Origin of the sequence: Corallococcus sp. CA053C, assembly GCF_003611675.1 — a bacterium.
Taxonomy (GTDB): domain Bacteria; phylum Myxococcota; class Myxococcia; order Myxococcales; family Myxococcaceae; genus Corallococcus.
The window spans coordinates 1-57,671 of the sequence record NZ_RAWA01000001.1; the positions used below are offsets into that span (position 1 = coordinate 1).

The window sequence follows — 57,671 nt, forward strand, 5'->3', positions numbered from 1 at the left end:
CGCCCGCCCCAACCCGAACCGCCCCCTGCGCGAGGACCTGGTCCTCCAGGCGTGTCTGGAGGCCTACGGCGGCGTGCGCCGCGAGGGCCGCCTGTCCGACCGCGCGCTGGAGTTCGTCCTGCGCCGCAAGACACTCCTCTACTCCACCGAACGCCGCGCCGTGGCGGAACGCGTCTACGCGCTCCTGCGCCGCCAGCGCACCGTGGACTACCTCCTGGAGCACTCGCACCGCAACTTCGAGACGCTCGACGGCACCCGCCAGGACGTCATGCGGCTCGCCACGTCGCGCATCCTCCACGGCGAGGACCCCAACTACGTCGCGCGCACCTGCGGCCTCAGCGGCCCGGACATCACCGTGCTCGACCGCCTCCCGGACGCCGCCGCGGAGCTGGACGCCCTGCCCGACTCCAAGCGCTTCCCCATCGCCGCATCGCTGCCGGACTTCCTCGCGGAGAAGTTCCGCGCCGTCTTCGGCAAGGACGCCAGCCGCGCCGCCGAGGCGATGAACGAGCGCGCCCCCCTCTTCGCCCGCGTCAACGCGCTCAAGGGTGACCGCGCCCAGCTCCAGGAGCGGCTCGCCGCGGAGGACGTGGAGTCCACGAAGCCCACCGCCCTGTCTCCCTTCGGCATCGTGATGGAGACGCGGCTCAACATCTTCTCGCTCCAGAACTTCAAGGACGGCTGGCTCGAAATCCAGGACGAGGGCAGCCAGCTGCTCGGCATGCTCGTGGACGCGCCGCCCACCCGCGTCGTGGACGCGTGCGCGGGCGCGGGCGGCAAGACGCTCCAGCTGGCCGCGCAGATGAAGAACCGCGGCGACCTGCACGCGCTCGACGTGGACGAGGGCCGCATGGAGGACCTGCGCAAGCGCGCGCGCCGCGCCGGCGTGCACAACGTGCGCACGCAGATCATCCCCCCGGAAGGGCCGGAGGCGGAGGCCGCGCTCGCGCCCCTCAAGGGCCTGGCGGACCGCGTGCTCGTGGACGCGCCGTGCAGCGGCACCGGCACCTTCCGCCGCAAGCCGGACGCCCGCTACCGCCTCACGCCGGAGTCCCTGGCGGAGCACGTGGCGCGGCAGAAGGCCCTGCTCGCGCGCTTCGCCACGCTGGTGAAGCCCGGCGGCCGGCTCATCTACGGAACGTGCAGCGTGCTGCGCGAGGAGAACGAGGAGGTGGTGGAGGACTTCCTGTCCCAGCACCCCGAGTTCACCGTGCGCCCCGTGGCCGAAGTCCTCGGCGCCGAGCTGGGCGCGAAGGTGAGCTCCGGCCCGTTCCTGCGGCTGGCCCCGCACACCCACGGCACCGACGGCTTCTTCGGCGCCGTGCTCGTCCGCGCGAAGTAGCCCCGCACTCCCCCCGAAAGGCACCCCGGCCATGTCGCCAGCCGTCCACTACCGCGTCGCCATGCCCCGCCCGCATGCGCACCTGTTCGAGGTGGAGGCCACCTTCCCCGCCGGGCCCGACACGCTCGACGCGGTGATGCCGGTGTGGACGCCGGGCAGCTACCTGGTGCGCGAGTACGCCCGCCAGGTGCAGGACCTCACCGCCACCGACGGCGAAGGCCGGCCCCTGCCGGTGCGCCGCGTGGACAAGCGCACCTGGCGCGTGGACGCGAGGGGGCAGGCCGTCACGCTGCGCTACCGCGTCTACGCGAACGAGCTCACCGTGCGCACCAGCCACCTGGACGGCAGCCACGGCTACTTCAACGGCGCCACCGTGTTCCTCTACACGGAAGCCACACGCGCCCTGCCCCACCACGTCACCGTGGACGCGCCCCCGGACTGGCGCACGTTCTGTGCGCTGGACGCCGAAGGCAGCACGTTCCACGCGCAGGACTACGACACGCTGGTGGACAGCCCCTTCGAGGTCGGCCCGCACACGCCGCTCACCTTCACGGTCGCGGGTGTGCCGCACGAGGTGGTGGTCTGGGGCGACAGCGTGCCGGACGCGGAGCGGCTGTGCGCGGACATGCAGCGCGTCTGCGAGGCCCAGGCGCGCATGTATGACGGCCTGCCGCTGAAGCGCTACCTGTTCCTCGTCTACCTCACCGACAAGGGCCGGGGCGGCCTGGAGCACCAGGCCTCCACCGCGCTGCTCTTCCCGCGCCTGTCCCTGTCCACGTACCGGGGCTGGGAGGACTTCCTCACGCTGGTGGCGCACGAGTACTTCCACCTGTGGAACATCAAGCGCGTGAAGCCGCGCGCGCTGGTGCCGTTCGACTACTCGCAGGAGAACTACACCACGCTGCTGTGGGCCTTCGAGGGCGGCACCGCCTACTACGACAACCTCTTCGTGCGCCGCGCGGGCCTGATGTCCGCGTCGCGTTACCTGGCCCGCCTGGGGGAGACGTTCAGCCTGCTGCACTCCACCCCGGGCCGCCGCGTGCAGACGCTCACCGAGGCGTCGCTCGTCAGCTGGGTGAAGCACTACCGCCCCGACGAACACTCGCCCAACAGCGCCGTCTCCTACTACCTGAAGGGCGAGGTCGTCTGCGCGCTGCTGGACCTGGAGGTCCGCCGCGCCACCCGCGACGCGAGGTGCCTGGATGACGCCATGCGGTTGCTGTGGCAACGCCATGGCGACGGCTCCGGCGTGCCCGAGGATGGCGTGGAGAAGGCCGCGAGCGAAGTGGCCGGTGTGGACCTGACGCCCTTCTTCGACCGCGCGGTGCGCTCCACCGGGGACCTGGACTACAGCGTCTTCGAGCACGTGGGGCTGGAGGTGTCCTTCCGCGTGCGCGAGGCCCCCAACGACAAGGGCGGCACGCCGCCGCGCCTCAAGAGCGAGCCCAAGCCGAAGGGCTGGCTGGGCGTCACCCTGCGGGGCGCCGCGACGCTCGCCACCGTCCCGGAGGGCACCCCCGCGCTGGAGGCCGGCCTCTATCCGGAGGACGACGTGGTGGCGCTGGACGGCTGGCGCGTGGACGGCGCGGGGCTCATCGCGCGGTGCGAGGACAAGCGCCCGGGCGACACGGTGAAGGTGACGCTGTTCCGCCGCGACCGGCTGGTGGAGGTGCCGGTGGTGCTGGGACAGAAGCCCGCGGATGCCGTGTGGCTCCAGCGCGTGGAGCGCCCCACCGACGCGCAGAAGGCCGCGTTCCAGGCGTGGCTCGGCGCCCCGTGGGACGAGACCCCGGGCCCGGCGTAGTAGGCTTCGCGGCCCCATGGTCGCACCCGCTTCCGACCGCTGCCCGTCCCATCCCACCGTCGCCGCCGGCTGGCGGTGTGAACAGTGCGAGTCCCTGCTCTGCCCCGCGTGCGTGGAGACGCGGCGCATGGGCCCGGTGGAGTACTTCGCCTGCGGGCACTGCCAGGGAACGGCGAACGTGCTGCTGCGCCGCCGCTCGCACCAGGACTTCATGGAGCGGCTGCCGGGGGCCCTGCGCTTCCCCCTCACCGTCCCGGGCCTGCAGACGCTCGTCGCCGTCAGCCTGATGCTGGCCGTGCTGCGCTCGCTCGCGGTGGGCATCCGCCTGTTCCAGGTGTTGCCGCTGACGCTCGCGCTGGGCGTCTTCTGGTCCGCCCTCTTCGCGCTCGTGCGGGGCGCGGCCCGGGGCGATGCGGATCCGGAGCTGCCCGGCTTCACCGACATCGTCCGGGACACGCTCCGGCCCGGGCTGCGGGGCCTGGCCGTCACGGTGGGCGTCTTCCTGCCCGCGTCCGTCCGCGCCCTGTCCCTGCTCGCACCGTCCGAGCGCGCCGTGCTCAAGCTCATCGGCGCCCCGCTGGAGGCCCTGCTGTCACCGGCCGCGCTGGAGGATCCGCTCACCTGGGGGCTCGCGCTCGGAGGCTTCCTGTGGCTGCCGTGGGCGTGGCTGCTGGCCGCCGCGGAGCAGCCGCTCCTCTCCGCGCTGCATCCCCGCAACGCGCTCCGGTGCATCCGGGCGCTGGGGCGTGACGCGGGCATCGTGATGGGCGTGTTCACGCTGCTGGCCCTGCTCCACGGGGGGATGCACCAGCGCGCGGAGGTGGTGCTCGACTTCGGAATCTTCTTCGTGTCGCGGTGGATCGCGGAGGCGCTCACCTGCCTCGTACCCTTCGCCGCCGCGAACCTGCTGGGGCTCGTGCTGTACGTGCACGGGGATGCGCTGGGCTACCTGCCCGCGCGCGACGTCCTGGTGCCCGTGCTGGGTGACGCGCGTCCGGAGCGGGGCCCGCAGGCGCTGCGCGAAGCCGCGCCCACCGGGCCTGTTGCCGCCACCGACGAAGCACCGAGCACCGGGGACGACTCCCCGGCCGAACAGCTGGCCGCGTTCACGGCGGCGGTGGAGGCGCGCGACGTGGCCCGGGCGATCGCGCTGTACGGCATCCTTCGCGTTCTGCCCCGCATGAAGCTTTCACCCGCGCACCATCTGTTCATTGGGCAAGCCGCGGCAGTGGAAGGAGATTTCCCACTGTCGGTCCTCGCGCTGGAAGCCGCGGCGGACGTGGCGCCCGAGGATCCGCTCGCGCCCCGCGCCCTGGTGCTCCTGGCGCGCGTGCAGGGGGAGAAGATGGGAAACGCGGTGCGCGCGGAGGAAATCTACCGGTACATCCTGCACCGGTATCCGGACACGGAGGCCGCACGTTTTGCCCACGCGCGGGTGAAGCCCGCTGCGTGACACAAGCATTGCCGCCCCCGTCCTCCGGTACCACATTGCGCGCATGGGATGGGTCGGGGGCGTGGGGATGGGAAAGCAGCTGCGGACGTATGGATGGTTGGGGCTCCTCGCGAGCGTGCTGGTGACGGGCTGTGACGAAGCGCCAAGCGCCAATCGCCACGAGGACTCGTGCGCGGAGCCGGTGTCGTTGCGCGTGGAGGTGCTGTCCTCGGATGGGGCGCACATCCAGGGCGCCACCGTGACGGCCACGAACCTGGAGAGCAACGTCAGCATCACCGGCGTCACGGATGACCGGGGCGTCACCACGGCCATCAACGAAACGCTCGCGCCCAGCGCCATCCGAGTGATGGCCACCGCGGGCTCGCACGTCTCTCTCGCGCAGCACGTGGAGTGGACGTGTGATGCGTGCCACTGCACGCCCGTTCCCGGGACCCTCACCCTCGAGCTGAAGGACTGACCTCGAAGACAGGCCCGAACGGGCTCCCTTCGGCTCCGACGACGGGAAATCCGCCGTCCCAGCCCGTCGCATGGTTGTATTGACCCGCCTGCGTGCGGTACGGATTGCGCCATGCGTCAAACCTGCATGCGCGCCTCCGCTCCGGTCAGGCATTCCTTGCGCCAGGTCGCCCGCTCGGTGGGCCTGACGACGGGCTTTCGGATGTGTTGTCGCGGCACTGGTGTTCCCCCGCTCCAGTAAGCCGTGCATCCGCGCTACCCGCCAGGTAGGCATTACCGAAGGTCCCCCATGCCAGCAGACAGTGTGGAAACGCTGCTCCGATGCTCGGTCTCCGAGCTGACGGAGCGCTTCGTCGCCCAGGCCCATCCCGTCCCCCAGGGGATGCTGGAGGCGCTGGACGCAGACCCCCGCCAGGGCGCGCAGGGGCTCGCGAAGAAGCTGCGCTCCCGCCAGGAGAAGAACCGGGCGGAGGGCCAGCGGCTGCGGCACCTGCTCAAGTTCGAGACGGAGCTGTGGGAGCAGGGGCTGCTCAAGGTCGCGGGAGTAGACGAGGCGGGCATGGCGCCGCTCGCGGGCCCCGTCGTCGCGGCGGCGGCCATCCTGCCGCGGGGCTACCGGCTCCGGGGGCTGGACGACTCGAAGAAGATTCTGGACCCGGACAAGCGCGAGGCCCTGGCGGAGGCCCTCAAGCGCGACGTGGTGGCGTGGGCGGTGGGCCAGGCGGAGGTGGAGGAGATTGATCAGCTCAACATCTACCACGCGGGCCTGCTGGCGATGCGCCGCGCGGTGGAGGGGCTGGGGCTGACGCCGGACTACGTGCTGGTGGACGCGCGCACCATCCCGCAGTGCGCGGCGCCGCAGCGGGGCATCATCAAGGGTGACTCGCTGTCATTGAGCATCGCGGCGGCGTCCGTGCTGGCGAAGACGACGCGGGACCGGCTGATGACGGAGCTGGACGCGCGCTATCCGGGCTACGGCCTGGCAGCCCACAAGGGCTACCCCACCGCGCAGCACGTGGCGGCGATCCAGGCCCTGGGGGTGCTGCCCATCCACCGACGGAGCTTCGGACCGGTGCGCGAGGCGCTCGGTCTGGGGCAGCCCTCTGCGCCGGTTCCGATGCAGGCGGAGTTGTTCGCCGCTACTCCCACTCCCATGGCGAAGCGATGAGCGCGGACCGGGACATCGACGGGTGGTTGGCGGAGCGGGGCGTCACGCTGAGGGACGCGCGCGTACGGGCGCGGGGCGTGCTGGAAGAGGCAGGGCTCACGCGGCCGGGCAAGGCGCGCATGAGCGAGCCCAAGCTGATGCGCGCCGCCGAGGTGCTGACCGAGCGCTTCTTCCAGGTGTGCGCCGACCCTGCCTGCTTCCAGGTGGCGACAGCGAGCGGTCGTGAGCCTTTACGGGTGGAACCCCGGAGCCACTGCGCCCGGTGCGGAGGGTCCGCCAACCGGAGAGCGGAGGTGGCGTTCCTGGAGATGTGCCGCAACCTGAACGTCCACCGAGTGGTGGTGGTGGGCGGGTCGCCCGCGGTGCGTGAGGAATTGGAAGCAAAGCTGGGCAATCACATCCAGCTGCGCATGGTGGACGGCACCGAGCGGCGCACGTCGGACCGCGCGAAGAGCGACTTGGAATGGGCGGACCTGGTGCTGGTGTGGGGCGCCACGGAATTGCATCACAAGGTGTCTGGCCATTACACGCACGGCCCGCCGGCGCATCACCACAAGGTGGTGCACGTGGTGCGGCGGGGCGTGGCCGCGCTGCTGGATGAGGCGATGATCCATTTGCAGCGCGCCGCCGTGCGCTGAGCGGTGTCTTCACGGCGGCGGGTTCGATTCCCGCCGCGTCCATCCAAGAAACCCAGCCATCTTGAATGAGCCGTCCGCACGACAGCGGGTGCTAAGTGCGGGTCAGGCTTCTCAAGCCCTTCGCCATGTCCACCCGCCCCGACACGCTTCTGCTGCTGCCAAGCAGGAGCAGCGTGGCCGCGGCGGCCAGGGCGAGCAAGGAGACACGCATGTGGGGCTGCTCGGGAAAATCCGAGCGCAGTCTGGCGGCAATCTGCTGGGGGCTCCAGCGCCGGGCCAGGCCCTGATCCACCTCGTCCCGATGACACGCCGCCGAATCTCCAGCCTGTCCTCCCCCGTCAGCCTTGCTGCTTTCCCTCGGCCTCGCACCCAGTGCCTCCCGTCGAGCAGGGTGCCATGGTGAGCACCCGAGTGGCGCGTTCACCGCTTGAGACCGCCGCCGGTTCGGTGGCCACTCCCAACCTGCCGCGCACCCGCAGGCGTCCACACCCCCGGGACGCCAACCCCGCTCCCTACGAGCGCGGAGGAGCAGGGCACTGCAGGCTCCTGGTGTTCCGGCAAGAAGTTGCAGGCCCGTAGCTGCCGGGCCAGGCCTCTCGGCAAGAACTTGCCGGGTCCCTGTGCTCCGAGTCCCACAAGTGCTTGCCCCGGAAGTAGCGGCGCCGCTGCAGCGGTGGAGGAAGAGCATTGAACCAATAGGCGCAGCTCGGGGCTGGCGCGCGGCTTGCTCTTGTCTCAGCGCAAGGACAGCCGGCGCGTGCCCGGTGGCGCTCAAGCCCGTCCTCAACCCAGACGCGAGGATTCACACCATGAAGACCCAGACGGCGGCGGTCCCATCCATCCAGGCGGTCAGCCTCTTGAAGTCGCTCGGAGCCGACAAGGGCACCGTCGCGGAGGGCTACATGCAGGCCCTCATCGCCCAGCTGCGCAGCAGCATGCCCCAACTGCCCGACAACCTCAGCGCCGTCCAGAACGCGTGGTACTTCAACTACAACTACCTGGACATCAACGGCAACTTCAACGCCGCGACCTACAACTTCATCAATCCGTGCTTCGAGGCACCGAGCCCGGGCACGGTCCAGGCCAACACCAACAACCCCTTCAACAGCGCCTGGCTTCAACTGCTGGCGGGCATCCGGTACGTGCTCTCCTCGGCGGACCAGTCAGCGTACAACAAGGCCCAGCTGGTCGCGGCGCAGCAGCAGTTGGCGGTGGTGAGCGTGTACCAGAGCCAGTTCAATACCATCACCCAGGACCAGATGGCGGCGGCGCAGACGGCGCTCGGCTGGCCTGCCGCCAGCCAGCCCGTGAACAAGATCAACTACGTGATCGACTACATGATGGGGCTGGTCTGGACGGGGGGCACCGGCCAGGCCGCGCTGGCGCTCACCTCTACGCAGATGGCCAATGCCGACGATCTGCCCAGCCTGCTCATCAAGATGCCGGCGGGCGGTGACTCCGTCATCAGCGCCGCGACGGACTACTTCAGCGTGATGGGCTCCAACCTCCAGTACACGTCCGAGCTGACGTACAACAATTCGATCCTGACTTCGCTCACCCGGAACACCAAGGCTCCGAGTGCGAGCAACGGTGGCATGGCCCTGAACAACGCGGGGACGGTAGAGCCGGGCCTCGTGCCGGGCTACGCGGTGGTGCCGTCCGTCCAGGCGCTCCAGAATGCGCTGAGCGATCCGCAGGCGTCGGCGCCCACGCTCACCCTGTCAGCCAGCCTCGTGAGCCAGGGGCAGTACCAGGTGAGCATCGGAGCGCAGGGGGGCTTCTCGGTGGGGTCGCTCATCCAGGTGAGTGCGTCGGGCTCCATGAACTACGATCTCGCAAGCCTCAGCGGCGCTGGCTCCAGCTACACCGTGTCCATCAAGTACCCTGGCGCGACCCTGGTCAAGTTCACGCCGAACGCGTGGAACGGCTCGGCGCTGACCGGCTGGTTCTACCAGCAGGTGCTTCAGCAGGCCTACCGCAACTGGAACCTGAACAAGCGGACGCCGGGCAGCGCGCCCACGGGCTTCAGCTTCATCACCGAGCCCGCGTTCGACCTGGATCCCATCGAGAACGGCGGCAACTTCGGACAGCTCCAGTCGCTGGTGGTCAGCCAGTTCCCCACGATGCAGATCACCTTCAACAGTGGGAACTTCTCCCAGTTCCAGCAGAGCTTCTCCCAGAAGGTGGCGGCGGATGTCTCGCTGTTCGGCATCATCCCGATCGCCAGCGCCAGCGAGAGCTCGGCGCAGTCCTGGATCCTGCAGCAGCAGTCGGCCACCTCCTTCACGCTCACCCTGTCCGCGCCGACGATGACCTACCCGGTGTCGGTGCTCGACGCGACGTCCTTCGTCGTGGCCGCCTCGGTGGATTCGCCAGCCTCGGGGAGGTAGGCGCCCCCGGAGATGCTCCTCGCGGTGCCGGTGTTGCCGTCACCGGCGCCGTGTCCCGCTGGCGGGTTCGTCCGCTTCAGCTTTCCTTCAGGTTCGAATTCTCCTCCGAGGTGAGCGACGCGAAGCTCGCGGCGGACCTGAAGAAGCTGAAGCTGCCGACGATGCTGCCCAGGGCCAGGAACGACTTCACTGCGACGAAGCTCCTGGAGAATCCCTGGGGCAAGTTCAGCTTGCGGAGGTCCTCCTCGGTGCGCCCGCGGCCGGGCCGCGACGCCAGCATCATCACGTCGAGCACCTTGCCCCCATGCGGCGCGCCGCCGAGCGGAATCACGGTGTCCACCACCAGCACCCGGCCGCCCCCGGCCATCGCGTGGCGGCAGTGGCGCAGGATGTCCACGCACACCGCATCACTCCAGTCGTGGAAGATGCGCTTGAGGACATACGTGTCCGCGCTCGAAGGCATTGTCTGGAAGGCTTGTCGATGGCTCAATCTTTCGATTGAGTTTGGGCAAGAAAATTCAGGTACACGCGCAGCTTTGCCTTCTCCAGATTGAGCGTCACCCGCTTTGGTGGCTCTCCCGCACTTCGTGTGGTTCCCCTCGGGGGAGTAGGCAGACGCGGCAAGCTGCCAGCGGGGCGAATACACCCTGGGAATGGAAACGCTGTACCCACTTCCTGGATGTCGGGTGGACCGAGTGACCCCCGGTAGCTCGGCGGGTGTTGTCCTCGGGGTGCGCATGGAGGGCACGGGAGCACGATGTCCCTCCTGCCAGACGCCCAGTACTGCGGTGCATGGCAGCTATGTCCGACGCCCGGCGGACCTGCCCGCCGCAGGACGCGTTGTGCAACTCGAACTTCGCGTGCGGCGCTTCTGCTGCCGAAACCCGGAATGCGCTCGTCGTACGTTCGCTGAGCGGCCGGTGCGCCTGCTGGCCGCTCGGGCTCAGCGGACACGGCGGCTGGCCACCGCGCAGTGCTCCGTTGCAATCACAGCGGGAGCAGAGGCTGGAGCCAAGCTGCTCAATCCACTGGCCATGCCTACCAGTCCCGACACCCTCCTGCGGCTAATTCGCCGCGCTCCGCTGCCTCCTCCCAGCCCCGCTCGCGTCCTGGGCATCGACGACTGGGCGTTGCGGAAGGGACGCACTTACGGCTCCATCCTCGTCGACTTGGAAGCGCACTGCGTCCGAGACGTATTGCCAGACCGCTCGACTCCCGCGGTGAGCACCTGGCTGCGCCATCATCCCGGCGTGGAAGTCATCGCTAGAGACCGCTCGACAGAGTACGCAAGAGCGGCGGTACTGGGCGCTCCAGAGGCGCAGCAGGTGGCGGACCGTTGGCACTTGCTGCAGAATGGACGGCAGATGGTGGAACGCTGGCTGACCGGAGCGCACCCTCGACTTCGAGCACTGCCAGCTGTGTCGAGCGAGGACGCTCCGCCAGCACGCCGTCACACCAGCTTCTCGCGAACTCACGCCGAAGCTCGCGCTCAAGAGGAGAGTCGCTCCCAGCGTGTCGCTGCATACGAAGCCGTCCGGCATCGTCACCTGGAGGGGGAACCCTTGCTGAGAATCAGTCGCACGCTGGGGCTGGCCCGAGGGACCGTGCGCAAATATGCCGCCGCGGAAGCTTTCCCCGAGCGCGCGGCGCGCGTGCCCGGACGGAGCATCCTCAACCCCTATCTGGAGTACCTGACGCGGCGACAATCCGCGGGGTGTGAGAACGCCTGTGAACTCTGGAGGGAGATTCGCGCCCAAGGCTTTCGTGGCACCTCGCGGCAGGTCCACCGTTGGCTCCAGATGCGACGGACCGTTCGGCCTCGCTCAGGGGCGCGCAGCTATCCCGGCGGCAACTGGTGGGCGAAGGGCACGCGCCCCGATGCGCTCCCCTCGCCGAAGCAACTGGCATGGCTGTGCGTGAAGAAGCCCTCCGAGTTGAACTCCACGGAGACCGCGACGTTGGCGCGCATCGGGCAGGACGAGGAAGCGTCGCGTGTCGTTGCATTGACCCGGCGGTTCTGTGAACTCGTTCGCTCGCGGGGCGTTTCACAGAGAGCAAGGCCGACGAGGTCCTGTCGACCCTTCGAAGCGTGGCTGGACAAGGCTCGCGGGTGCGGGGTACGCGCGGTAGAGACCTTTGCGGAGGGCCTCAAACAGGACGGCGATGCCGTCCGGTCCGCCCTGACCTCTCCCTGGAGCAACGCCCAGGCCGAAGGCCAAATCACGAAGCTCAAGCTCCTCAAGCGTCAGATGTATGGCCGCGCCAACTTCGACCTGCTGCGTCGTCGAGTGTTGCTCACCGTCTGAGCCTACGGTCCACACGAAGTGCGGGAGAGCCGCTTCGGTGGACAGGTTGACTACGCTGCCTACCTCTGCGCCTCAGCCGTTCGCTCGCGCTCGGTGGGACTGATGTAGCCGAGTGAGGAGTGACGGCGCTGCGATTGTAGAACACCTCGATATATTCGAACAGCGCGAGCTTCGCCTCGTCGTGCGTCCGGAAACTGCGCGTGTGGACGAGTTCCATCTTCAAGCTGCTGAAGACGCTCTCCACTACAGCGTTGGCCACCACGTTGGGAGCGACCGGATGGGCGTGCTTGCTATCGGTGGTCCGCACGAAGGGGCGTCTCCTGCGTGCCGCCAGACCCTCTTGCCGCATGAGGCGGGCGACGCACTTTTCAGAGACGCTCCGGCCTCGTGCGCGCAGTTCCACACGGACGCGAGGGCTGCCGTAGGTGCCGCGGCTCTCCTGGTGGATTGCCCCGACCTCCACGGAAAGCTCACGGTCGCTCTTTTGACGCTGCGACTCGGGCCGCTTCGCCCAGGCGTAGTAGCCGGAGCGGGAGACACCCACTGACTCCCACTTCAGCTCCTGCACTGCATATTGGACGCGTGGGGGCCATGAGGAGTTCAATCCCGAGCCTGCTCAGCCGCGGACGGCAGCCAGGCCTTCCGTCCCTGGACCCTGAGCGCGCCGCTCCGCGTTCGCGCGGATGTACTCCCACGCATCCGTGCGCTCGAAATGCCAGCGCACCCGCTTGGGTTCCAGTCCCTGGGCGGTCCGCTCCCGCAGGACCCGGAGCATTGAGAGCGCATCCTGGCGCTTCGGGTTCACCCGACCCGTGGGCAGGAAGGCACGCAGGGCCTCCACCTCCGCGGAGGCCATCCCCTCGGCCTTCGCGAGTGAGAGGACGGTGGGGTAGCGCCGGTCCGGATAGAACAGGGACTTCGCCAGACGCTCCAGGATGGCGCGGCTGCCTGGCGAGATGACCTCGGCCCGCTCGGCGGCGTGCAGCGTGGCCCTGATGTTGACCATCGCTTCGCTCGTGGCGCGGAAGCCGTCCTCGGCGGCTCCATGGGTGACGGCCACCTCGTCATCCGCCTCCACCCTGCCGCTCCGGTAGTCGTCGTAGACGGTGCCCACGCCCTCCATTCCGAAGGGCGCCAGCTCCGCGGCGCGCAGGGCGCCCATGCTGGAGGCGCCGAAGACGTGGATGCCCTGGGACAGCGCCCAGAGGACCTCCTTGTGCGACACGGAAGGCACCCGCTCGAAGTAGCCATCGATGATGCCAATGGCCACGGGCTTCTCGCGCGCCGCGAGGTAGACGTCTCCCTGCGCCGCGGGAGGCAGGAAGACGGCATCCAACAGGGTGCGGCCCTCGTCGGCGGAGAGGGTCGGGCCGGTGAAGACGAAGAGCTTCATGGAGGGGCCTCCCGCAGACACGCGCGCGCGCGGGCCCCCGGCACGTAGCCGGGAATGTCATGGAGGGGCTCCAGCCCCGGAATCACCACCCGGACGACGGGGATGCCCAGCTCGTGCCGGGTCAGGTCCACGGCGATGACCTGGGTGAGCCCCCTGGCGCGCAGCTGCTCCACCTCCCAGCTCACGTCCTCGTCGAAGGTGTCGCTCGCGTGGTCGGGCGCCTGGAGGAAGCTGCGCCGCGCGGGGACGGCCCCTTGCGTCGCCAGACACCGGCGCGCGGCCTCCAGGTCCTCCTCCAGGCTGCCCATCCCGAAGCGCACGTCGTCACGGGCCCCGGTGATGAGGGTCAGCCGGCTCTGCGCCGCCTCGGTGAGCGCGCGCAGCAGCGCGATGCCCCGCGACGGGTGGCAGCCAAAGCCTCCCATGGGGCCAATGGGACGGTAGGGGTCCGGCTCGCGGTCCACGAGCGTGCATGCGAAGGCCGCGATGCCGACGTCCGAGGTCACCTCCCAGACGAAGACCGTGGCGCCCGCGCGCTCGTACCGGTCGAGCACTTCGCGGCAGCCCGGGTCCTCCACGGTGGAGAGGTCGACGCGCCGGCTGTCCTGGTGGGCCTTCCCCGCGAGGCGCCAGAGCGTGACGGCGTCGCGCTCCACCAGCTCGCACACGGCGTGGCTGACCGCCTCCAGGCGGTGGTTGCCCGAGGCCAGTCCGCTCGAGGTCATCAGGAACGCGCCGCTGCCCGCGAGGATGGGCAGCGAGAAGTCGGTGTGCACCAGCTCGAAGGGCACCCAGGTGGGCGTGCCGCCCGCGGCGAGGTCCGCGCCCGCCACCCAGAAGAGCCGGAGGTTGTCATGGAGCTCCGTCGCGGCGTGCCGGGCCATCAGGTCGATGGCGGCCAGGTGGTGTCCGAAGCGCAGCTCGTTCACCGTCCCCAGCTTGAGCGGTAGGGTGATGTGCTCCGCATGGAAATGCTCCACCGACTCCATCAGGCCCGACGCCCGAGCGGCGGCGAGCGTCAGCCCCTTGCCCTGCGATACGGACAGCGAGCGGGCACGGGGCCGGCACACCATCACCACGGGAATGCCGAGCGTGTCGAGCCCGGTGACGTCCGCGACGCGGGTGATCCCCATCAGGGGCAGCAACGGCCGCACCCGCTCCACGGTCGCTTCCGGAGATGTCTGTCGATGCGTCCCGTGACGGTGGTGTTTCGCCGAGGGCGTTTCGGGATCCTCGCTGCGGCATGTTTGGATCGTCACAAGGTGCTCATTTGTCATCATCCCGCTGCAGCGACTGGAGGTCCAGCAGGTAGCAGGTGACGTACGCAGCTTCATTGGGGAGACGATCGATCAGGAGGGGAGGATTTTGGTCCACCTCATTCTTGTGCTTGCTGATGGGCGTCGGCTTGTCTGGACCCGGATATTCGTGAAGGATCGTCACGACGGGGTCCGCGCACTTATTGTGGCTGAGCAGATACATGTTGCCATCAACACCGAAGAAGAAGACCAGCACGCGATTGGAGCTGGGCGCTGGCATGCCGACGACATGCGCGTTCAGGCTGGCGCCACTAGCCTTGTCTTTGATGGTGTAGATGTAAACCTCGGGTTTACTGACATCCGCGAGCACTTTCAGTTGGAGGGTGCAAGCGCCGTCCGGGCTCGTCGGTCCAGTCGTGACACTCAGGGTCGAGGGGTCTTTCGGCGTCGCAGTGATGGGGCCTTTGGCCCCGGTCACCTTGATGGCGAACAACGCATTCTGTCTCAGGGCGGGGTACGGGTAATCCACGGATAGAGCCATGGCGTGTCCTCGGGCAGCGGTTTCCGGGGACGGATTGCAGTGCCCATGCCAGGGCGTGCCGTAGGAGGCGCGGGGCAACGGGGCAAGAAGGTGCCACGCTTCCCGGCAACTTCTTGCGCTCCGGCAACTTCTTGCCGGCGCCGCGGACCGCTACAGGAAGCCCTCTCGCTCCGCCTCTGTGAGCGCGCGCTGGAGCAGGTCGCCCAGGTGGGCCGTGGGGCCGTGCTCCAGGGTCTCCACGCACCGCGCGAAGCAGGCGCCAAGCGCGTCGGGGAGGCGCTGCTGCTTTGGATCCAGCGCCGCATGGAGCCGCGCCACCGCCTCGGCATGCCGGCCCCTCCGCTGTTCAATGCACGCCAGCGGGAGCAGCGCCGTCCACTGGAAGGGGTAGACGAGGGACAGCGGCTTCCAGGCGTCCAACGCCGCCAGGCCCTGCCGCTCGGCATGCCCGAGGTCGCCGCGCCGCAGCGCCACCCACGCGAGGTTGGCTTGCGCCGCGCCGGCGTAGTCCGCCATCCGCGCGGAGGTGGCGACCTCGAGGCCCTGATTCGACCACTGACGGGTGGGCTCCGGCATCCGGCGTCGGCGGTGGAGCATCGCCAGGTAGGTGAGACACCGGGCCTGGATGGGCAGGTCTCCCGTGCGCTCGGCCGCGCGGAGCGCCTCCGTCAGGACGTCCAGGGCCTCGCCGAAGGCGTCGTGCCACAGCAGCACCGCGCCCAGGGCGAACCGCGCGGAGGCGATGGCGCCGGGTTCGCCCACCTCCTCGCGCGCCCGCAGGCTCGCTCGCGCATGCTCCACCGTCTCGGAAGAGGTGCGGTAGCGCTCCGCCCGCAGGTTCTTCTGCACGAGCGCCTGGAAGAAGCTGGCGCGCTGGACCGGGGCGCCCCGTTGCTCCACCACGGGCTGTACGCGCCGCACCAGGTCCTCCATCTCCTCCTGCCGGGCGGCGAAGTAGTGGACGGAGACCCGGTCCACCTGGAGCTGGAGCCACTCATGCCACCAGCCCTCGGCGCGGCCCTCCTGGGACGCTTCGAGCGCCCGCTCCGCGGCGGCGTAGGACGCCAGGGCCTCGTCGTGCTGGTGGTGGGTCTCCCGGGTCTTGCCCTCCTTGCGCAGGAGCCGGGCACGTCCGAGCGACGCTCCCGATGCGCGCATGAGCGCCTGCTGATAGGCCGCGCGCGCCTCCGCCTGACGCCCGGCGAGCGCGAGCACGTCTCCCAGTTCCTCCTGCAGTGCGCCCAGGGCGTCGTGCCTCCCCGGGTCGTCCCCTGACGCGAGCAGGGCCTGTCCCTCCGTGAGGGCGCTCCCATAGAACGCGATGGCCTCTCCGTTCGCGTACGCCGCGCGGGCCCGCCGCGCCGCCTGGACGAAGTAGTGACTGGCCTTGTCGTGGACCTCCCCCCGCGCGAAGTGATGCGCCAGCACCGGCAGCAGGTCCGCGGCCTCGCCGTGCCGCGCCTCGAGCAGCTCCCCGGCGCGCTGGTGCAGGGCGCGCCGCCGCGCCACGGGGATGCGCTCGTACGCGGTCTCCCGCAGCTTGTCGTGGCCGAACCGGAGCCGCCCGGCCCCGGCCTCCTCGAGGATGTTGCGGACCCGGAGCGCTTCCATCGCTCCCAGCAGGGCGCCTTCGGAGTGCCCGGTGTCCGCCAGCAGCAGCTCCGCGTCGAACTCCCGACCGAGCACGCTGCCCCAGGCCACGAGGGCGTGTCCCGTGCCGTCGAGCCGCGACAGGCGGCGGTCGATGAGCTCCGCCAGGGTGCGTGGAAGGGGGAGCGCCGCCAGCGAGTCCGGAGCGGTGCCCCGCTCATCGAAGTGCCAGCGCCCGCGGGGATCCCGGGTGAGCATCCCCTCGCTGATGGCCGCGCGCAGATACTCCGCGACGAAGAACGGGTTGCCGTCGGACTGGCGCACCAGCACGTCGAGCACGCCCACTGGCGGGGCTCGCAGGGCCAGCATCCCCGACACCATGCTGCCCACGCTGTCGCCATCCAGCCGGCCGAGCGGGATGACGGTGACGCCCGGGGCGCGCGCCAGCGTCTCCAATACCGGGGGCGTCTCCTCGGAGCGATAGGTGCCCACCACCAGCACCTGAGGGCGCGCGAGGGGCTCCTCCGCCAGCGTCTCCAGCACGCTGAGCGACAGCTCGTCCATCCACTGGAGGTCGTCGAGCAGCAGCACCAGGGGCGTGGAGGCCGCCAGCGCGAACAGCGTCTGCCGCACGGAATCAATCACCCGCGCCCGCGCCGCATCGGGGGGCAGCTCCGGTGGCGCCGGGGGTTCCCCCGGGCCTGCAAGCCCTCCCAGCGCGGGCTCGTAGGCCGCGAGCACCGCGGCCCGGGCGCCCAGCAGCCGCTGGGTCTCGGCTTCGCCGCCCGCGCGTGCCAGGTCCGCCACCGCGAGCAGCAGGGGCCGCAGCGGGTGGAGGGGCGCCGTGGACGGGCCCGGCTCCGCCGCCTCTCCGACGCCGAGCCCGACGCACTGGCCGGTGAGCACCAGCAGCCCCCGCTGCGCGGCCAGCCGGGTCACCTCCAGGGCGAGCCGGGTCTTGCCCACGCCGCTCTCCCCCCGGATGAGCACCAGCCCTCCCCACTGGCCCGCGTGGACGCGCTCCACGCTCCGCGCGAGCACCGCGAGGGCCTCCTCGCGTCCGGAGAAGACGGGCCGGTACAGGTAGGGCCGAGGGGCCGGGCCGTCCTCGCGCGCGTCCGGGAGCTCCAGCGTCCCCAGGACCGCGGCCACGTCCTCCGCATAGCCCAGCCGGTCCTGGGGCCGCTTCTCCAGCAACCGCAGGATGAGGGTGTCCAGCGCCTCCGGGACCCCTCCGGCCCGGCGGGAGGGGGCCACCGGCGCGTCATGCAGGTGCTGGTGGAGGACCGACCGGGCCTGGTCGCCGGTGAAGGGCGGCCTGCCCGTCACGGCTTCGTAGAGGATGCAGCCGAGCGCATAGAGGTCCGCGCGCGCGTCGACCAGCTCGCCGCGGATCTGCTCCGGGGCCATGTACGCCACGGTGCCCATCACCCCGCCCTCCGCGGTCAGCTCCTCGCGCCCCTCGGCCCCCCCGGAGAGCGCGGCGATGCCGAGGTCCACCAGGATGGGCCGCCCGTCCTCATGGATGACGACGTTCTCGGGCTTGAGGTCGCGGTGGACAAGCCCGCAGCCGTGGAGGAAGGCGAGCGGCGCGCACAGCCGGCGCAACAGCAGGAGCGCGGAGCCCGAGGACGCGGCGGTGCTGGGAGGGCGCGGCGAAGGCCCTCGGGAGCGCTCCGGGCCCGGTGGGGCGAGGGCGGGCATCGTCTCCGTGCGCTCCAGCGGCCCCAGCCCCACCCCGGCGGTGGGCTCGAACCACTGCGGGGAGACGGAGTCGCGCAGGGTGGGGCCCGGCAGCAGGGGCATGGCGTACCAGGGAAGTCCGTCCGCGACGCCCTGGGCCACGACGCGGATGATTCCGGGATGCCGCACCCGGCTGAGCGCATGGATCTCCCGGCGGATGGTGGCGAGCATCGCCCGGGAGGTGGCCCGCACCGTCTTGACCGCGGCGGCCTCCCCGGTGTCGACGTGTTCGCCCCGGTAGACGATGCCCATGCCTCCCTGGCCCAGCACTCCGAGGACCCGGTAGGGCCCCAGGTACTCCGGTGCCTCGGGCGAGAGTACGGGCGGAACACGCATGCCTTCAGGCCTCCCGCTTCTTGAGGCCCAGCACCTTCATCCGGTACGACAGGGTCCTCACCGGCATCCCCAACTGGCGGGCCGCCTCCGTCCGGTTCCAGTTGGCCGAGCGCAGCGTCTTCTCCAGGAGCTGGGATTCGTAGTCCTTCACCTGGGCCTTCAGCTCGGCTTCGGCCCCCGGGGAGTCCTCCCGCCGTGCGACGTCTTCCGGAGGCCGCTGCGCTCGCGGTGGGAGGGCGTCCGGCGCACGGGTCGCCCGCACCCGCGCCGGAAGGTCCTCGGCCGTGATGAGCTCGCCCGTCGCCACCACCACCGCGCGCTCGAGGGCGTTCTTCAGCTCGCGCACGTTCCCCGGCCAGGAGTGCGCCTTGAACAGGGCCAGCGCCTCGGGGCTCAGTCCCCTCACCTGCCGGCCATTGGCCTCGTTGGCCAGCGAGAGGAACCGGCGCGCGAGCGGCTCCACCTCTTCCATCCGCTCGCGCAGCGGGGGCAGCTCCAGCACCATCGTGCTCAGCCGGTAGTACAGGTCGTCACGGAACTGGCCCTGCGCCACCATGGCCTCCAGATCGCGGTGGGTGGCGGCAATCACACGCACGTCGACGGCGATCTCCCGCGTGCCTCCCACGCGGCAGAAGCTCCCCGTCTCCAGCACGCGCAGCAGGGCCACCTGCGCCGCGAGCGGCAGCTCCCCGATCTCATCGAGGAACACGCTTCCCTTGTCCGCTTCCTCGAAGACGCCCCGGTGCTGTTGCTGCGCCCCGGTGAAGGCGCCCTTTTCGTGACCGAAGAGCGTGCTTTCGATGAGCTGGGAGGGAATGGCGCCGCAATTGACGCGCACCATGCGCCGCTCCCGCCGGGGACCCTGCTCGTGGATGTAGCGGGCCAGCACCTCCTTGCCTGTCCCCGTCTCTCCCAGGAGGATGACCGGGATGCGCGCGCCGGCCACCCGGGCCGCCGTGGCCAGCAGCCCCCGCATCGCCGCGCCCGCGACGATGGCGGAGCCGACCTCCGGCGCGCTGCTGTCGGACCAGGCGTCGGAAGCCTGGACCACCGGCTCCCGCGCGGAGGTGCGTTCCAGGGAGCGCAAGGCCCGGTCAATCAGCTCCTCCACCGTGCTGGCCGCCCCCGGATAGACGGCGAGGCCCACGCGAGGGGTGCCACCCGCGACGCCCAGGGGCGAGGCCACGGCGCGCGCCAGGCCGAGCGCCGAGGCCGCGTCCACTTCCGGCAGCAGGACGAGCAGCCGGTCCGGTCCGAAGGCGCTCAGCTGATCGACGGGGCGGAGCCGCTCCCGCACGCACCCGATCCAGTCGCCTGGTGCGTCGCCGTCGGGAGCTCGGACCGCGAGGAGGGCGAAGCCGCGCCGCAGGTGCCGGGCCCGGGCCTCCTCGTCGTCAAGCTGGTGGCGGAAGCTCTCCTCTCCAGCCGTCCTCGGGCCGCCAGCCCCCAGCCCATGGACACGCGCCAGCACCTCGCCCAGCAGGACCTCTCCGCCAATGTCCAGCGCCACGCGCTCCACGCGCCGGCCGGAGAGCCAGGTGCCATTCCGGGAGCCGAGATCCTCCACGAGGACGCGATTCTCCAGCAGGGTGAAGCGCGCATGTTCTCGCGACAGCTTGCGGTCGGGGACGCGCAGGTCCGCGGGTTCGGCGCGCCCGACAATCACAGGCTGGCCGGGAGTGAGGAGCGCTGTCTCCGCGCCGCCCTGGTGATAGACAACGATGGACAGCCCCGCATGCGCGGTGGCCTGTCTCGCGACCTCCGCCAGAGGCTCCGTGCCCGTCAACTCCCCCTGCGCTCCGTCGGTCCCCGGCATCATGGGGCGTGATTCTAACGTGAATGGGCCGACAGCAAGGGACACCGCCTCCGCACAGATCTCGTCGAAATGGACCCAGTCTGGGAGTCCGAGCGTGACGGAAGGGTAAAGACAGCCGGCCCTGCGCCGCGCGGTGGAGGGGCTGGGGCTGACGCCGGACTACGTGCTGGTGGACGCACGCACCATCCCGCAGTGCGCGGCGCCGCAGCGGGGCATCATCAAGGGTGACTCGCTGTTGTTGAGCATCGCCGCGGCCTCCGTGCTGGCGCGGGGCGTGCTGGAGGAGGCGGGGCTCACGCGGCCGGGCAAGGCGCGCATGAGCGAGCCCAAGCTGATGCGCGCCGCCGAGGTGCTGGCCGAGCGCTTCTTCCAGGTATGCGCCGACCCTGCCTGCTTCCAGGTGGCGACCGCCAGCGGCCGTGAGCCTTTACGGGTGGAGCCCCGGAGCCACTGCGCCCGGTGCGGAGGATCCGCCAACCGGAGAGCGGAGGTGGCGTTCCTGGAGGTGTGCCGCAACCTGAACGTCCACCGCGTGGTGGTGGTGGGCGGCTCGCCCGCGGTGCGTGAGGAATTGGAAGCCAAGCTGGGCAATCACATCCAGCTGCGCATGGTGGACGGCACCGAGCGGCGCACGTCGGACCGGGCGAAGAGCGACTTGGAATGGGCGGACCTGGTGCTGGTGTGGGGCGCCACGGAACTGCATCACAAGGTGTCTGGCCATTACACGCACGGCCCGCCAGCGCATCACCACAAGGTGGTGCACGTGGTGCGGCGGGGCGTGGCCGCGCTGCTGGATGAGGCGATGATCCATCTGCAGCGCGCCGCCGTGCGCTGAGCGGTGCCTTCACGGCAGCGGGTTCGATTCCCTCCGCCTCCACTGTTTTGCGCTGTGATCACAGCCAGTCAGCAGCACCTTCCACCCGTGTTGCACGCATGTCGCACGCCGGAGCAAGAGGACGGTCGAGGACGTTGACCGCCTCTCTCCAGGTGTCCCCACCCGGACAAGGTTGCGACCGCACCCGCGAGCCGTGGAGGCTCACGACTGCGGGCCACGGCGACGCGCCACCCCGACGACGTGACGACAGTGCCAGGCCCTGGAGCACGCCGAGCTGGGAGTCGGCAGCCCACTGGCTGAAGTCCTGACTCCCGCCTCCCTCCATGCCCTCGGGGGCATGTGTCTTCCGGGTCCGGCCGACTTGTCGGACTCGGCGGGTATGACGGGATTCTGCACGCCACACCGGAGTGCAGTCAGGAGGCGCGAGCGATGGGCAACCGCGGCTGGGCGGTGCTGTGGTTGGGGCTCCTTTGCGCGCAAGGAGCGGCCACGGCGTCGCCTGACTCCGAGGCTTCGGTCCCCAAGGAGCCGACCCGCGCCTGGGCTTCACTGGCGCGGCGGGTCTTGCTGGCCCTGGCGCTGATGACCACGGGATGTGCCTCCGTGTCGCAAGCGCCTGGGCGAGGTCGAAGCTTGAGCTACGCGCCGCGAGAGGCCTCCTCGCCCGCGTGGGTGGAGGCTCCGAGCGATGAGCCCCCGCGCGCCCGGAACTTCCCCCCGCGCGCGCTTGCTGGGCCCGAGCAACGGCTCCTGCGCCGCCAGCAACCGCGTGACGACGTGACCGCCGTGGGAGACAGCGCTGTCCGGGGCGGGGCCCAGAGCGCTGAATTGACGCGGCAGGCAGTCCTCGACGCCACGGACGAAGTGAAGGGCTCCCTGCGCGGCGTCGAGGCCGCGTTCACCCAACTGGCGGCCCGCCCTTCAGACCCGTGGGGCTGGAGCCTCACCGGCGTCTTCACGCGCTACCTCGACCAGGGCTCCAAGCAGGTGACGTGGCTTCAGGGCGCGCTTGGGAGTGCCACCGCGTTGACGAAGGTGGCCTCGGAAGTCGGCGACACGGACATGGAGCTGGGCCTGCTGCGCATGGCGGGGCCGAAGCTCCAGGCGGCCCAATTTGGGACCCTCCTGCTGGCCACCTGGGTGGACTTCCTGCACCTCGCGGACGCCGTGCTCCGTCACTGTCCCATGTGCAGCGGCGAGAAGCTCTTCAGGGACCTGTATCGCGTGCAGGGGCTGATGGAGCCTGCGCTGACGGACCTCGCCTCACTGGATCCGGAGCGGGTGGAGGCGACGACCACCGCGATGCCGGAACTGATGGGGAAGCTGACGCGTGAGTTCGACACGCTCCAGCGGGAGACCCGCGAGACCCTGAAGTTCGGCGGGCAGGTCATCGCGGCGATGCAGGCGCTGGAGATGGTCACGATGATCTCCTCGATGAAGATGGCCCTGCCACGCGTGCCGCCCTCGGCCCGCGTAACGATGGGCGTGGGCCTCGTGATGAGTTCGGGTGGCGTCAGGGTGGGCTCGCGGATGGTGGTCTCCGCCGAGTGGGTGGAGATGATGCGAAGGCTCGTGCAGGCGGGCGTCATCTCCGTGCCCGCCGCCGGCGCGGCCGTCCTCATTCAGGGCGGACAGATCACGATGGCCCAGGCTCACCAGGACCTGCCCCAGGGCGTGCGCGAAGCGCTGGGCGACAGCCCAGAGGTGCGCGGCATGCAGGTGACAGGCAGAGCGGGGGCGGGCATGTCGGACGCTCCGAAACACCATGTGCTGCCGCAGGAGCACCGCGAGTGGTTCGAGCGGCGCGGCTTCAAGGGTGACATGGACATCGACCAGTTCTGCGTCCGGATGGAGCAGGCCCACCACGAGGCGATCCACGGAGGGGGGAACTGGAAGCTGGGGCGCACGTGGCCCGGTGAGTGGAACCGGCTGCTCATGGAGGTCCTGCACGACGCAGAGACCAAGGCCGGCCGGATGTTGACGAGAAACGAGATCCTGGACATCGTCGCAGTGACCATGGAGCGCTACTCCATCCCAATGAATTTCGTCCAAGGGAGAAGTCGATGACCGCCAGACATCCATGGGACGGCGACTGGAAGACCCGCCTGTATGAGCGGGTCCGCGAGCGTGGTTATGACTCCCTGACCGCCTTTGCTGAGGCGCACCCGACCGCCTCGCTGGTGAAGCTTGCTGCGGAGCTCAGCGAGGGCGAGATTGCTGGGGTGCAGGTGTTCAGCGGGCTCGTTGCCGAGGCGGAGCGGAGCAAGCAACTCTCGCGGTTGGTTCGCGGACAGCTCGTCCGTGAATTGGCTGAATGCCTCCCCAGTGGATGGCCGGGCGTGCTTGACGATGCCAACCGCTTCAAAGTCGCCAAGGCACTCGGCTTATGGACCGGCTTCACTCCAGAAACGCATAAGGAACGTGTCAGGCAGGTCGGCGACGCCCTTCTTGCCAAACCTCCCCCCGCGGGCTGGCGTCCACACGGGCCCGACGACGAGCTGCTCCGCACGCTCTTGCCAGACGAGGAGGCCTGAACGACAGCGGCGGCCCTGTGCGCGGATGCGCGGGGAGCCATGTCGCACGTAGGTCGCACGAGCCGTGCGGAATGGGTTGGGACGGTGAGCGTCAAGGTAGTTGTCGCGTGAAAGGGTTCAGCCAATGCTCTTCAGCTCCTGTACTTCCGGTGAGGGGTTGAGGCGCACGGGGCCCGCGGGCGTCCAGTCGCGCGTGTCGCGACTCCAACGCTCAGGATGACGTGCGCGTCCTGCGTCGAGGCGAAGGCGCGCTGGGGGAAGGAGGGGCGGTACTTCAGCGTGCGGAAGAGGGCTTCGGAGAAGGCGTTGTCGTCCGGGACGCGGGGCCGGCTGAAGGACGGCGCATGAGCCTCACGGCACACGGGTGAGCTGCAACCGTCAGTGCATGAGGTGCTCGTGACCCGGGACCACTTCTCTCCTGGCGGGGAGACACCCTGGCATATGGTGGCCGGGCAGCACTCACCTGGGAGATACACACATGCGAATGGCAATCATCGCGGGGCTGATGGCAGCGGGACTGTTGGCGGGATGTGGCGGCACGTCCGATGAAGAAGTGCCCGTTGCGTGCGCCAACGGCACCACGTGTACCGGTTCCGCCGCCGAGTGCGAGGCGAAGTGCGGTCCCACTGATGCGTCTGAGAAGAACGCGTCCTGGATCATGTGCTACTGCTGCGACGGCTCCGAGATCCTTGGCGTCTATTACTCGTCCTGCGTCGGTTACTGCTCGACCCGCGACGGAATCTGCGGGTAGCCGCAAAGGCGCCGAGGGAACACCTCTCGTTCTGTAGATGCGGCAGCCCACCCCGGGCTTTCGGGGCGGGCCGCTGTGTTTCCTACAGCCATCCCCAAGCCCGCTCCATGACGCGCCGAGCCCCCTGCCTGCCCGGAAGATGGCGCTGACACATGCCCATGCCGTCAGTAGGCTCGCAGGGCTGCCCCTTCCCCCCTCGCGAGACACGGCATGGCGTCTGCTCACCTGAATCCAGCACGCCTCCCCCCGGGCACGAAAGTGGGGCACTGGCGAGTCATGGAGCGGCGGGGAGGGGGAGCCTACGGCGCCGTCTACCGCGCCTTCGCCGAGGGGCACCCCGGACCTGTGGCACTCAAGCTGGCCCTGTACCCGGGAGACGAGCGCTTCGCGCGCGAGGTGGAGCTGCTCTCCCGCCTCCGTCACCCCCACGTCCCGCGCCTGCTGGGCCATGGATGCTGGCTGCCGCCAGGGGGCCCGCCCCACCCCTTCCTCGCCATGGAGTACGTGGAGGGCGTGTCGCTGTATGCGTGGGCGCGGAGGCAGCGCCCCTCCTCCCGGCAGGTGCTCCACGTCCTCGCCCAGCTCGCTCGGGCCCTGGAGGCCACGCATGCCGTGGGCGGCATCCACCGGGACGTGAAGGGCGACAACGTCCTCGTGAGCGCCGCGGAGGGACGGGCCTTCCTCACCGACTTCGGCTCCGGGCACTTCGTGGGCGCCGCTCCGCTGACGTCACCGCCCTTTCCTCCCGGGACCCCGCCCTACCGCTCGCCCGAGGCGTGGCGCTCCGTGCGCGTCCCCCTCCTCGAATCGGCCGTGCCCTATGCCCCTGGGACGGCGGATGATGTCTTCGCGCTGGGGGTGACCGCGTACAGGCTGGTGACCGGCGAGTACCCTCCGGCGGCGGCACCGAAGGACCCGGAGTGCCCTGTCTGGAGTCTGGAGGGCGCGGGCCCTCGGCCTCCGCGAGCGCTCAACGTTCGCTGCTGCCCGGAGCTGAGCGGGCTCGTGTCTCGGATGCTTTCCGTGCGCCCCGAGGCGCGCGGCGGTGCCCGCGAACTGGCGGAGGCGCTGGAGCAGAGCGCGAGGAAGGCGGGGCCGGAGGCGGATGGGCCGCTCTTCATCGCGGAGGTGTCTCACCCCTTGAGGACATGGGCCGACTCCCGACCTGTCTTGCCTCGAGGCACCAGGTCTCGCTGGCGCCCATGGCTCGTGGCAGGCAGCGTGGGAGGCGCGCTCATGCTTGGCGCCGGGGGGATGCTGCGCGTGCATCCCGGAGCGGCTTCCGCGAAGGAGCCGACTTCCCTGCGCATGGGTGCGGAGGATGGCGGCACCGTGGCCGTCGGGGACTCGGTGATGACCACCCCGGTGGCGCCCACCCGGGAACCGTCCGCGTGGTCGACCATTGGGGTGGACATGCCACCAAAGCCCTTTCCAGGGCAGCGACGTCCCGATGCCAACGGCCGCTGCCCCGGCAAGGCCCAGGTCGCCATCCAGGGCGGATGCTGGCTGAAGTCACCGGTCGATCCGAAGGACTGCGACCCGGACTCCTTTGTCTACAAGGGCGTTTGTTATACGCCCGTTCTCGCCGTCCCACGCCCCGCCACCTCGAATACCGCCGCTCCATAGCCCGACAGCATCCCTGTCGTTGAAAACAGTTGTGCCCGAGGCACCATGACGACCGGACCCCATCCGCTCGACCCGCATCCCATGCCGGGCCAGCCCCGCGTCGGCTTCCTCAAGGCCTTCGTGAAGCAGCCCAACATCGAGGTGGGCGACTACACCTATTACGACGACCCACGTGGGCCCGAGGGCTTCGTCGAGCGCTGCGTCCAGCACCATTACGACTTCATTGGCGACCGGCTCGTCATCGGGCGCTTCTGCGCGATCGCGACCGGCACGACGTTCATCATGAATGGCGCCAACCACGCCATGACGGGGTTCTCGACCTACCCGTTCAACATCTTCGGGCGGGGCTGGGAGCAGGGCTTCGACCTGGCCACGATCCGGGCCGGGTTCCGGGGCGACACGGTCGTGGGCAACGACGTCTGGATCGGTCAGGAGGCCACAATCATGCCGGGCGTGCGCATTGGCGATGGGGCGATCGTGGCCGCCCAATCCGTGGTGACCGCGAACGTGGCCCCTTACGCGATCGTGGGCGGCAACCCGGCGCGGGAGATCCGCCGCCGCTTCCCCGAGCACGTCATCGCCGAGCTCCTCGCGATCCGCTGGTGGGACTGGGACGCCGAGAAGCTCACCCGCAACCTCGACGCCATCCGGGGCGCGGACCTGGACGCGCTGAAGCGCGCGACCTGAATCACTCGGGCTGGTAGACGTGCGCGACGGTGCCCTTCTCGAACCGCGGGGTGCTGACCAGGCGCAGGTTCATCGGCTTCTCGCGCACCGGGAACAGCCGGAGCCCGCTTCCCAGCGCCACCGGGTGGATGACGAGCCGGTACAACGAGCACGGGTTGCTGGAGCGTCACCAGGTGTACCAGCGCGCCCGCGCCCGTCACCCCGAGCGCTGGAGCCGCAACACGCGCGACTGGACACCCGCGGGCCCCGTGCGCCTCAACCCCTCACCGGAAGTGCAGGAGTTGAAGCGCATCGGCTGACCTCTCTCACGCGACATCTACCTTGACGCTCACCGCCGGCCCGCGCAGGTCGTCAACGATACGTTCGCCTGCTCCTACTTGCGGATGCAGCCAGATTTATCAGTGATTGCCTTTGGACAGGCGACCTGCTTGAAGCTCATGGTAGGATTGTCCGCGTTCATGAACCAGTCGAATCGCCAATTGCAGCCCGCCCTCAATTGAGACGGCAGCTGGCTACATTCAGTTCGACTGGCGATGCCGCCGTATCTGGCACCCCAACCATCGGCTGGAGCACCCCACTGACTCGTACAGGCGTTGAAAATGCCCACACCCCCGCCAGGGACTAGCAGGTCGAAATGGTTCTGACCCAAATCCCCTCCCGTATTGACCGCCTGAACCACCATCTTCTTGCCCTTCACGGGCCCGCTGGTGAATGTCAATTCGTAACAGGCGCAGCTCCAGGTGGCTTCTGACCCGCCAGCCACATTCACTGCGGCAAACCCATACGCCAGAGTCGAATTAACAGCCCACGGCTGATTGTTGTTACACGCGTAGGCAGTACCACCATTCGCACCGCTTTGCGCATCCTGACTGACTACGGTGACACCATCCTTGGCGCAAGCTTTGACCGGACTGGTAACCGAGGCTTTCCCAGGCCACGAAGCGCTTCCTTTGGCACAATCCCAGTATCGGGTCGTTTTGCCCGTTTGTTGAGCCTCAGCCTCGTTGCCGATGCCGAGCAGGAGCGCGAACGCAGTCACTACAGCCAGCGCTTGTCGAAGGGAGCCTCTGTGACGAGTATTTCTCATCGTCGCAGCGTGGCCGTGACAGCACGCGAGTGTCAAGGAGCAACGCTGCCCCACGCTTCACACCTCGTGCGTACCCGGCAATGCGCTGTTCGGCACGGCCACCTCGCACCCGTTGAACCTAGAGCAGGAGGGCGCTGGCATGCTGCCAGACCTCAATCGCCAGCCCCGATGACGAGAACGACCCGCAGCGCGATCTCGTACTTGCCCTCGCGCTCTGAATTGTCGGTCTTCACCTCTCCCGCCATGCGCGCCGCCCGGCGCGGGTTCGATTCCCGCGGCCTCCACTGTTTTGCGCTGTGTTCAAAGTCCCGCACGTGCACTGCCAGCTGGGCGCGAGCTTCGGCACCGAGCACGTCGCGTCCGGCAGCATCGACAGCGGCGAGTACGTGGAGCCATGGCCAATACCCCACCCGCGAGGGTGCGGACCCGGATGAGGGCGGCGGAGGTGGGCTTCAGGCCCAGAGCGCCTGCTCAAGCGAGTCCAGCATTGCGAGCCCCACCTCGGCGGAGGGAAGGCCGGCGTCGGCGGTGAGCTCCGCGTCGAGCGGCACGGCCACCTCCGCGCGCAGCACGGCCACCGCCTGCCGCCGGGCCTTGTGAAGCGCCGCCTGGTCCTCCACGGACAGCCTGGGAGCGGCCCAGCCGGCAATGTCCCAGGACAGGCCCGCGTGCCGCGTCTCGTCCTCCGCGATGCGCGACATGGCCTTGCGGATCTCCGGGTCGCGCGCGTGCAGGGCCTGGTGGTGTGCCAGCAGTGCGCCATACGTCTCCCGCACGCAGCCCTCCACGGCGTTGTCGAGCAGCACTTCGGTCAAGGGCCGCAATGGCAGCTCCGCCACGGACGGCGCGGGAGGGACGGCGCCAAAGCGGAGGGTCAACCGTCGGGTGACGTCGGTATGCCGCACCTCGTCCACCGCGCTGGCGAGCGCCGCATCCTGCAAGGCCACGTCCGCGCCATGCAGCTTCAGTTCGTCGTGCAGACGGAGGAAGGCGTGGATGGAGGCAGCCTCCAGGCGGGCGGCCTCCGCGAAGTAGCGGCCCCGAGGATCCTCACAGGCACCGGACCGGGCGTCCTGAAGCCCCACGGGTCTTCGGCCCACGTAGCAGGTTTCGTCGCCGTACTTGAGGACGGTGGGTTCATATTTGACCAGCTCCCCCGAGGATGTGATTCGCAGGGCCTGCTGGTACAGATTTGATCCCTTCCCACAGGCAACACCCTGGGAGACCCGCACCGTGAAGCCGTCGTCGGGGTTGACCCCGACCCGCGGCGGAAAATCACCGCCACTGCTGCACACGTCGTAGCCGGATGCGAACGCCAGGAGGACGGCCTCCTGCTCGGTATCGATGGTGCCAAGCAATTGCTGGAGCGCTTCTGTCGTTGCGTAGGTCCTGACCTCGTCGCCGCGCGTGGTCACCACGTAATAGGACGAACACCCAGAATTGCAATGGCGACGAAAGCCTTCCTCGCCGCCGTCCTGCGTCCGGAGCGCTTGCTGACAGGCCGCCTTGTCGGAGGCTGTCTCGCACGCGGTTCCGGAGGTGGACGTGGGCTGGAATCCGGGGCTCCGCGTCGTCTTCAAGCGCGCTCGCACTGCCCCTCCGCGGGTTCGGGGTTGCGTCGTGTCCGGGACCCACTCCGCGACGAAGGAATACTGTCGCAGCTCGACGAAGTCCGGGGCAGGCATCAGCGAAAGCCTGTCAACCGGGGGGACGCGCCAGAGGGGAAGCGAGACGCCATTCAGCGCAAGCGAGTCCTCGCATTGAATCTGGCGGTAGGTCGTCGCAAGTGGCGCCGTCGGGGCGGGGCGATGGGTGTCAGGCTTCACGGACCGCTCACCCTGACATCCGGCGAGCACCAGCGGCGTGGCGAGGGATGCCTTCAGGACCCTGGAGAACAGTTGACGCAATCGCTGTGCGGTCATGAGCGGCTCATGCGGAAGGGGCACAAGGCCCAGGAGCCATGACGCTACCAGCGGCGGCCCCCTCCGCCAACGTGAGTGATTGCGGGACGCGAAGGCCCCCCGACGCCGCTGTTCAAGGTTCCTCCAGGCCCACCTTCGCGGCCACCTCTTCCAAGACATCGCGGGGAAGGCGGAGGGCCGTGACGAACTCCTGCCGGAGGGCCTCGGGGACTGGCGGCTCGCGCGTGTCGAGCGCCAAGAGCACACGCTCCGTCCACGCGACGAAGGCAAGCCCCTGCCGTGCCAGGGAGCGGGCGAAGGGGAGGAATGCCACTTCGACACGGGGCGTGAGGGGTTTGTCCGAGGGGCCCCGGTCCTCCAGGCTCAGGACCTCTCCGTGGCGCCAGAGCCGCAGATGGGATTCCTCCCAGGGCTGGGCGCCCGTATCCTCCGCGCCATCGAGCAGCGCCTTCAGCGCGAAGAACCAGCTCCAGGTCATCCAGAACTCATCCACCGAGCCGTCATCGCTGAAGGGCTGGCCTCCGACATCGATGAAGAAGCCCCCTGGAAGCTGCAACAGCTCACGCGCGGGTGACGCAGATACATGTCCACGGCTTCGGCTTCCAATCCCTCCAGGAATTCGAGCGGCACCCAGTCCGGACCCATGCGCACGCGGAACTCCACTTGGAAGGGTGAGGACGCCATTTCGGGGAGCGTAGCGCATCCGTCCGCCGCCAGTTCCCGGTTGGGAGCAGTTCGGCGCGGTGTCCAGCAGCGGCATCGCGCTCGCGAACCCGAACACGGCGCGCCGGTAGCCTTCGCGCGGAAGGGAGTCCGGGCTCCTCGTCGAGAGGAACCCGGACTCCAGAGGACTCAGGGCGCCGGGAAGTGATCGAAGAAGGGGTCCAGCGTGCGCGTGCCATCCGCCTGGTTCGTACCGGCCGTCAGCCACGGGGGCACGACGCCCCCCAGCACCGCCGGGACGTTCATGGGCTGGCGTCGCGGGTCCTGGAAGCGGGGACCCGTGCCCGCGCTCAGCGCCCCCAACCGGAGTCCCGGCAGCGGCGCGGTGGACGTGTGGCAAGACAGACAGAAGGCATTGCTGCTGGTGTCCGGTCGCGGCTGCGTGGCCTGGAGCACGGGCAACGCCATCATCCCCGCGCGCAGGCAGCGGGCGGAGAGACTGGCCGAGGCCTGGGGGTTCTTGTGGACACGGTCGATGCAGAGGTGTTCGCCGTACTGCGCCGGGTAGTCCAGCGGCTCCACATAGGTCCCCAGCCGCATCTGCTCGCAGAAGGAGGAACGGGTCCCCGGATATTGGCTTGAGCGCCAGCGAAGCGCGTCCAGCGCCGGATGCCATTGCTCATACTTGCGGAAGGACAGGTCCACCGACGTCCCGAGCGCCTCGTTGCAGATGAGCTCCTCCACCCAGGGCAGCCGCTGATCCTGCGGCGACATCGCGAAGATGCGCAGCTCATCCACCCAGCCGTAGAAGGGCAGCCGCGCCTGCCCCCGGACGAAGTCCGGGCCCGGGTCGCCCAACGTCATCCACGTCCAGCCATTCATCGAATTGAACATCGGGTCGAACCCCAGGTCCCCCGGGGCGACCGTCAGCGTCGAGTGCCGCGTCCCATTGATGTAGAACGCGAGCGTGCGCTGGCCCGCCTCGGTGTAGATCTTCATGCCGAAATGGAAATAGCGGCCAACCTCCACCAGCTCCCCCAGGTTGACGGTGGACGTGGTTCCCGTGCTGCCGTTGTACACAGCGAGTTCATGCCACGCAAAACCGCTGGAATCCCTCGCCCGGACCAGCCCGACCCATGAGTTGTCGGAGAAGTAGAAGATGGTGCGCGGCACGCTGCGCACGACCGAGCCTCCGGGCTGGAGCGTGACTTCCTGGCGTGAGTCCAGCCAGATGCCGAAAACCCAGTCGCGCCGGGACGGGTCGACGGGGTAGCCCATGTCCATGAAGTCATTGATACCGTCCAGCCAGACGCCCTTCCCGCTCACCCCTCCAAGCGCCACGGGTTCGATGCGCGCGCCGCCCCGCAACCGCACCGAGGTGGGAGGCTGGGGGCCGTCCGTGCCGAACACCGGGCTGCCCGTGGCGGCGTTCTGCGCCAGCGGGTTGCGCTTGAAACGGAAGTCGGCGACGCCGCCGCCGCGCACGTAGGCCCCGGCGTCACGGACGGGCACGAAGCCGTCCTGGGGAAACGTCTCCGCGCGCCACGGCCCGTAGGGTGACACATCCATGCGCATGGCCGCGTTCATGTGGGCCACCACGAAGGCGCGCTTGTTGAGGTAGTCGTCGAAGGCCACCTGGGAGTTGCGCTGGGTGTTGGACTGCACGTTCCACACCACGTCGAAGGGCAGCGTGGGCCGCATCGCATCGAAGTGGTTGAGCTGGTTCTCGAAGGAGAAGATCTGCGAGCTGCCCCGGGGCGTCAGCGGCACGTCCGCGCCCGCGTAGAGGCGTAGATCATAGGTTCGCTGGTAGCGATCCTCGCCGTTGCCGCCCAGGTCGGAGATGCTCAGTCCGTTGTCCAGGATGACGGCCTTGCCGTGCGTCCACGCCCCCAGCACGGTGACGGCCTGCGCGGGTGCGCGGTCCGGGTTGAACTTCGCCCGGTCCGCGTCGTTGACGGGCGCGCCCCACAGCTGCTCCACGAAGCTCGCGGGGGAGTACCGGTCGACGTTGAGGACCTGCCGCGCGTAGTAGCCATCGTGTGGGTGGTTCTTCGCCGCGAAGAACAGGTTCTTGCCCTCGCGGTCCATCCACGCGTAGGCGCCCTGGTTCCTCATGCCGAAGGGGATGTTGTTTCCCAGCGTGTCCCGGAAGGGGCGCGGCTGCCCGCTGACGACCTGGGACCTGGCCATTTCGTACCGGGTGTTCACCGCGGGGTCCATGGGCATCATGCTGATGGGCTTGAAGTGACTCCAGCCCGCCGCGCGGCAGACCTGGTCGGAGGACGCGTAGTAGAGGCCGTTCATGTTGATGATGAGCAGCCGTCCGTCGCCGCTCGTCGCAGGCTCGAAGAGGGCGTACGGCTTCTCGTTGGTCCCCCACCCCGTGTTGCCATTCCAGGTGCTTCCGTTGCCAATGACCGCGTCCTCGTCGTCCTCGACCTTGAAGGAGGACTGGTAGCTCTGCCGATCAAAGAACTGGCACCACTTGGGCGCAGAGGCGGACGTATTGCGGAGGTACACGGGCGTGGGAAGCGGCCATACCTGCACCGGGACGTAGCACTGGAAGCCGGGGTTCGTGGTGAACAGGCGCGGCCAGTCGATGGTGTCCGGCGTCCCGGGGTAGCTGTACGCGGAGTTCGCGTTCATGTCCCCCCAGGGCGAGTCGTGGATGTTGAAGGGGCGGAACGGCGGCAGGTCCCAGGTGGGCAGCGACTTGACCTCGCCCTCCGGGTTGCGCGGATAGACCCAGAGCCCCGAGCCGGCGACGCCTCCCGCCACGGAGTCCCCCGCGGTCACGGACTTGGGGGTGCGCATGAAGACGGTGAGGTCCACCGACCGCAGCTCCCAGCGGTTCCCCGTGGACGCCACCATTCCGTAGACGAGGGACATCTCGTAACAGTCACCGGACACGAAGGGCGAGCCCACGTCATAGCGGGCCCTGCACGCCACGGGGTTGCGCCCGTGGCTGCCCATCTGCACGGCGGTCATCGAGTCCTCGCACGTGGTGCTGTGAAGCGCGTCGGGGAAGTCGCCGTTGTTCTTCGCGCTCAGCCCCGTGGCCATCGGGTTGAAGTAGGTGAAGGGGTGGAGCGACGCGGGGCTCAGCGGCTGCACGAACCGGTTGCCCTTGCTGGCGAAGTCGTAACGGAAATCCTGGCCGAGCAGCTCGGGACGGAATGAATACAACACCGACCCTTCCGTGCAGCCCCGACACCCCCCACGCACGAACAGCCGGCCGTCGTTGGTACCACGGTTGAACGGCAGGACCTGGATGGCATTGGCGGCGTCACTGACCTCGGGTGTCCGGGCAGGACTCCAGCCGTTGTCGTAATCATTGGGGGGAAAGGGCTGCATCACCCCGGACAACGTGGAGGGCTGGAGCGACAGCGGAGCGGAGGAAGACGCGCGGTAGGGCCGGGACGCCGGCGACAGCTCCCGGAAGATGCTGGGCCGCTGGGGGTTCGCTTCGTTGAAACAATTGTCAATGACACCGTAGCCAGCGCTGGAGCAGGGCCCGGTGCCCACCATCGCCACCTCGGAGAACCAGGTGGGGACATCCAGCCGCTGAGCCTGCGACCCGGGAGGATTCGTGGGCTGTGTTTCAGGAAGAGGTGCCCGTGAGTCGCAAGCAAGGCCAAGAGCGAGGAGGAAGACGACGAGGGACGGCCAGGGCGCACGGGGTACGGGTTTCAGGAGCATGGGCGGTTGTAGCAACGCACCCACACCCAGGGTCAACCCCGGGCAGCGCGAACCCAGCCGGTCCGGTGGGGGATTCGCCGCGGGGGGCTCCGATGTGTATCGGGACCATTGAGTCATCGCCCATGCCGAGGCGGGCCTCGAGCCGGTGGCCTGTGAACGCGGCGGAGCGGCTCCGCATGCCGGAGATGAAGGACGCGCCTGGCGTGTCTCGCTCGACCCGAAGTCCCTTCGTCCCAGAATCGCCTTCGCGGCGCTCTTCATGACCTGAAAGCCCTGGCCGGCGATCCTGACGAGATCGCCGGCCAGGGCTTCTCCATCACGGCTCCTTCGGAAGCAGCCTACTGGCACGACGCCGGATACGACGGGGTGACGACGGGCTGCCCCGCCTGCGTGATGGTCAGGACGGTGCCCTCCGTCGCGCCAGTCACGGCCTTCGCCGTGGCGGTGAAGCCAGTCGTTCCGTTCAACGTGACCTTGTAGATGAACCGGCAGCCTCCCACCCAGGACGCGTCCGGCACCGCTGCACGGGTGCCATTCGGGCACCCCTCCGGCACGAAGCCGATCAGCGGCAGGTTGGTGGAATACTGGTCCCTCTCCGCGAAGTACGACTGCTCCACCACATAGATGTAGCCCATGTTGGACCGGGCCTCCCGCAGCTGGGCTTCGCACGTGAAGGATTGCGGCGACTGGCACTCCGCGGAGTCCACGTAGCGGCGCACCCCCTGGCGCTCCAGCCAGAAGAGGCGACCGGAGACGGGGTGGGTGCCAATCTGGAGCGTGATGCCCGCGGACGCCGTCCCCGCCACTCCCTGCGCCACCGCCGTGAAGCCCGGCGAGGGATGCGGCGTGATGCCCGTGACCTTGTAGGAGAAGTTGCACCCGGACACCCAGCCCGCTCCCGGCACGGGGGCTCGGCTGCCGTTCGGACACGCCGCGGGCGCGAAACCGGCACTGGTGAGGTTCAGCGTGAAGACATCATGCTCTCCGAAATATCCAGATTCCGCGGCGTAGAGCGACCGCATCTCGCGGATGGCCTCGCATTCCACCGTGCCGCAGTCCACCGGCGTCCCCACGTCCGCCCAGGCGGTCGCGGACACTCCTGCCACTCCCATGCACACCACGGCCAGCCACTGCTTCAGGTTCTGCTTCATGAGGCGTGAGCTCCTTCTCGGGAAAAATTCGCGCGTTGGACACGCGCCCCCTGTCACCAGTTCCATTCACCGGTACAGGTCCTCCGCTCCCGCCCTGGGTTGTGACGGCGTGAACCGGGTTCGGAGGCTGGAGGTTGGAACGCTCCGACCCGCGCGCGGAGTCTTGATTCGGCCGCACCGCCAGGAGATGCTCCCCGGCAGGGTCTTCTCCACGCGACAGGATTTTATCATGCCCACACTGGCAGAGCTTCCCAAGGCACAGAAGAAAATCAACTGCGTCTGGATTGGGAACGGTCCCATCAACTACCTGTCAGCGTTCAACATCCTCAGCTGGATCGCGTGCGGCTGGACCGTCACCATCTACAAGCACCCCGCCCCCGTGGAGGGTGCCTCCGTGAGCTCGCTGTTCCCCATGGATGCCCGTCCGGCGTTCTACCATATTGGCGAGGGTGACCTCTCCGTCGTTTCCCTCGCCGCCACGCTCGAACCCGAAACTCCGGTCATGCCAAATGCCCGGACCATGCTGCGGAAGTGGATTGCTCAGATTGGCGTCGGTTACACCAGCTACGCCATCGGTGACCTGACCAAGTCCTTCATCGCGGGGACGCGTGTGGGCATCGTGCTGGACCTGAAGATTGGACCCAGCAAATGGATCCACACCTATCCCGCGGATCGCTTCCTTGACAGCTTCATCAGCTTTTCCCGCGCGGGTGCCGGTGGCGTGGAAAACCAATGCCTGGGCAGCTTTCTGCTTGCCGCTTCTAACAAGTACGGTAGCAACTTCGACCAGGGCGTGAACTTCCGCCTGGGCGGCGCCACCTTCGCCGGGAAGAACGAGGCAGAGGCGGTCTTCGGCTCCATCACGGGGATGCACCAGAACGCGTTCAACAAACTGCGGTTTGGCCCCGGGGCCAGAGGGACGGACGTCAGGACGTTGAACAGCGAGGCCACGTCGTTCACGGAACTTCGTGGCGTGAACAACTCGGGTCCGTTCCGTGTCTACCAGACCCCTGGTTATTTCAATTGGAAGCAGGGGGAGTATCCGGAACTGAAGAAGGCCAACGAAGTGCTTGTCGCCAACACGCTGCGGGATGACCACGGCTTTGGGGGGTTCGGGGCCGCGCCCGCGCCGTTGGAGACCAACGGCTTCTACTACATGGTCATCCAACCCATGGCCCGTAAAGCCATCAACTCCCTCGACCCGGGGTGATCGAGCGTACCGGGTAGCGCAGGTGGGTCACGCCGACGCCCGCGGTCACCGTCGGGTTGCCAAGGACGGCTGGCGTACCGGTGAGGTGGTCAAAGAGTCGAACTCCGGAGCCCAGAAGAACCGCCGCGATGTCGATGTGGAGTTCGTCGAGGAGGCCCGCATTCAGGCACTGCTGGATGGTGTCAGCGCCATGGACCCCCACGGCCTTCCCGGCGGCAGCGGCCTTGGCCTGGTTCACGGCGCTTTCGATGCCGTCGGTCACGAAGTGGACCGTCGAGTCGGGTCGCGGCCATCCGGCGGGGATGTGGTGGGTCAGGACGAATGCGGGTCCCCACGCGTGATTTCCGCCCCAGCCCTGGGCGACGTCGAAAGTGCGTCGGCCGGTGAGCACGGCACCCAGTTCGGACCAGAGACCGCGCAGGTGCTCGGCGCTCGGACCGGACACCTTGAACGTCATGGGGTCCGCCCCTCCGGTGGGGAATTCGACGTCCCCCGAGGTGAAGTACCAGTCGAACACTTCGGCCACGCCATCGTTGCGGTCAGCGACGTAGCCGTCGAGCGACATGGACATGATTGCGACAACCTTCGACATGGCGAGGTTCCTTTCGAGGGGCGGAGACTGCGTTCAGCGGTATGCGGGGCTCAAGGTTCGCTCAAGGTTGCTCCAGGCCCACCTTCGAGGCGACCTCTTCCAAGACATCGCGGGGAAGGCGGAGGGCCGTGACGAACTCCTCCCAGGGCTGGGCGCCCGTCTCCTCCGCGCCATCGAGCAGCGCCTTCAGCGCGAAGAACCAGCTCCAGGTCATCCAGAACTCATCCACCGAGCCGTCATCGCTGAAGGGCTGGCCTCCGACATCGATGAAGAAGCCACCCTGGAAGCTGCAACAGCTCACGGGCGGGTGACGCAGATACATATCCACGGCTTCGGCTTCCAATCCCTCCAGGGATTCGAGCGGCACCCAGTCCGGACCGATGCGCACGCGGAACTCCGCCTGGAAGGGTGAGGGAGCCATGTCGGGGAGCGTAGCGCATCCCGTCCGCCGCCACGCGCGAACGGAACCTCGGGGCACCCAGACGGTCTCCCGCGGAACCCGATGGCCCTGCTCATGGGGTGGTGCCCGACAGCCAGTCCGATCGCCTGGAGCGCGCTCGAGCATCACCACCGTCGGCGAACGGTCGCCTTGGGGCCGGTCACCAGGCTCGCCGCAGGCACGTCGTCGACGACGACCGCCCCGGCCGCGACCACGGCGTCACGCCCGATACGGACCCCGGGCATGATCGTCGCGCCCGCGCCGATCCACACGTTGTCCGCCACGTCGATGGGTGCGCCCGTGAGGTACAGCCGCCGCTCGCCCGGGTCGACCGGATGGCTGACGGTGATGAATGTGGCCTTCGGGCCGACCATCACCCCTTTGCCCAGCCGAATGCCGGCGTAGTCGAGGAACGTGCAGCCCTGATTGATGAACACGCGCTCGGAAAGCTCCAGATGAAGGCCGTGGTCCGTGTAGAAGGGCGGATAGATCGTCACCCTTCCCGGGAGCGGTCGGCCCAGGATCTGCTCGAACAGCGCTGCCTTGCCCGCCTCGTCGTCGAAAGGCAGGACGTTGAGGCGCGACGTCAGCTCGGTGACCCGCAGCACCCTCTGGCTCATCGCCGTGAACTCGGGGCTGAGAACCCTCTCCCCGATCGCCTGGGACTCGGGGCTGTGGATGCGCATGAGACGGTCAATGGGCATTCCACGAGCTTCGCGCCCTCCCCCCACGCACGTCCAGCGGTGCCTACCCAAGACCCGGTCGCTGCGTCATCGGTGCGTCAAGGACACCTTGCGCCGTGCATCCAGGCAACGGCGCGAACGCCGAACGGCATGGCGAATCCGCACCGGACTCCCCATGCCGCCCGAACTGGATCGCGACGTCGAGCAAGCGCACCCAATCCGCGCCTTACAGCACCCACGAATGACTGCCCATGAGGTGGTCAGTGGCGACGCACCTCCATGAGGCCCCTCTCCTGTCAGAACATCATCAGGCAACTGATGCCCACATCGACAAGCTCTGAGATGGCGCCAGGCGGACTGGACGTAGGCGGGATGTTGCTGATCGCGACAGGCGCAGACCACTGGTTGTAAAGCGGATCGGATGACGAGATGTAATACAGGTCCCCGCTCGTGCCACTCTGGTAGAAGCAGTAGAGCTGAGTCCCGCTGCCGTTGTCATACGAAACAAAGGCGATGTTTGTCGGAGAGCTTCCAACATCGATGACGTATTCGGTCGTGCTCGGCGTGTATGCCACCATGCAGATATAGTTTCCGGTGGTGTACGCCACGTAGACGTTGCCTGAGTACGTGCACGCCGCTGGCGAGGTATATGTGCTGTACGTCCCATACACACCCGTCAGGGCAGTGATGTTCACCTCGGTATCTGCTCCCCACCCAGAACTGGTGTTGCGCACCGAGCAGTACAGCTTGCCGTTGTCGTTCGCAGCCGCATGAAAGACGTAGAGATTATCGCCCAAAACCGTTGTCGCGGGTGAGCTCCACAGGGCTCTATCGGGCATCGGGCCCGAGGGATCCCAGCTCGCTCCACCATCGTAGGATTGGAGGTAGCAAAGTGCATTGCCAGGCTGCTGGAAGAACACGTAGAGCGAACCGTCGAATGCGACGGGACTGGGTGAGGCAGTCATACCTCCACCGCCCAGCAGGATGACCGGCGAAGACCAGCCGTTCTGGCCGTACGTGACATAATACAGTGCCCCGGAATTGCCTGCCCCTTGGTAGAAGCAATAGATCAGATTGTTGTAGGCCATGAGGCCCGGTGACTGAGAGAGCGTGCTCGGAGCCCCGGTCATATACGGTCCGCTCAGACTCCCGCCGGAACTTTGCGGCGCGAGCAGAGCATAGAAGAGTTGGCCGTCGGTTCCGGGACCCTGCATCATGCAAATGAGCTGGGAGTTCAGCACAGCCAGGGACGGAGCGACTGATAGCGCAGTGCCCTTGACCCAAAGCGGTGTGCTCCAGGTGCTTCCGTCCGATGAACTGACATAATAGAACATGTCGTCATTCCCGCCCCCCTCGTAGAGCACGTAGAGGATGCCGTTCACGACGGTGGCGCCCGGCACATTGGACATGGACACACTCGTTATCTGCTTGTCGCCGGCCCAGTTTCCCGCCGTATCCAGGACGTTGTACCAGAGCTGGCCATCAACCGATCCCCCTTGGTGAAAGACATAGAGTTCGTCCTGGCCGGTGGAAGGATTGGTGAACACCGCGGTCGCAGGGGATGTTGACATCCCGACGTTGGGCACCTGGGTGCTGCTGCTCCAAGAGCCAGAGCTTCCGTCGCTCGACTTCGTATACCAAAGGCTCCCGTCGTTATCAGCCCCCTGGTAGAAGACATAGAGCTCACCGTTGAAGACGACCGCGGAGGGGCAGTCGGACATGACCGGACCCGTGCCGATCTGCCAGTAAAAGCTCTGGCCCATGATGCAGTAGAACAGCGTACCGTTCGGCCCGTTGAGCCCCGTGGCTTGCACGCCCTGCCAGAAGACATACACCTGGCCATTGAAGGTCACTGCACCGGCTCCGGTGGCGGTTTCAGCGACCTTTACTTCCGTCTGACCCGACCACGCAGTCCCATTCCAGGTGTTGTAGAACAGGTATTGGGTATCCGATGGCGCGCTTGGATAGAACACGTAGGTCAGGCCGTTGCATGACGCTACCGCTGGCGGATTGTTCGCAATGCCGTTGACCTCGAACGCCGTCCATAACGGTTGCCAGATCAGCGATGAATCCGCCGCTTTTTCTCCAACAGCAATAAGCAGGCTCTTGCCATCTTCCGCGGGTGAAAAGACTGCCATGATTCCGTCTGTAACGATATCTACCATGGTGTTCTCCTTGCTTGGAATGGCGCATCGCGCCGGTGAACGGCGTCGCCTCTCAAAGAGCGACGTCGCCGTCTCAACAGGCACAGCCTGCTGAAATTCGTGAATGACAAGGGGCCTCTGTCAGCCTCTCCAGCCCCTCCCTGTCATTGGCATGCAGGTGGGTGGGTGTTGGCGCGCAGGGGAGCGAGGAGAGCAACCCAGGAATCTGGGTCACTCCAACGACACGCAAGTTTTTTTATCATGCGTCTCCCCGTGAAGCTTCCCGCACCGTGAGTCATTCTCTAACAAGTAATAAAAACCAATGCAAGTGACGACCGGGTGGATCCAGCAACAGGAGGGATTGGACTGGAATAATCCACCGCGCCAGACGGACGGAACGCTGGTACTCCAGGGTTCGAACGCCTGCATGGCTCCATGACACAGCGCCCCCGGACAATGACTAATCGGAATTACTGTGAAATGAATGGGTGACAGCCCTTGGTCTCAGGAGGCCGCGACACACAAAAAATACATGCACATACGTATCTTCACAAAGAATACTCATGCACCTGAAAATAGGCGCGTACACATAAAAATGGGTGCGGCTGTGAGGGTGGAGGGGCCGAGGAGGACTGCGGACGGGTGCAGCCCGGGCAGTGCGCGGGGCCTCCACACCGAGGGCAGGCGAACACATTCAGCGCGAAGTTCCTGCGCACCCTCCCTGGACGCCGTGGCCTCGCGCACGGGGCGACGGCTTCTTCCTTCAGCCCAAGCCGAGCGGCACCAGGCGGGTGGCCAGCGGCCGCCATGGACGCGTACCTCGCGGTGCCCACCCCGGCGAACTTCGATGGGCTGGTGCGCACCCTGGCCCTGGAGCAGGCCACCTCCATGCAGACGGCCCTCCAGGCCAGCCGGGACCGGCTCGCCGCGGATCCCAATGCGCTGCTTGGAATGCAGACCGTCGCACGGCAGACCCAGACGCTGGCCAACTACGTCCTGGCGTCCACGCAGCTCCCCCTCATGCCGGAGCGCTTCGACACCCTGCGGCCCTTCGCGCAGGCCGTGGATCCGTCGTGGGCCCAGGTCTCCTTCGAACAGCTCACGCAGGACCCGGCGCTCTATCAGCGACTCCTCAAGGACCTCGATACGGCGAGGGGGCCGCTCTCCGGCAGCGGCCCGCTGCTGCCCCAGGGCCCCAACCCGGAGCTCGCCTCGGCGCTCCAGGACTTCCGCCCCACCATGGATGTGCTCATGGGGCCACCCCACGCGGCCGGGGTTGCCCTGTCGGAGTCCGTGAAGCGGGCCGGGGAGCAGCTCGATTACGCGCGCAAGCAGTACCCGGAGCTGGCGGCGCTGGACCTCGGCACGCTGCTCGGAACGCGGGACGCCTCCCAGGTCGTCGCGACGCTGGATGCCCGGCTGGCGGAGGTGGACAGCCTCGTCGGCGCGCTGCGCACGGGGACCCCGGGAGCCTCGGACCTCTTCCCCATCGCCATGCTCGCGGCGCAGTTGGTGGGTTCGGAGCTGGTGGCCCACCCGAGCACGGCCAACCTCCAGGCCTTCGATGCGGCCTTCCAGAGTGTCCAGACGATCCAGCAGGCCCGCGTCGACGAGCAGCGCGTCGACCTGGCGCTCAAGGCGGTCAACCTGATCGCGGGCGCCGGCGCCTTCTTCGCGAGCGGCGGCCTGTCGATCCTCTTCTACGGCGCGTCCCTGGTGACGAACGTCGCGCAGGGCAAGCGACTGGTGGACCAGTACCAGGGCGCGCAGCAGCTCTCGCAGTACAACGCGGGAGGCATCCTGGACATGTCCGGCGTGAAGCGTCCGAGCGAGTCCGCCTTCGCGCTCGACATGGCGTTCACCGTGGCGTCGACGAAGCGTTCCAGAGACAGGGGATCGCCAGCCAGATGATTGGCCAGTCCTTCGACTGGGCGAAGAAACAGGGGGTCGACTTCATCACGGGGAACTTCTCGGACGAAGGAATGGCCGCGGTGCGCGCCTACTGCGAGCGCAACAACATCCCCTTCTTCTCGGTGTCCTACGCGCCACGGTTGACGCTCATCTACATCGGCGACCTGCCCGTTCCTCCCTGAGGGCTCGGCAGCTCCGACGGCACCGTCCGCGTCTGGTCGCTCCACTCGCCTGAGTGCCTCGCCGTCCACGACGTCGGTCACGCCGACCTCGAAGGCCTGCTGCTGCACGACGGCGCCATCTACGTGACCTGCCGGAGCGAGCTCGTGGTGATTCCCCTGCCTGCGTGAGCGTCTCGTTACCGAGATGCGTCAGGAAGGTGCTCGAGAACCTGCTTCGCACGCGCCCTGGGCGCACCTTCGACCTCGAGCACCTCCACCTTGAAGGCGTAGGAATCATCCAGGAAGCCACGGAAAAGCCCGGCCATCCCTCGCGGGCGCCGGGCTTTTCATGATGAGACCCTGGCCCGAAAGGCCTAGCAGGTCTTGTTGTAGAGCGCGATGCAGTTGTCCTTGAACTGCTGGTAGCTGCACTTGCCGTTCTGCTGACAGGTCGCCCAGCCGTTGTAGCGCGGGTCCTTACAGTACAAGAGCGTGACCCAGCATCCGGCCCCCATCGCGGAGACATCGCCGCTCGAGTCCTGCATCGACGCCAGCGGTTCTTCAGAGCTCATGGGGCCGAAGTCCAGGTTGATGCCCTGACCGGACTCGGTCGTCACCGTCTGCACCGTGTCCGACGAGGCGTCCTCCGCACCACATCCCATGAGAGGAACCGCGACCAGCATGAGCCCCAGGAGAAGCTTCTTCATTGTTGTTCTTTCTCCCTCAGTGAAATCAAAACGCCTGAGGGCGCGTCGCCACGTGGATGGACGGCATCCACACCCGACATCCTAGAATAAATACCAAAACGACATAAACGAGAAATACCCCAAATGTAAGCAAGAGCACGAACCTGCCTGGCCGCGACCTCGCAAGCCGACGGGCTCTGCACGAAAGAATGCAAAAGAACTCCCTGGGGCCCTTCCCTGGAGGAACGGCGGGCCGCACCGCCGCAACCCGCTTCCGCCAGGAGCCTCCATGTTCCGGATTCCGTCCCTGTGTCTCTGCCTGTTCGCCTCGCTCGCCATCGCCGACGATTCCTCCTCGAAGCCCGCGAAGCTCACCGTGGCCCAGAAGAACGGCTGGGCCGCCTACGACAAGGAGCTGAAGGTGAAGGAGGACGCGGTCAACAAGGCCTGCGGGTCGGCCTTGAAGAGCAGCTTCGACAAGGCGAGCTACCCCGCCTTCGACCCGCTGAAGGACCGGACCCAGGGCGCATGCAAGGCAGCCGTGGGCACCCTGGTCGCGGTCTGCGGCACCATGGATGGCAAGGCGGCGGTGAAGGAGGCCGTCACCCAGACGGTCTGCCGCCTGTCGACGGACGGAACCCGGGTCTCACTCGACGCGGGCGTGCTGACCGTCCACATCGACCCGGAGAAGAGCTCCATCGTGGGCAAGCAGGCCGGGAGCTACAGCTGGAAGAGCGCCCTCGAGGAAGTGCTGTAGCCCCGCCTGTCAGGCAGGGCCGGGACTCGGCGGAGGAGCAGAAGGTGGGCCGAGGCCCCCGTCCCAGCGGAGGCAGATGCCTAGCTTCTTCAGGAGCAGGTCCAAAGGTGTGCCTCCTTCAGCTGGTGCAAGGGTCGCGTGGGCGGCCTCCCGTCAATGGCTGAGCAACTGGCACCGACGGAGGGATCGCGATGCCAGGAAGACTGAGGTTGGGCGCGAACGGCCAGGACGTGGTCCTGCTGCAATCGCGGCTGAATGGGTTGCCGAGCGTGCTGCCCCTGCTGGCGGTGGATGGCGACTTCGGCCCCAAGACCTTGCGGCGCGTCAAGGAGTTCCAGGCCGCGATGCTTGCCGATGGCGTGGTCGACCCTGGCACGTGGTCGAAGCTGCTGGATGGCGAGCGGGCTCCACGCGAAACCCTCCAGGTCGAAGGACGCCACCTGCGTGATCCGCAGGGCCACAGGATCATCCTGCGGGGCATCAACCTGCCGCTGCTGGACGACTGGACCTTCCCGCCAGACAGCAAGCTGGCCGACCTTGAACAGACCGGCGCGAACGCCGTCCGGATTCAATGGTACATCGACTACCCCCAACGCAATCGTCCGGCGTATACCAGCGCGGATCTGGATGCCTTCCTGACCCAGTGCAAGTCGAATCGCATGATTCCAATCCTGGGTCTATGGGATGCCACCTGCAACTCCGAACCAACGGTGGTGAATACAAGGTTGATCCCCTGGTGGACCTCGGATGAGGTTGTCAGCATCCTCAACAAGCATCGACAATACCTGATCATCAACCTGGCGAACGAGCTGGGGTTCTATCGCTGGAAGGTGGCCCCCCCGGCCGCGCTGGACGAGTTCAAGGACGCCTACAAGACAGCGATCACGAGCATTCGCGAGAAGTTGCACATGCCGGTGATGATCGATGCGCCGGATTGTGGCACTTCAATCGACGCGTGGGTCACGATCGGACAGGAGTTGATCGACCACGATCCCGACCACAACCTGCTCTTGAGCGTCCACTCCTACTGGGCGGCCCACGATGGAATGCCGCACATCGAGAGCGCCGTCGCAGCCAACCTGCCAATCGTCTTCGGTGAAGTCGCCAACAAGCAGGACGAGGAGGTCGAGGGAAAGACGCAGCATTGCTTCTATGATCTCGATGGCCTCGGGCAGAACCAGCCGCCACAGTTCGGATTCACCTACCAGGACCTGCTGCGGACACTCAAGACGCATGACATCGGGTGGCTTGCATGGAGCTGGTGGCCGGATGGCTGCCAAAGCCGGAACATGGGCCTGTATACGCCGGGTTCCAGTCAATTCAAGGGCCTGAGCGAGCCTTTCGGCGACGACATCGTGAACAACCCTGACCATGGCTTGAAGGTGGACGCCGAGCGGTCCTCGGTCTTCAACCAGGGCGTAGACATCAGCAACTCAGCCAACAGCATCACCACCGCCGAGGGCGGCACCCGCCATGATCCGGAAGAGCTTGCACCGGACCGGCAGGTCGATCTGGTCACCTGGAAGGATGCGCGCAACGCGGATCGCACGCTGCATCTGGGCGCCTACCTCTACCAATACGATTTCAGCTTCAATGACGGTCAACAGGTCATAACCCGCAGCGCCAACGATGATGCCTTTGGCCATCCGGGCTTTGGCTATGTCGTCTCGCACAACAACCAGAACGGCAATTCGCCTCTGGGCAAGGTCGTTCCGCCGACCCGCGTGGAGACGACCGTCTTCCTGGGCGGACACCATGCCATCCATCGCGTTGAGCTCGTGTACGACCGAAGCCGCGAGGACGGTGGCTTTGGAATCCAGATCCCCGTGGTGATTGAATGGTTCGTGGCGACCGGCCGCGACCACCCCGTGTGGGCAGTGACCTGGAAGATGGGCTTGACCGCCAACCCGCAGAACCGTGATTTCGACAAGTTCCGAATGGATGTGCGCGGTCCGTATGGCTCGCTCAATTTCGATGGTGCGGCCAGCCGGAACCAGGGCGACGCGATTGGCGGCGTTGCGTGGGGGGATTTCGGGCTGAAATTCACGACCACCGATGCGCAACTGACCTTGAGATCGCAATGGACCTACAACACCCCCAACGCGGTGTGCTTCACGCAGGCGTGGACAGCCAACGAAAACGCGGAGATGGGGATCGTGCAGACGCGGGTCGCAGACAAGGAAATGGGCAACCCGGATCGGGTCGTGGGGCGGGAACGGGGTCACACGTCGGCAGAGGACTTTCCGGACAGAGGCAATTGCACCCTCCTCGGATCCGACAACCGCCACTACTCCCTGCCTTGCATCAGCGGTTGGCCCTACCAGTTGATGAATTTTGATTGGGACCCGGGTTCCAGCAAGCCGGCTGCCGAGGCGACCGGCACCAAGCTGATCGCCTGGGGCTCGCCGTATGGCTGGCTTGGAGCTCCCGCATTCGATGTGTTCGATGGGTCCGCCAGCGCCGACGGCCGTGATGATCGGTCATATGCGACCTTCATCGTCCTGGGGCCCCGATTCCGTTTTGCCCCGGAGGGTGATCCGGCGGGGGACGTGGCCACCACCCTCAAGGAGGTCGAGGCGCTCAATGCCGCGACCCTCGGCGATGTCCTGTCCGGTTCACTGGTCACGGAGCTGGCGCGGGGGCCTGGCGCAAGCCACCTCAAGAGCCTCACCCAGGGCTACAATGACACCTATGCCGCCTACTACCTGCGCGCAAGCGACAACCAGGTGGCCTTCTCGTTCACGCCAGCCATTGACACGGTGGTGAAGAACCCCATTTTCGTGGTTCAGGACTACACCACCCAGGAACTGCCAGACATCACCGTCGATGGCAATCCGCTCAGCGTGAACAGTGGCGCGGACGCAGGCGCTTTTGTCTCCCTCAATCCCGCCACCCACGAATTGTGGGTGACCCTGAACGCAACGATTCAAGGCCCGACGGGCATCCAGATCAGGGCTTGAAGCGCGCGCCGGGCGGGTCCTCCTGCTCGCGGGGCACGAGCGTGACGGGGAAGCGGTAGCGCTGGTCCTCCGGAGCCTGCGCCCCGCGGTCCTGGCGCTCGCCGACCTTCCGTGTCCACTCGTCGGGCCGGTGGCCGCCCCCAAACGCCGAGGCGAGCACGCGGTCGACGTCCGCGGGGTCCTTCACATCGAAGCGGATCCCCTCGAAGCGGACCGGGCCCTCGAACAGGAAGGCGAAGTCCCGGCAGTACTGCGAGTAGCTCGCCTCCCAGCGCAGCCTCAGGTCCGCCCCCGAGCGCTCCAGCACCGTCAGCCGGTTGTCCTGCAGGCTCGGCGCGTCGTTGCCGTACCACGCATCCCAGTCACCTTCCGGTCCCACCACCAGCGTCGACCACTCGGCGAGGCTCGGATGCCGCCCTCCGTTCGCCGCGGCGACCGGGAGGGTGCTCGCGTAGGGCTCCGGCACGCCATCCTCGCCGGAGCTCTCTTCCGCGTGGATTTCCAGCGAGTACATCACCGTGGCGCGGTCGGGCTGGTAGCGGTACTCGCGGGCCTCGAGGTCCGGGACCCACGTGCTGACGTGGACGTCGAGGCGCGAGGATTCAATCGCATGCCCATGCCCGGCCAGGACGAGCGGCCTGTCGGGAGTGGGCGCGTCCGCGGGGACCTTCTCGAGGGCCTCGGGATGGCGCCAGGGGTCATCCGGATCATCCGGAGCGTCCCCGGCGGGCGCGGGGTCCACCGCGGCGTCCGGAAGCGGCGTGAGCTGCGCGAGGAACGCGCTGAAGGACGGCGCGCACTCCCGCGCGACGAAGAGGTCCTCGGTCTCCGTCGGTGCATCGCTGTCGAAGAACCAGATGGTTCCCCGAGGCGAGTCCGGCCGGTCCGCGAGCTGCAGGCCGAAGCGGTTGATGGCGCCGTACTGGCGCGCGAAGACCACCACGTCGGAGGGGAGGTGCTCGTTCCCGTACTCGAGTCCGAACCGGTCCTCGGCGCGCAGCCCGAGGAGCTCATCGATCCGCACCTCCCGGTCCAGTCCGTCGCGGAACCCGGCGGTGCAATTTCCCAGGAGCGCGCCGTTGAACCGGACGAGGAGCTCCCGGAAGTCAGCGGGCAGGGGGTGCGGAAGGCCACGCTCGAACTGCTCCAGCTGCTCCGGCGTGAGCTCCGGAGCGCAGGGGGCATGCTGGATGCGCGAAGCGAGGCCGGGGGGCAGGAAGTGCAGTGGCATCACCCCCCCTCCTCTAACATCGGCGGCGCTCGCGGTGTCCGACGTTCAGCGCCCCGCCCGGGCAGGGCCGCTACCGCGCCAAGGCCCAGGCCAATTCCTACCACGACCCCTGACCTATTTCACGCCCAGAGTGTGTCTTTACCGAACCCCGTGGAAATCCCTTAGACTGGCATTTCAACGAATGAGCAACACGCCCGGGCCGAAATCATTCATGTGCATTGGAACTTCCTGAATTGCTCGTCTTGATTTGCAGTTGAATCGAGTGCGGTGTTAGTAAGGCATTGGCTTCGGCCAACCCCGTACCCACACCTCAGGAGAAGTCCATGACGAGCAACGCGAAGCGTTTCCTGGCGGTCTCGCTGCTGTCCCTCACTCCGTCGATCGCGCTCGCCGGGCAGATCGAGTCCGGCTTCCCCGACTTCCTCTCCACGCGTGACGAGTACGTCAGCGTCCGTGAGGGGGCGGTCCAGCTTCCCACGCGGAAGGGGGAGTCGGTACAGTCCATTGGCCCCGCCCTGGAGAACCTCTTCGTCCTCAACCAGACCGGCGTCAACATCTCCCTGGGCCTCCAGGTGGTGACGGGGACGTTCAACGGCGTGTTCAATCCCTACCCTGTGCCCACCGCCAACTATGGCGGGTTCCAGGTCAGCGCCCCCGCTCCCGCCCCGCTGATCGCGCAGCAGTACTACTGGACGGTCGACCCGGCGAACCCGGCCGGCACGAAGACGTGCGTCTGGCGGGTGGAGGTCAGCGACGTTGCCGGGACCTGCTCGGCGCAGGTCTTCTTCGGCACCTACGGCGGCGCCGTCTGCACCGTCGACGCGGCCCAGTCCTTCATCGACCCGACCACGTGCCAGACGCAGATCGTCACCGTCATCCAGTGAGCTGAGCCTCGCTGACAGCCCCCCTGGGCCCCTGTTGGGCCTGGGGTGGCCCTTGCGCAGATGTAACAGCGCTTATACAGTCTGGCCATGCCGCTCCCAGATGACGCCACGCTCGGCACCCTGCTCAGGCATCTGACCGAGCTGATGGATGGTGCGGTCGAGCAGGCCTATGGCTCACTGTCGCTCGAGTACCGACCCCGCTACACACCGGTCGTGCGCACCCTGCTCGAACTCGGCTCGGCGTCGATCCGGACGATTTCGGAGCATGCCGGCATCAGCCATTCGGCGGCGAGCCAGACCGTTTCGCAGATGGCCAGGTCCGGGCTGGTGAGCCTGCGCGCCGGTGGAGATGCCCGCGAGCGCATCGTCGTCCTGACCCCGGCCGCGGAGGCCGTCGTTCCGGCGCTGCGCCGGCAATGGGCCATCACCCAAGCCGCCGCGCAGGCGTTCGACGAAGAGCTCTCGATGCCGTTGTCGCAGCTGCTCCGCGAAGCGATCGCGGCGCTGGAGCGGCGCCCCTTCAGCGAGCGCCTCGCGTCGACAAAGCCGCCGAAGCCCCCCAGGAAGAACGCACAAGAATGAGACTCCCCACATTTCTATTGTGGGCGGTGCTGGGTTCTGCCGGTGCGCCAGTGGAGGCACAGCAGCGCCTTTCGCCCAAAGAACGCGACGCGGCGTTGCAGGCCATCACGACAGCCTTCAAGGAAGGCTACGTCTTTCCCGAGATGCGGCCGAAGATCGTCAAGGAACTCGACCGGATGCGGAGGTCGGGCCGCTGCGACGTAGACGACCCGATCGTTTTCGCCGACAGGATCACCGAAGGCCTTCGCAGCGTCAGCAACGACCGGCATCTCTCGTTGCGGGTGGATCCGGCAGCCTATGCCGCGGCGCTCGCCGCGCCGGACAGCGACGCTGGCGAAGAGGCCTGGTTCCGACGCCAGGCCCTCCGCGACCATCACGGCCTGGTGGAGATGAAGATCCTGCCCGGCAACCTCCGCTACCTGAAGATCGCCGGGTTCTCGTGGGTCAACGACGAGACCGGCGCCGCCTATGACGACGCCCTGCGCTTCCTGAAGGATGGCGACGCGATCATCATCGACCTGCGCAACAACGGCGGGGGTTCACATGCCGCGGTCCGCTACCTGGTCAGCCACTTCATGGAGCCCGACACGCTGGAGTTGACCTTCCTGGAGGGCTCGGAGACGCCCTCGCAGTCGCGGACCCTCGAACATCTGCCGGTCGGACGGGTGAAGGGCAAGCCGCTCTACGTTCTGATCGACGGACAGACCGCGTCGGCGGCTGAAGCGTTCGCCTACGACGTGCAGCAGTTCAAGCTGGGCCAGCTGGTCGGCGCCAGGACCGTGGGCGCGGCCAACAACAACAAGCAGCTGCCGGTGGCGCCCGGGTTCATGCTCAGCGTCTCCTACGGTCGTCCAGTGCATGCGGTGAGCCACGGCAACTGGGAAGGCACCGGCATCACGCCGGACGTGGAGACGCCCTCCGCGCAGGCCCTGGACGCCGCGCAGAAGCACGCGCTGGACAGGCTCTCGCGCTCCCCCGCCGCGACGGCCGAACAACGGCGGGACTACCGCTGGGCCGAAGTCGGCATCGAGGCACGCCTGCATCCGGTCAGCGTGGAGCCCGCCACGCTCGCGACGCTGACCGGGCACTACCGCAGGAGCGGCCCCGGAGCCGAGCCGATCCAGGTCGTACAACGCGACGACGGAGCGCTCTGGTTCGCCTTCCCCCGTCGCCCGGCCGCGCGCCTGTCGCCGCTCGCGCAGGACGTCTTCGCGGTCGAGGGCTATGACGCCCTGCGGGTTCGGCTGACCGGAAGGACCCTGGAGATGCTGTGGCGCGACGAAGCCGCTCCGCGCGTGTATCCGCGTGAGTGAAGTGCGGCTTGCTCCAGTGCGCATCCCCCCTCGCGGCTCAGCGCTGGCAGTAGCTCGGCATGGTGCTCGGCAGTCCCCCCGCGTAGGGCGACGGGACGGTGCCGAAGGGGTGGGCCTGGAGGAACTGCCAGACCGCCGCGCGCGCGTCCGTGGGGATGGTGTGCCCCCGGCCGTGGTTGCACAGCATGGCGAACTGGTTCTTGGACTTCAGGTCGTTGTAGTAGTTCTGGCTCGCCGTCTGGAAGTTGATGACGACCTGGTCGGACGCGCCGCCGTGGAAGATCATGGTGGCGAACTTGTTCGACGGGTCCTGCGTCGGGAGGGTGGACATCCTCCCGCCCGAGTAGGTCGCCACGCTCGCGATGTATCCCGAGCGGCGGTAGCTCATCTGGGTGGTGTTCAGGCCTCCCGCGCTCATCCCCATGCTGTGGATGCGGCTCACGTTGATGCCGATCTTCTGGATGGCACAGGCCAGGACCTCGTCGGCCACGCGGAAGTCGTCGTCACGTGACGTCGACGAGACGTAGAACCAGGGGAAGGTGCCCGCGGCGGGATCGTGCACCGGCGCCGCGACAATGCCACCCTGGGCCTTGATGGCTTCAATCTGCGTCGTGCCGATGCCCGTGGTGGCCTCCGTGGGCTGGCTGCCCGTGCCGTGCCAGTAGAAGACGAGCGGGCCGTCCAACGTCCTGGCCGCGTCCGACATCCAGATGCGAACCGCGCGGGCCGGGATCCCCGCCGGCCGGAACGTGAGCGTCCCGTCCACGAACTCGGGACAGGGACCGGTGGGCTGTGGAATGAAGGTGGGAGAGGGCCAGGCCAGACTGGCGCTCGTTCCCGCCAGCGCCTCGGAGGCGCTGGCCTCCGCGCCTCCATCTTCACCACCACAGGCGGACACGGTCACGATAAGAGCGGCGGCAAGGACCCTCTTCATGGCAGATACCCTCCGGGCAAAGGCACCGGTCAATGGGAAGACATCATTGGGACACCCTTTTCCAGGGAATACAAGCAAAACACCATAGACGGAAAAATACCGCGACTTATGCCTTTGACCTCCACCGTGGCCATCCCCCCTGCCGCAACGAGCGCGCTCCGCATCCCGGGTTACCGGACCTTCCTCATCACGTTCATGTTGGCGATGATGGCCGACAACATCGAGCACGTGATCAGCTACTGGGTGGCGTTCCAGAAGTTCCACTCGGCGGCGCTGGGAGGGTTCGCGGTGGTGTCCCACTGGCTGCCCTTCTTGATGTTCTCCGTGCCGGTGGGCGCGCTCAATGACCGGTTCGATTCCAGACGCCTCATCCAGGCGGGCATGGTGCTCTTCATCACCGCCTCCGCGGGGTGGGGCTACTTCTTCGTCACGGACTCGTTGCAGCTGTGGCACGCGATGGTGCTGCTCACGCTCCACGGCTGCGCGGGGGTCCTCTGGGGCACCTCCAGCCAGATGTTGCTCTACGACATCGTGGGCACGGCCTCCCTGGCCAGCGCGGTGCGCCTGAACGCGACGGCCCGCTACCTGGGCGTCCTGGTGGGCCCCGGGGTGGGCAGCATCATCATGCGGACGCTCGGGCCCACCCGGGGCATCTTCGTCAACACGCTGTTCTATCTGCCCCTCGTGCTCTGGCTGGTGGGCGCACCCCATGGCCGGCACTTTCGCGGGGCGCGGACGGGCCCCAAGCTTGCCGTGCGAGGCTTCGCGGACATCGTCCAGACGGTCCGCGACGTGCGCGGGATGCCCGTGGTCGCGCCCATGGTGTTGCTGGCGGGGGCCGCCTCGTTCTTCATTGGCAACAGCTATCAGGCGCAGATGCCGGGCTTCGCCCATGAGCTGGGCCATGGAGACCCCGGCCTGGCCTATACGCTGCTGCTGGGCGCGGATGCGGCCGGCGCGCTGCTGGCGGGCATCCTGCTGGAGACGCGCGGCACCTGGCTGCCGACGACGGCGGCGTCCGCATTGAAGATTGCCTTCCTGTGGGGGTGCTCGCTCTTCATGTTCTCGTTCATGCGCTGGTATCCGGCGGCGATCGGCGTGCTGTTCCTGGCCGGGTTCCTGGAGCTCTCCTTCAGCAGCATGACGCAGGCCATCGTGCAGCTGAATGCGCCGGATACCATCCGGGGCCGCGTGCTGGGGCTCTTCAGCATGTCGGCCTCCGGCCTGCGGGCGTTCAGCGGCGTGACGGTGGGGCTCTTGGGGAGCGTGACCAACATCCACCTCTCGCTCGGCCTGTCCGCCGTGGCCTTCGTGGTGGTGGCTGGACTGCTGCTGCTGCGCCAATCCCAACCGGACGCGCAGGCCCCTTCGTCACCTCCTGTGTGAGTGCTCGCATTTCAATAATTCTCTCATCGGGCGCCAGGGCCCCCCGCACAGTTGCATTCTGCTCGCGCGGAGGGGACGTGCGGACACTGACCCGCCAGGGGGACAGGGAATAGATCCAGGCGCTGCCCAGAAAGAGGGGCAGGCGTCCGCCTGCTCTCTTTCGTTCACGGTCGGCACACCGCCCGAAGGAGAATCGACGTGCAAACTCCCCACATGGTCTCCCTGCCGATCCAGGTGCGCAGACGCACCCTGGGTGCCATCGCATCGCTCGTGCTGGCCACCCCATGGATCCCGCTCCATCAGGCTCACGCGGAGCAACCGCCGCCGCCGTGTCATCCCAACCCGAACGCCGACGCGGATGTCGCCACCTTGGGAAGCCGTGGCGACATCGTCGCACTGCCCACGCCGCTGAAGGACCGGCTCCTCCGACTCGCGAGCCGGCCGCACACCTTCCTCCCCATGCAAACCTTCGCGGAGGCGGACACGCCCAGCCAGCTCTTCCAGTACTACCTGCTGGACACCCATGGCTTCGAGCGCAACGTCTTCGTCAGCATCATCCCCGGCGTCAATGACACCGCGATGTTGACGGCCACGGGCGGCAACTGCGGGCTGCCCACCGTCGCGGCGGTGCGGCTCGTCGTCGAGCCGAAGCCCGGGCTTCCCACCGACCCGAACGACGTCCGTGCCTTCATCGACGTCTTCACGGACATCTCCGGGCTCTTCGTCATCAACAACGAGAGCGGGTGGTACGAGGGCTGGATGATCCACGACCTGGTCGTCCCGCCGGTCGCGCCCGCGCGCCCTGACGGGCATGCCCGGTTCGGCACGATGACCCCCTCGGATGCCGACGTGATGGCGAGGATCGGACGCCACAACAATGTCCCCGGGAGGCTCTTCACGACGGATGGTAATGCCGTCCGGTTCCCGAGCGAGAATGATCGCTTCCCGTGGATCCAGAGCAACGTCGTCCCCATCCAGCTCAGCATGGGGGCGTACAACGCCATGCAGCAGTTGGACGTGCACAACTACTGGGAGTTCAACTACACCACGAACTGGGTCCACCCGCTCTACGAGCTGCCGTTCACCGGTGGCTTCCCCGACAGGATTGGAGCGCCGCCTGACACCTTCGAGGACGGTGAGCTTGGCTTGCTGAAGTCAATCGTCCCGGGCTCGGGGCCCAAGGGCGTGAAGAACCTTCCGCAACTGTATGGAGACAGCCCGTATCGCCCCCGCGATCCGGACCTCTTCGACGCGGAGGTCGACTCCCAGCGGGAGTTCCGCCAGCGCTTCATCCCGAGCGGGCTCGCCAACGAGATCTTCCTGGATGTCTATGTCCGGCTGGCGTCGTTCATGCCCTGGGAGAAGAGCCTGAACCGCCGCCTCTTCCACGCCTACGCCCAGGAAGTCGCGAGGGTCGACCTGAATGGTGACGGCGTCGTCTCGGCCGCCGAGGGAGACGTCGACGCCGCCTCGGATGGCTTCGCGGACAACACGCGGTTGTTCATCCCCGCCACGGCGTTCAATCGCTTCGCGGTGACTCGCGAGATCAACGATGGCTATCTGGCACCTCGCTTCGCCCCCAGTCAGCGCGCCTGGTTGCTGACGGGCGGGCGCGAGGAGGTCAGCCCCACGGTTCCCGCGTCCGCGGGGCGCGACGGCGACGACCGCTGAAGGCTCCCTGAGGCAGGGGGGCGCCCTTGTCGCCCAGCCGGGGGTTGAAGGCGGGCGTCGAGGTTTCGACATCACGGGAGGCACATGAGCTTCTATTTCCGTTGCCTCTCGCTGTTCGTGATGGGACTGGTCCTGTGTGAGTCCGGCTGCGCGGTCTGCACCCTGGGGGCGCCCCCCTCCGCGCGGAATCCGATTGCGGGGGCTTCGAGCATCATGCGCTGGAGCAAGCCCCAGCGGCTCTCCGCCGGGCCGTCGCTCTCGTGGGAGCACACGCGCGCGGTGGCGGGCCCCTCCGGGAGCGCGTTCGCCGTCTTCGCGCATGTCACGACCCAGAACGCGCCCCACGACTACACGGCAATCTACGCCAGCCGCTATGCCGCCACGTCCGACACATGGACGTCCGAACAGCCGCTCCAATCCCAACCCGGCAACCTTCTCCGGAGCAGTCTGGCCGCGGATGAGCAGGGAAATGCCCTCGCTGTCTGGCTCCAGCAGACCCCGGCCGGCAACACCTTCTTCGCAAGCCACTTTTCGGCGGCGACGGGCCAATGGAGCCCCGCGCTGCAGCTCACGTTCCCCGTCGACGACACCCCCACCATGCGTCTGGCCATGTCCCCCACGGGCGATGCGGTCTTCGTCTGGACGACGTTCTGCAAGACGCTGTGCACGCCCGCCGAGCACCGGGTGATGGCCATGCGCTATCTGGGGGCCAGCAACCGGTGGGTCCAGCCGCCGGTGCCCCTCAACTCGGCGCGTGAGACCCAGTCTCTCTGGCCCGCCGCCGCCCTCGACGCGAACGGCAGCGCGCTCGTGCAGTGGCAGCAGGCGGACGCCCGCGGTACCCAGGCCATTCATGGCAGCTCGTTCAACGCCGACAAGCTCCAGTGGTGTGGCGATGCGATCCTGAGCCGGACGAACTACGGCGCGGCCTCGACGCCCGCCATCGCCATGGACGCGTCGGGCAGCGCGCTCGCCGTCTGGCCACAGCGCTTCTCGACGCTGACCGGCGACTCGATGCAGGGAATCGACGCACGCCGCTACGACCGTGAGAGCAACACATGGCAGCCCGCCGAGCGCATCGACTCGCACCTCTCCGACTACGGAGGCATGTTCAACCCGTCCATCGTCGTCGCGACGAACACGGGCGATGCACTGGCCGGCTGGCTGTACATCCCCAGCCCCCCGCCCCTCACCGGGGCCGCCGAGGGACGCGTGTACAGCGCGGCGAAGGAGGCTTGGGACATCCGTCCGCGCTTCGACCGCAGCGTCGACCCGAACAACCCGCGGCTCGGCGGCACCGTACTGGGCGGATTTCCAGTGCTCGCCTCCGACCCGGCCGGTGACCAGGTCGCCCTCTGGGCACAGTCCGACCACACCGCCTGGGCGAGCTACCTCTACGCCCCTGGCAACTTCCGGCCCCCGGAACCCCTGCGGTCCGCGCCGGGAGCCGTCGTGGGCGCCATCACGGGGGCCATCGACCTGAATGGGCATGCAACGGCGGTGTGGATTGAGACCGCCGCGGATGGCGACAGCCTCTGGGTCGCTCGCTACCAGTAGCCCTGTCGGGCCCACGACTCCGGGGCCACGCCCGAGCACCGCGCAGCCCTCGAACCGGGGCTGCGCGGAGGGTGGGACGCCAAGGCCGGGTCAGCGGACCCAGGACACGTTGCTGATGGTGAACTTCGAGCCGTCTGTCTTCTCCGCGTTCGTGTACGGCGAGTACACCCGCGTGGAGAAGGTGTTGGCGGCGGTGTCCACCTCGATGATGCGCGTCGGGTTCGTCGACGCGTCATGGTAGGTGGTGAGGATTTGATAGATCTTGTTGCCCTGGGTGCCGGTGACCTCGCTGTACGCCGAGGTGCCCACGTGGCCGGAGAAGATGAACTTCACGTTGGGGTACAGCTTGAGCGAGTTGTCGAACACGTACTGCGGGCTGTTGTTGCCGTAGCCGCCGTTGCTCTGCTCGATGCCGCCGCTGCCCGTCTGATGCGAGTGGGTGATGACGATGACGTTGTGGCGGGGATGCGCCGCGATGACGGTCTTGGCCCAGTCAACCGCGCCCGTGCGCGCCCACAGCTCCAGGTTCAGCACGAGCCAGTCCAGGCCGCCCGCGGTGAACGTGTGATAGGCATTGTCGCACTTGCCCGTCTCGTACACGCCCGCCAGCGCCTGGAAGCGCGACACCGGGAAGTAGGTGTTGAACGTGGTGGTGTTGCGGAGGTTGGCGTTCACGTTGCCGGGGCAGGCGCTGCCGCCGGGGCAGGTGGCCGCCGTGTCATGGTTGCCAATGGCCAGCGCGTAGGGAATCCGGGCGTCGTCCAGCTTCTTGAGAGCGTTGCTGGCGCGCACGTACTGGATGTGGTCCGGCGTGTCCCAGTTCATCATGTCGCCCGTCTGCGTCACGAAGCGCAGGTCGAGCGCGGACCGGTTGTCCACGAGCCACTGCATGCGGTGGTCGATGAGGGTCGAGTTGCTGACCACCTCGTTCTGAACGTCCGGGATGACGACGAAGGAGAACTTCGTGTCCACGGGAGCCGGGGTGGTGGGCGCGGCGTAGAGCTTGATGCCCTCGTCCACCCAGCCGGCGGCGCTGAGGCTGCTGCGCTCGGCGTCGGTGATGGCGAAGCGGTGCTTGCGCAGCGTCTCATGGGAGTAGCGGTACACGGGGACGAGGCACGGGTCCGCCGTCTTCGAGGCGTAGAAGCCGATGCCCTCGTCGGTGGTGTAGCCGCCCGTGCTGACCAGGTCCTGCTTCTCCGTCGCGTCGATGGTCCAGAAGTGCTCGGCGCGGCTCGGGCTGTAGATGCGGTAGACGGGGGACAGGCCCGTCCCCGTGGCGGCCGCGGCCTTGAAGGCCACGCCCCGGTCCTCGGTGTAGCCGTACGTCGTGGCGGCGTTGGCCGCCTCGTTGGCGTTGAGCGTGTAGAGGCTGTCGCC

General features: G+C 67.7%; 45 protein-coding genes and 4 pseudogenes (1 of these 49 running past the window's edge). 26 read left to right on the forward strand and 23 right to left on the reverse strand.

Annotated elements, in window-relative coordinates; translation table 11 throughout:
• Window positions 1-25 precede the first annotated feature (25 nt).
• The 7 genes from D7V97_RS00005 to D7V97_RS00040 all read left to right on the forward strand — a co-directional run bounded on the left by D7V97_RS00005 (window position 26) and on the right by D7V97_RS00040 (window position 9,251).
• Window positions 26-1,342, forward strand: coding sequence for an RsmB/NOP family class I SAM-dependent RNA methyltransferase (locus D7V97_RS00005; protein ID WP_233582422.1), 1,317 nt, complete (start codon window positions 26-28; stop codon window positions 1,340-1,342).
• 31 nt (window positions 1,343-1,373) lie between these two features.
• Window positions 1,374-3,146 carry a M61 family metallopeptidase gene (locus D7V97_RS00010; RefSeq protein ID WP_120608499.1) on the forward strand — a complete coding sequence of 591 codons (1,773 nt, stop codon included), beginning with the start codon at window positions 1,374-1,376 and terminating at the stop codon, window positions 3,144-3,146.
• A gap of 16 nt (window positions 3,147-3,162) precedes the next feature.
• Complete coding sequence (locus D7V97_RS00015) at window positions 3,163-4,599, forward strand: B-box zinc finger protein (protein ID WP_158623229.1); 1,437 nt, start codon at window positions 3,163-3,165, stop codon at window positions 4,597-4,599.
• Window positions 4,600-4,666: 67 nt separating this feature from the next.
• Window positions 4,667-5,056 carry a carboxypeptidase-like regulatory domain-containing protein gene (locus D7V97_RS00020; protein WP_233582410.1) on the forward strand — a complete coding sequence of 130 codons (390 nt, stop codon included), beginning with the start codon at window positions 4,667-4,669 and terminating at the stop codon, window positions 5,054-5,056.
• Window positions 5,057-5,344: 288 nt separating this feature from the next.
• The gene (locus D7V97_RS00025) at window positions 5,345-6,223 is read left to right on the forward strand and encodes a ribonuclease HII (RefSeq protein WP_120608502.1); all 879 of its coding nucleotides are present in this window, start codon (window positions 5,345-5,347) and stop codon (window positions 6,221-6,223) included.
• On the forward strand, window positions 6,220-6,861 hold the full coding sequence (locus D7V97_RS00030; protein WP_120608503.1) for a hypothetical protein: 642 nt from the start codon (window positions 6,220-6,222) through the stop codon (window positions 6,859-6,861). Before D7V97_RS00025 ends, D7V97_RS00030 begins: the two co-directional genes overlap by 4 nt.
• Window positions 6,862-7,670: 809 nt before the next feature.
• Window positions 7,671-9,251, forward strand: coding sequence for a hypothetical protein (locus D7V97_RS00040; protein ID WP_120608505.1), 1,581 nt, complete (start codon window positions 7,671-7,673; stop codon window positions 9,249-9,251).
• A 76-nt stretch (window positions 9,252-9,327) separates the two neighbouring features.
• Here the strand turns inward: D7V97_RS00040 and D7V97_RS00045 are convergent, their stop codons facing one another.
• Window positions 9,328-9,714, reverse strand: a complete 387-nt coding sequence (locus D7V97_RS00045) for a methyltransferase (protein WP_233582411.1) — start codon at window positions 9,712-9,714, stop codon at window positions 9,328-9,330.
• A gap of 190 nt (window positions 9,715-9,904) precedes the next feature.
• Between D7V97_RS00045 and D7V97_RS00050 the strand changes: the two genes are divergently transcribed.
• Window positions 9,905-11,557, forward strand: a complete 1,653-nt coding sequence (locus D7V97_RS00050; protein WP_120608506.1) for an ISL3 family transposase — start codon at window positions 9,905-9,907, stop codon at window positions 11,555-11,557.
• Between the two features lie 59 nt (window positions 11,558-11,616).
• On the opposite strand, the pseudogene D7V97_RS00055 reads toward D7V97_RS00050, so the two are convergent.
• The 6 genes and pseudogenes from D7V97_RS00055 to D7V97_RS00080 all read right to left on the reverse strand — a co-directional run.
• Window positions 11,617-12,107, reverse strand: a pseudogene (locus D7V97_RS00055) (IS3 family transposase); the annotation flags it as partial.
• A 66-nt stretch (window positions 12,108-12,173) separates the two neighbouring features.
• Window positions 12,174-12,950: a TfuA-like protein gene (locus D7V97_RS00060; RefSeq protein ID WP_120608508.1), complete on the reverse strand. Its 777-nt coding sequence runs from the start codon at window positions 12,948-12,950 to the stop codon at window positions 12,174-12,176.
• Complete coding sequence (locus D7V97_RS00065; RefSeq protein ID WP_368668851.1) at window positions 12,947-14,230, reverse strand: YcaO-like family protein; 1,284 nt, start codon at window positions 14,228-14,230, stop codon at window positions 12,947-12,949. Before D7V97_RS00065 ends, D7V97_RS00060 begins: the two co-directional genes overlap by 4 nt.
• Entirely contained in the window at window positions 14,217-14,747 is a 531-nt protein-coding gene (locus D7V97_RS43970; protein WP_147444611.1) for a hypothetical protein, read from the reverse strand. Before D7V97_RS43970 ends, D7V97_RS00065 begins: the two co-directional genes overlap by 14 nt.
• Before the next feature lie 150 nt (window positions 14,748-14,897).
• Complete coding sequence (locus tag D7V97_RS00075) at window positions 14,898-18,416, reverse strand: serine/threonine-protein kinase PknK (RefSeq protein WP_120608511.1); 3,519 nt, start codon at window positions 18,414-18,416, stop codon at window positions 14,898-14,900.
• Between the two features lie 4 nt (window positions 18,417-18,420).
• Complete coding sequence (locus D7V97_RS00080; protein ID WP_233582413.1) at window positions 18,421-20,235, reverse strand: sigma 54-interacting transcriptional regulator; 1,815 nt, start codon at window positions 20,233-20,235, stop codon at window positions 18,421-18,423.
• A 115-nt stretch (window positions 20,236-20,350) separates the two neighbouring features.
• Here D7V97_RS00080 and D7V97_RS45240 point away from each other — a divergent pair.
• From D7V97_RS45240 to D7V97_RS00100, 4 genes and pseudogenes are all read left to right on the forward strand, one after another.
• Window positions 20,351-20,503, forward strand: a pseudogene (locus D7V97_RS45240) (ribonuclease HII); the annotation flags it as partial.
• Window positions 20,477-21,067, forward strand: coding sequence for a hypothetical protein (locus D7V97_RS00085; protein ID WP_233582423.1), 591 nt, complete (start codon window positions 20,477-20,479; stop codon window positions 21,065-21,067). The pseudogene D7V97_RS45240 and the gene D7V97_RS00085, both read left to right, overlap by 27 nt.
• 633 nt (window positions 21,068-21,700) lie before the next feature.
• Complete coding sequence (locus tag D7V97_RS00095; RefSeq protein ID WP_368668852.1) at window positions 21,701-23,134, forward strand: DUF2380 domain-containing protein; 1,434 nt, start codon at window positions 21,701-21,703, stop codon at window positions 23,132-23,134.
• A complete protein-coding gene (locus tag D7V97_RS00100; RefSeq protein ID WP_120608513.1) occupies window positions 23,131-23,601 on the forward strand; it encodes an NUDIX hydrolase in 471 nt (156 codons plus the stop codon). The genes D7V97_RS00095 and D7V97_RS00100 overlap by 4 nt, the downstream gene beginning before the upstream one ends.
• A gap of 117 nt (window positions 23,602-23,718) precedes the next feature.
• Here the strand turns inward: D7V97_RS00100 and D7V97_RS45610 are convergent.
• Window positions 23,719-23,942, reverse strand: a pseudogene (locus D7V97_RS45610) (hypothetical protein); the annotation flags it as partial.
• A gap of 686 nt (window positions 23,943-24,628) precedes the next feature.
• Here D7V97_RS45610 and D7V97_RS00110 point away from each other — a divergent pair.
• Together D7V97_RS00110 and D7V97_RS00115 are read left to right on the forward strand one after the other, a co-directional pair.
• Complete coding sequence (locus D7V97_RS00110; RefSeq protein ID WP_120608515.1) at window positions 24,629-25,978, forward strand: serine/threonine-protein kinase; 1,350 nt, start codon at window positions 24,629-24,631, stop codon at window positions 25,976-25,978.
• Window positions 25,979-26,023: 45 nt separating this feature from the next.
• Window positions 26,024-26,665, forward strand: a complete 642-nt coding sequence (locus D7V97_RS00115; RefSeq protein ID WP_120608516.1) for a CatB-related O-acetyltransferase — start codon at window positions 26,024-26,026, stop codon at window positions 26,663-26,665.
• Window position 26,666: 1 nt separating this feature from the next.
• Here D7V97_RS00115 and D7V97_RS44440 read toward each other — a convergent pair whose 3' ends face one another.
• Complete coding sequence (locus D7V97_RS44440) at window positions 26,667-26,810, reverse strand: hypothetical protein (protein ID WP_158623231.1); 144 nt, start codon at window positions 26,808-26,810, stop codon at window positions 26,667-26,669.
• A 10-nt stretch (window positions 26,811-26,820) separates the two neighbouring features.
• Here D7V97_RS44440 and D7V97_RS44445 point away from each other — a divergent pair.
• Window positions 26,821-26,964, forward strand: a pseudogene (locus D7V97_RS44445) (hypothetical protein); the annotation flags it as partial.
• Between the two features lie 74 nt (window positions 26,965-27,038).
• Here the strand turns inward: D7V97_RS44445 and D7V97_RS00120 are convergent.
• The 6 genes from D7V97_RS00120 to D7V97_RS00140 all read right to left on the reverse strand — a co-directional run bounded on the left by D7V97_RS00120 (window position 27,039) and on the right by D7V97_RS00140 (window position 35,190).
• Entirely contained in the window at window positions 27,039-27,704 is a 666-nt protein-coding gene (locus D7V97_RS00120) for a hypothetical protein (RefSeq protein ID WP_158623233.1), read from the reverse strand.
• A gap of 200 nt (window positions 27,705-27,904) precedes the next feature.
• Window positions 27,905-28,105: a hypothetical protein gene (locus tag D7V97_RS43985; protein WP_147444613.1), complete on the reverse strand. Its 201-nt coding sequence runs from the start codon at window positions 28,103-28,105 to the stop codon at window positions 27,905-27,907.
• A 99-nt stretch (window positions 28,106-28,204) separates the two neighbouring features.
• A complete protein-coding gene (locus D7V97_RS00125) occupies window positions 28,205-29,170 on the reverse strand; it encodes a ferritin-like domain-containing protein (RefSeq protein WP_233582414.1) in 966 nt (321 codons plus the stop codon).
• Window positions 29,171-29,786: 616 nt separating this feature from the next.
• Window positions 29,787-30,230 carry a hypothetical protein gene (locus tag D7V97_RS00130; protein ID WP_120608519.1) on the reverse strand — a complete coding sequence of 148 codons (444 nt, stop codon included), beginning with the start codon at window positions 30,228-30,230 and terminating at the stop codon, window positions 29,787-29,789.
• Between the two features lie 296 nt (window positions 30,231-30,526).
• Window positions 30,527-33,874: a LamG domain-containing protein gene (locus tag D7V97_RS00135; protein WP_147444614.1), complete on the reverse strand. Its 3,348-nt coding sequence runs from the start codon at window positions 33,872-33,874 to the stop codon at window positions 30,527-30,529.
• A 503-nt stretch (window positions 33,875-34,377) separates the two neighbouring features.
• Window positions 34,378-35,190 (reverse strand): hypothetical protein, encoded by an 813-nt coding sequence (locus D7V97_RS00140; RefSeq protein WP_120608521.1) that lies wholly within the window; start codon window positions 35,188-35,190, stop codon window positions 34,378-34,380.
• 229 nt (window positions 35,191-35,419) lie between these two features.
• Between D7V97_RS00140 and D7V97_RS00145 the strand changes: the two genes are divergently transcribed.
• Window positions 35,420-36,400, forward strand: coding sequence for a hypothetical protein (locus D7V97_RS00145; protein ID WP_120608522.1), 981 nt, complete (start codon window positions 35,420-35,422; stop codon window positions 36,398-36,400).
• On the opposite strand, the gene D7V97_RS00150 is transcribed toward D7V97_RS00145, so the two are convergent.
• The 4 genes from D7V97_RS00150 to D7V97_RS00165 all read right to left on the reverse strand — a co-directional run bounded on the left by D7V97_RS00150 (window position 36,378) and on the right by D7V97_RS00165 (window position 40,279).
• Entirely contained in the window at window positions 36,378-36,992 is a 615-nt protein-coding gene (locus D7V97_RS00150; RefSeq protein WP_120608523.1) for a dihydrofolate reductase family protein, read from the reverse strand. The two genes, D7V97_RS00145 and D7V97_RS00150, sit on opposite strands and share 23 nt — an antisense overlap.
• Before the next feature lie 61 nt (window positions 36,993-37,053).
• Window positions 37,054-37,413 carry a hypothetical protein gene (locus D7V97_RS00155; protein WP_120608524.1) on the reverse strand — a complete coding sequence of 120 codons (360 nt, stop codon included), beginning with the start codon at window positions 37,411-37,413 and terminating at the stop codon, window positions 37,054-37,056.
• Between the two features lie 143 nt (window positions 37,414-37,556).
• Window positions 37,557-38,117, reverse strand: coding sequence for a DapH/DapD/GlmU-related protein (locus tag D7V97_RS00160; protein WP_233582415.1), 561 nt, complete (start codon window positions 38,115-38,117; stop codon window positions 37,557-37,559).
• A gap of 293 nt (window positions 38,118-38,410) precedes the next feature.
• Window positions 38,411-40,279, reverse strand: coding sequence for a hypothetical protein (locus D7V97_RS00165; protein ID WP_147444615.1), 1,869 nt, complete (start codon window positions 40,277-40,279; stop codon window positions 38,411-38,413).
• A 786-nt stretch (window positions 40,280-41,065) separates the two neighbouring features.
• Here D7V97_RS00165 and D7V97_RS00170 point away from each other — a divergent pair.
• Together D7V97_RS00170 and D7V97_RS00175 are read left to right on the forward strand one after the other, a co-directional pair.
• Window positions 41,066-42,169 (forward strand): hypothetical protein, encoded by a 1,104-nt coding sequence (locus tag D7V97_RS00170; protein WP_120608527.1) that lies wholly within the window; start codon window positions 41,066-41,068, stop codon window positions 42,167-42,169.
• Complete coding sequence (locus tag D7V97_RS00175; RefSeq protein ID WP_120608528.1) at window positions 42,166-42,351, forward strand: hypothetical protein; 186 nt, start codon at window positions 42,166-42,168, stop codon at window positions 42,349-42,351. Before D7V97_RS00170 ends, D7V97_RS00175 begins: the two co-directional genes overlap by 4 nt.
• A gap of 353 nt (window positions 42,352-42,704) precedes the next feature.
• Here the strand turns inward: D7V97_RS00175 and D7V97_RS00185 are convergent, their stop codons facing one another.
• Window positions 42,705-43,037, reverse strand: a complete 333-nt coding sequence (locus D7V97_RS00185; protein WP_120608529.1) for a hypothetical protein — start codon at window positions 43,035-43,037, stop codon at window positions 42,705-42,707.
• A gap of 268 nt (window positions 43,038-43,305) precedes the next feature.
• On the opposite strand from D7V97_RS00185, the gene D7V97_RS00190 reads away from it, so the two are divergent.
• Together D7V97_RS00190 and D7V97_RS00195 are read left to right on the forward strand one after the other, a co-directional pair.
• Window positions 43,306-43,773 (forward strand): hypothetical protein, encoded by a 468-nt coding sequence (locus D7V97_RS00190; RefSeq protein WP_120608530.1) that lies wholly within the window; start codon window positions 43,306-43,308, stop codon window positions 43,771-43,773.
• 209 nt (window positions 43,774-43,982) lie between these two features.
• Window positions 43,983-46,733: a cellulase family glycosylhydrolase gene (locus tag D7V97_RS00195; RefSeq protein ID WP_199728658.1), complete on the forward strand. Its 2,751-nt coding sequence runs from the start codon at window positions 43,983-43,985 to the stop codon at window positions 46,731-46,733.
• Here the strand turns inward: D7V97_RS00195 and D7V97_RS00200 are convergent.
• Complete coding sequence (locus D7V97_RS00200) at window positions 46,723-47,964, reverse strand: SMI1/KNR4 family protein (protein ID WP_120608532.1); 1,242 nt, start codon at window positions 47,962-47,964, stop codon at window positions 46,723-46,725. The genes D7V97_RS00195 and D7V97_RS00200 overlap by 11 nt on opposite strands.
• Before the next feature lie 323 nt (window positions 47,965-48,287).
• On the opposite strand from D7V97_RS00200, the gene D7V97_RS00205 reads away from it, so the two are divergent.
• From D7V97_RS00205 to D7V97_RS00215, 3 genes are all read left to right on the forward strand, one after another.
• Window positions 48,288-48,848 carry a hypothetical protein gene (locus D7V97_RS00205; RefSeq protein ID WP_120608533.1) on the forward strand — a complete coding sequence of 187 codons (561 nt, stop codon included), beginning with the start codon at window positions 48,288-48,290 and terminating at the stop codon, window positions 48,846-48,848.
• A gap of 87 nt (window positions 48,849-48,935) precedes the next feature.
• A complete protein-coding gene (locus D7V97_RS00210; RefSeq protein ID WP_120608534.1) occupies window positions 48,936-49,430 on the forward strand; it encodes a MarR family winged helix-turn-helix transcriptional regulator in 495 nt (164 codons plus the stop codon).
• On the forward strand, window positions 49,427-50,743 hold the full coding sequence (locus D7V97_RS00215; protein ID WP_120608535.1) for a S41 family peptidase: 1,317 nt from the start codon (window positions 49,427-49,429) through the stop codon (window positions 50,741-50,743). The genes D7V97_RS00210 and D7V97_RS00215 overlap by 4 nt, the downstream gene beginning before the upstream one ends.
• A gap of 37 nt (window positions 50,744-50,780) precedes the next feature.
• On the opposite strand, the gene D7V97_RS00220 is transcribed toward D7V97_RS00215, so the two are convergent.
• Window positions 50,781-51,677: a hypothetical protein gene (locus D7V97_RS00220; RefSeq protein ID WP_147444616.1), complete on the reverse strand. Its 897-nt coding sequence runs from the start codon at window positions 51,675-51,677 to the stop codon at window positions 50,781-50,783.
• A gap of 126 nt (window positions 51,678-51,803) precedes the next feature.
• Here D7V97_RS00220 and D7V97_RS00225 point away from each other — a divergent pair, with 126 nt between their 5' ends.
• From D7V97_RS00225 to D7V97_RS00235, 3 genes are all read left to right on the forward strand, one after another.
• Window positions 51,804-53,063, forward strand: a complete 1,260-nt coding sequence (locus tag D7V97_RS00225; protein WP_233582416.1) for an MFS transporter — start codon at window positions 51,804-51,806, stop codon at window positions 53,061-53,063.
• Between the two features lie 198 nt (window positions 53,064-53,261).
• Entirely contained in the window at window positions 53,262-54,734 is a 1,473-nt protein-coding gene (locus tag D7V97_RS00230; RefSeq protein WP_199728659.1) for a hypothetical protein, read from the forward strand.
• 84 nt (window positions 54,735-54,818) lie between these two features.
• Window positions 54,819-56,291: a hypothetical protein gene (locus tag D7V97_RS00235; protein WP_120608539.1), complete on the forward strand. Its 1,473-nt coding sequence runs from the start codon at window positions 54,819-54,821 to the stop codon at window positions 56,289-56,291.
• A gap of 90 nt (window positions 56,292-56,381) precedes the next feature.
• Here the strand turns inward: D7V97_RS00235 and D7V97_RS00240 are convergent, their stop codons facing one another.
• Window positions 56,382-57,671, reverse strand: partial view of a metallophosphoesterase gene (locus D7V97_RS00240; protein WP_233582417.1) — the 3' portion only. The gene runs 144 nt beyond the window's last position; the window shows 1,290 of its 1,434 coding nt (coding positions 145-1,434); the start codon falls outside the window, past its right edge; its stop codon occupies window positions 56,382-56,384.

What these genes read in the sequence shown, in the direction of transcription:
- D7V97_RS00170 (WP_120608527.1), top strand. Translation starts at nt 41,066, where the DNA reads ATGGACGCGTACCTCGCGGTGCCCACCCCGGCGAACTTCGATGGGCTG.
- D7V97_RS00145 (WP_120608522.1), top strand. Translation starts at nt 35,420, where the DNA reads ATGCCCACACTGGCAGAGCTTCCCAAGGCACAGAAGAAAATCAACTGC.
- D7V97_RS00215 (WP_120608535.1), top strand. Translation starts at nt 49,427, where the DNA reads ATGAGACTCCCCACATTTCTATTGTGGGCGGTGCTGGGTTCTGCCGGT.
- D7V97_RS00015 (WP_158623229.1), top strand. Translation starts at nt 3,163, where the DNA reads ATGGTCGCACCCGCTTCCGACCGCTGCCCGTCCCATCCCACCGTCGCC.
- D7V97_RS00040 (WP_120608505.1), top strand. Translation starts at nt 7,671, where the DNA reads ATGAAGACCCAGACGGCGGCGGTCCCATCCATCCAGGCGGTCAGCCTC.
- D7V97_RS00045 (WP_233582411.1), bottom strand. Translation starts at nt 9,714, where the DNA reads ATGCCTTCGAGCGCGGACACGTATGTCCTCAAGCGCATCTTCCACGAC.
- D7V97_RS00050 (WP_120608506.1), top strand. Translation starts at nt 9,905, where the DNA reads ATGGAAACGCTGTACCCACTTCCTGGATGTCGGGTGGACCGAGTGACC.
- D7V97_RS00160 (WP_233582415.1), bottom strand. Translation starts at nt 38,117, where the DNA reads ATGCGCATCCACAGCCCCGAGTCCCAGGCGATCGGGGAGAGGGTTCTC.
- D7V97_RS00155 (WP_120608524.1), bottom strand. Translation starts at nt 37,413, where the DNA reads ATGGCTCCCTCACCCTTCCAGGCGGAGTTCCGCGTGCGCATCGGTCCG.
- D7V97_RS00150 (WP_120608523.1), bottom strand. Translation starts at nt 36,992, where the DNA reads ATGTCGAAGGTTGTCGCAATCATGTCCATGTCGCTCGACGGCTACGTC.
- D7V97_RS00030 (WP_120608503.1), top strand. Translation starts at nt 6,220, where the DNA reads ATGAGCGCGGACCGGGACATCGACGGGTGGTTGGCGGAGCGGGGCGTC.
- D7V97_RS00020 (WP_233582410.1), top strand. Translation starts at nt 4,667, where the DNA reads ATGGGAAAGCAGCTGCGGACGTATGGATGGTTGGGGCTCCTCGCGAGC.
- D7V97_RS00075 (WP_120608511.1), bottom strand. Translation starts at nt 18,416, where the DNA reads ATGCGTGTTCCGCCCGTACTCTCGCCCGAGGCACCGGAGTACCTGGGG.
- D7V97_RS00110 (WP_120608515.1), top strand. Translation starts at nt 24,629, where the DNA reads ATGGAGCGGCGGGGAGGGGGAGCCTACGGCGCCGTCTACCGCGCCTTC.
- D7V97_RS00190 (WP_120608530.1), top strand. Translation starts at nt 43,306, where the DNA reads ATGTTCCGGATTCCGTCCCTGTGTCTCTGCCTGTTCGCCTCGCTCGCC.
- D7V97_RS00220 (WP_147444616.1), bottom strand. Translation starts at nt 51,677, where the DNA reads ATGAAGAGGGTCCTTGCCGCCGCTCTTATCGTGACCGTGTCCGCCTGT.
- D7V97_RS00210 (WP_120608534.1), top strand. Translation starts at nt 48,936, where the DNA reads ATGCCGCTCCCAGATGACGCCACGCTCGGCACCCTGCTCAGGCATCTG.
- D7V97_RS00100 (WP_120608513.1), top strand. Translation starts at nt 23,131, where the DNA reads ATGACCGCCAGACATCCATGGGACGGCGACTGGAAGACCCGCCTGTAT.
- D7V97_RS00010 (WP_120608499.1), top strand. Translation starts at nt 1,374, where the DNA reads ATGTCGCCAGCCGTCCACTACCGCGTCGCCATGCCCCGCCCGCATGCG.
- D7V97_RS00235 (WP_120608539.1), top strand. Translation starts at nt 54,819, where the DNA reads ATGAGCTTCTATTTCCGTTGCCTCTCGCTGTTCGTGATGGGACTGGTC.
- D7V97_RS00165 (WP_147444615.1), bottom strand. Translation starts at nt 40,279, where the DNA reads ATGGTAGATATCGTTACAGACGGAATCATGGCAGTCTTTTCACCCGCG.
- D7V97_RS00025 (WP_120608502.1), top strand. Translation starts at nt 5,345, where the DNA reads ATGCCAGCAGACAGTGTGGAAACGCTGCTCCGATGCTCGGTCTCCGAG.
- D7V97_RS00080 (WP_233582413.1), bottom strand. Translation starts at nt 20,235, where the DNA reads ATGATGCCGGGGACCGACGGAGCGCAGGGGGAGTTGACGGGCACGGAG.
- D7V97_RS00175 (WP_120608528.1), top strand. Translation starts at nt 42,166, where the DNA reads ATGATTGGCCAGTCCTTCGACTGGGCGAAGAAACAGGGGGTCGACTTC.
- D7V97_RS00200 (WP_120608532.1), bottom strand. Translation starts at nt 47,964, where the DNA reads ATGCCACTGCACTTCCTGCCCCCCGGCCTCGCTTCGCGCATCCAGCAT.
- D7V97_RS00140 (WP_120608521.1), bottom strand. Translation starts at nt 35,190, where the DNA reads ATGAAGCAGAACCTGAAGCAGTGGCTGGCCGTGGTGTGCATGGGAGTG.
- D7V97_RS00185 (WP_120608529.1), bottom strand. Translation starts at nt 43,037, where the DNA reads ATGAAGAAGCTTCTCCTGGGGCTCATGCTGGTCGCGGTTCCTCTCATG.
- D7V97_RS00115 (WP_120608516.1), top strand. Translation starts at nt 26,024, where the DNA reads ATGACGACCGGACCCCATCCGCTCGACCCGCATCCCATGCCGGGCCAG.
- D7V97_RS00205 (WP_120608533.1), top strand. Translation starts at nt 48,288, where the DNA reads ATGACGAGCAACGCGAAGCGTTTCCTGGCGGTCTCGCTGCTGTCCCTC.
- D7V97_RS00060 (WP_120608508.1), bottom strand. Translation starts at nt 12,950, where the DNA reads ATGAAGCTCTTCGTCTTCACCGGCCCGACCCTCTCCGCCGACGAGGGC.
- D7V97_RS00065 (WP_368668851.1), bottom strand. Translation starts at nt 14,230, where the DNA reads ATGATGACAAATGAGCACCTTGTGACGATCCAAACATGCCGCAGCGAG.
- D7V97_RS43970 (WP_147444611.1), bottom strand. Translation starts at nt 14,747, where the DNA reads ATGGCTCTATCCGTGGATTACCCGTACCCCGCCCTGAGACAGAATGCG.